The following is a 56822-nucleotide window of genomic DNA, read 5'->3' as shown; positions in this document are numbered from 1 at the left end:
CGGGTCGCCCCGAAGGCGGCGACCTCCTCCGCGGTGTGCGCCCCGGTGGCGGGCAGCCCGATCTCGGTGAGCCGGTCGACGATCTGCTGCCAGGCGCCGAGCACCCGCTGCCGTACGTCGGCGGCGCCGCGCCGCCTGGCCCGCCGCCGCCAGGGCAGCCAGGCCGCGTAGAGCAGATAGCCGAGGACGAGCAGCAGGGCGCCGGCCGGGGCGTAGATCCACCAGGGGGTGCCGGCCGCCGGGGCGGCCGTCGGCTGCGGGGTGCCGGCGGCCTTGGGCGGTGCGGACGGCCGCGGCTGGTCGGTGATCTGCTGGTCGACCGTCTTGCGGTCCTTCGTCTGGCCGGCCGGGGCGACCGAGCTGCCGTCCTTCGACGTGGTGCCCGGGGTCGGGTAGAAGGGGACCCAGCCGATGCCCTTGAACTCCACCTCGGGCCAGGCCAGTACGTCCTTGCCCGTCACCTGCCAGGTGTCGTCGCCGGTCTTCGTGCCGGGCCGGAAGCCGACCACCACCCGGGAGGGCAGCCCCAGGGTGCGGGCGAGCACCGCGAACGACGCGGCGAACTGCTCGGACGTGCCGCGCTTGCCGTCGGTGAGGAAGAACTCCAGACCGCGGTAGGTGTGACCGGGGATGGCCCGCGGGTCGAACTGGTAGGACTCACGCAGCCAGTCGGCGAGCTTCACCGCCTGCTCGTACGGGAACGAGCTGCCCTCGGTTGCCTTCGCGGCGATCTTCGTGAAGGACGCGACGGACGGGATCGGCTGGTCGGCCGCGTCCGTGCGCGGGAGTTCGACGAGCGCCGGGTCGTCGGCGGCCGGCGCGTACTGCAGCCGCTGCACGTCGTAGACCGGCAGCTGGGACACGGCCGTGTAAGTGAAGCCGCTGGGTGCCGTCCGGTCGGTGGCCAGTACACCGGCGGCCGGGTCCACCGACAGGTCGGTGTGGTCCGGCAGCGTCACGGCCGACGGCCGGTCGGCGGCGGGCAGCCAGATACCGGGCAGCGACTGGACGGTGAAGCGCTGGGTGACTTCCTGCCGCTTGCCAGGATCGACGCCGTGTTCCGCGGGGACCCGGCCGCCGGTGCGCGCCAGCTTGGCGGTGCTGGACCACGTGGTGCCGTTGTACGCGTCCAGCACGGCCAGCCGGTAGTTGCTCTCGGCGGTGGAGCGGACGGTGAAGACCTTGGCGTCGCCGCTGCGCATCAGCGCCGCGACCTGGTCCAGCGGACTGATGGACTCCGGACGGACGGTGGGCGGGGTGATCGCGTCCCGCGGGTCGTACGAGGCGCCCATCCCCGGGAGGCCGGTCCCGGCCAGCACGGCGATGAGGGTGAGGCCGAGGACGACCGGCAGCCCGAGCACCAGCCCGCGGACGGACAGGCTCACCCGCGACCGGACCAGCGCCAGCAGCGCGGTGAGCGCGGCCAGCGCGGCGACCACCGGGTGGTTGGACCCCGGGCCGTCCACGCCGAGCACCAGCGGGAAGCCGAAGGCGAGCACCGCGGGCAGCGCCGGGAGCAGCGGGGTGCGGGTGCGCAGCGCCAGTTCGGCGGAGGCGAACGCGGCGAGCCACAGCACCGCGTGCGGCAGCACCAGCAGCCGCGCCTCACCGGGGACCGGAAGGATGGTGGTCAGGACGGCGTGCGGGGCGTCGAGCAGCGCGGGCCAGATGGCGCGCGGCCCGCCGTCCCGGAACATCGTCAGCCAGACCGTGCCGGTCCAGGCGGCGACCGTCAGCACGACGGACGGCCAGAGCGGACCGGTGCGGCCCTTGCGGGACAGGGCGCCCGACAGCAGCGCGGACAGGGCGATCGGCGCGAGAACGGACACCGCGAGCACCGGCAGCAGGTCGTGGGTGCTGAACACCCGGTGCCAGCCCAGGCCGGAGGCGGCGAGCAGCGCGGCGACCGGCAGCAGCGACCACAGGCGGCGGGCGCGCCCGAGGCCGTCGCCGCGGGTCGCGACCGGGGTCTTCGGACGGTCGGTGCTCGGCCCGGTGGGCGCGGGCGCGGCCCAGTCCCAGTTCGGGCCGCCGCCCTGCGGCGGCAGCGGCGCGGTACGTGCGGGACGTGTGGTGGCGCTCAACGGACGGCCTCCCAGCGCCAGCCGGCCAGCAGCGCGTCCAGGGACGCGATGTGCAGTTGCGGTACGTCGACGGTGGCGCTCGACACGCCCTGCGCGTCGGGCGCGGTCCTGTCCTCACCGGCGCGCAGCATCGTCACCCGGTCGAAGCGCCGCCGGACCCGGCCGAGCGCCGTCAGTCCGTCGGTGTCTCCGGTGCCGGTGACGACGACGAGCGAGCCGCCGCCCCGGTGGTGCTCCAGCCCGTCGAAGGCGGACGCCGCCGACGTCCGGTCGGAGCGGCCGATGAGCGCGAGCCGGTCGAGGAGCGCGTCGGCGTCGTTGCCGGAACCGTCGGTGTGCAGGATCGGGCCCGCCTCGCTGAGCACGTGCACCGGGAAGTTGGAGCGGGCGGCGGCGTACGCGATGGACGCGGCCGCGTCGACGGCCAGCTCGAAGTCGTCGTCGGAGACGTACGCGCCGGGCCGGGTGTCCAGCACCAGCGTGGTGTGCGGCAGCGACACGTCGACCATCTGCCGCACCATGAGCGTGCCGGTGCGGGCGGTGGACCGCCAGTGCACCCGGCGCAGATCGTCGCCGAGCACGTATTCGCGCAGCGCGTGGAAGGTCAGCGACCCGTCGTCGGCGGTGTCCGAGGTCGGGCCCTCGACATGGTGCGCCTTGCCGGACGGCAGCACCGGCAGCAGACAGATGCGCGGTCGGACGACGAGGGTGTCGGCGGCGCCGTAGGACCGGATCCGGCGCGCGAGACCGAGCGGGTCGGTGCGCTCCAGCCGCAGCGGGCCGACGGTGATCCTGCCCCGCCGGGCGGTCGGCAGCGCGTAGTGCAGCTCCTGCGAGCCGCCCGCGCGCAGCACCGGCACGTCCATGGTGAGCGGCTGGTCGCCGCACAGGTCGGTGGCGCGCAGCCCGCGCCGGGTGCGGGTGCCGGTGTTGGTGAGGGTGACGATGCCGTCCGCCGGGTCGCCCCGGCCGACCTTGCGCGGCGCGATCCGGCGGTCCGCGGCCAGTTGCGGCTTCGGCACCGTCCAGATCACGGCCGTGACGACCGCGGCCAGGCAGGTCAGCCCGAGCGCCGCGGCCTCTCCGTACCCGTACCCGTAGCCGGCGCCCAGCAGGGCGGCACCGGCCAGCAGCGTGCCCCAGCCGGTGGCGGACAGCGGGCCGGCGCCCGAACGGCGGGTGGCGTCGGCCGCGGGCATCAGATCCGCGCCCCGCCGGCCGCCTGCGGCACCGGCACCGTCGCCAGGACCTCGGCGATGACGTCCGCGCCCGTACGGCCGCTCAACTCGGCCTCCGGGGTCAGGATCAGCCGGTGCGCGAGGACGTGCACGGCGAGCGCCTTGACGTCCTCGGGCAGCGCGTAGCCGCGCGACTGGGAGGCGGCCCGCACCCGGATGGCGCGCAGCAGCGCGACGGATCCGCGCGGGGACGCGCCCAGCCGGACGTCGGGCAGCGTCCGGGTCGCCGCGACGACCCGCACGATGTAGTCGTAGAGCTGCTCGGCGACCTGCACCTGCGTCGCGACCTGGATGAACTCCGCGATGTGGTGCGAGGAGGCGATCGTCGAGAGGGAGTCGGGCGAGGTGTTGGCGGCGGAGCCGGTGAGCACCGCGACCTCCGAGGCGTGGTCCGGGTAGCCGACCGTGACGCGCATCAGGAAGCGGTCCAGCTGCGCCTCGGGCAGCGCGTAGGTGCCGCCCATGTCCACGGAGTTCTGCGTGGCGAGCACCATGAAGGGGCGCGGCACCGGGTGGGTCTTGCCGTCGGCGGTGACCCGGCGCTCCTCCATGACCTCCAGCATCGCCGACTGCGTCTTGGGCGAGGCGCGGTTGATCTCGTCACCGAGCACGATGTTCGCGAAGACCGGGCCGGGCAGGAAGTCGAACGTCCCGGTGTTCTGCCGGTAGATCGTCACGCCGGTGATGTCGGACGGCAGCAGGTCCGGGGTGAACTGCACCCGCGCGAAGTTCGCCTCGATCGATGCGGCCAGGCAGCGCGCCAGCGTCGTCTTGCCCGTCCCCGGCACGTCCTCGATGAGCAGGTGCCCCTCCGCGAACAGGCAGGTCAGCGCCAGCTCGACGGTGTCGCGCTTGCCCTTGACGACCCGCTCGATGTTGTCCCCGAGCGCGTGGAAGCACTGGGCGAAGAGCGCGACGGCGTCGTTCTGCTGGTACTGCGGGGGAACGCTCATGACGTGCTCGCACTTCGGTTGTCGGTGGGGAGGAGGGGGGTCACTGGCATTCCCAGACGGCGGAGTTGAAGCGTGAGTCCAGATAGACGTCGGCGACATAGCCGTTTCCGTAGCTGGACGAGATCTTGCCCCAGACGTCGCTGGTGACGTGGTCGTAAGGCTGGGTCTCCGAGCTGCCGGTCGTCCGGCAGTGCACGGCGACGGAGCCCGTGTAGTTCGCCGGGAACTGATTCACCCGGGTGCCGGTCTTGGTGCTCGGGTCGCTGCGGATCGCCAGCGGGTCCGGGTCGTTGCTGTTGTGCGTGATGTTCATCGCCACGTCCGGCGGCGTCAGGTCGATCGTGCCGCTCGTGGACGCGCCCGAGCCCGCCGCGTTGCTGCTGCTCACCGTGACGTCGTACCGCTTGCTGTTCTCCAGGCCGGTGACCGACTGGCTGGTGCTCTGCGTGGACTCGCTGCCGCCGGGCCAGGTCACCTTGTAGGTGACACCGGATCCGCCCGAGGGCGCCTTCCAGCTGACCTTCGCGCCGTGCCCGCCGCCGTTGTTGCTGATCTTGAGGCTCTGCGGGGCGCCGGGGGCGACACAGGGGCGGACCGGGGCCGAGGACTTCGACTCCTTGCTCGCCGCGCCGCCCGCGTACTCCGCGACGACCGTGTAGCTGAACTCCGTGCCGCAGGCGCCGCCGTCGACCTGGAAGGTGAAGGGCCCGTTCGGGCCGACCTCGGACGGCGTCGCCGTCTGGCCGCTGCCCACTCCCTTGAGCAGATAGCGCTTGGGGGTGAGCCCGGAGGCGGGCTGGAACGTCAGCGTGATGGAACCGTCGCCGGACTGGGCCTGCGGGGTGCCGGGGGTCTGCGGTTCCGGGCAGCCCGCTTCCCAGTTGATGGCGCAGTTCTTCGTCGGGGTGGTCGGCGGCGCCTGGGTCGGCGGCGGCGTGGTGGCCGGCGCGTGCGTCGGCGGCCGGGTGGTGCCGCCCTGGCCCTTGCCCGGGCGGGTCGGCTGCTGCGCCTGGTGGGTCGGCCGGGAGGACGGCACGTTGTCCTCGACGGGCTTGTCGTTCTTCTTCCGGGCCGTCGGCACCTTGTCCGTGTACTTGCCGATGGTGTGGACGTCGCCGCCCGCGTTGATGACGGCGGCGGAGCTGTTGTTCTGGTCGTTGACCCACAGCAGGCCGTTGCGGACGAAGAGTTCCAGGTTGCCCGGCTTCTTCGTCACGTTCACCGAGTCCTGGAACGCCGAGGTCGCGGTGTCGTAGACGAGCAGGCTGCCGGTGGTCCCGTCCGGGATGTACACCTTCTTGCCCAGCACCTGCGGCGCGCCCAGCGCGTGCCCCTGGATCGGGACCTTCGCGTTGATGGACTGGCCGCTCGTGACGTCGACGAGCGCGAGCGCGCCGCTGTCGGAGGCGAGGATCGGCACCATCGGGCTGTCGGTCGTGGCGGGCACCAGGATCTTCACCGGGGCGGAGTCGTTGATCCCGCCCTGCAGGTTGAAGGTCTGCTGGGTGCCGGCGACGGTCAGCACCTTGGTGACGGCGTCCGTCCGGTCGGTCACCACCGGCCGGCCCTGCGCCAGGGTGAGGACCAGGTCGTGGTCCGGGGCGGCGACCTTGACCTCGGCGCTCTTCGCCCCGTTCACGAACGGGACGACGGTGCCCTTGGCGGGCTGCGGAACCCAGAGCGTGCCCTGGGAGTCGACGGCCGCGGTGCCGAGCCCCGGGCCCAGCTGGACCTTGTCCCCGGTCGGGGTCGTCAGCGCCGGGTCGATCCGCTGGACCGTGCCCTTCGCGGCGTCCACGACGTAGGCGTACGTGCCGCCGGAGACGAGCTGCAGTCCGCTGGTGCCGTAGTTCGTCGACTGCTCGGCGGTGAGCTGCGAGGGGTCGATCCGGACGACCTTGCCGGTCTTCCGGTCCAGCACGAGGACGGTCCTGCCGTCCTGCGCGATCGTCACGGAGTGGCCGTTCATGCCCGGCAGCTTGACCTTGCCGTCCACATCACCCGTCAGGCCGTTGGCGTGCGAGGCCTCGCTGGAGCCGCTGCTGCCCAGCCAGGCGCCGATGTCCGCGAGCCGCGGGATCGAGCCCGCGGCGCCGACCCCGACCGCGACGGAGGTGGCGATGAGGGCGCCGACCGCGCCGATCGCCAGATAGCCGGTACTGCGGTTACGGGTGGGGCGCATCGTCGCCCACAGGGTGGTGGCGGCGGAGCCCGCTCGCTGTCTCAGCACCGCCCCGCGACCCGGCGCCGGCGCCGCGGCGAGTGTCTCTTCGCTGAGCCTGCGCGGACGCAGTCCCCTCGTCGATCCGGCCCCCGACATATCCAACCCCGTCCCGCACCACAAGCCGTCGTCACCGAGCATTTGTCTTGAGACTGCAGATTATCCGGCCCGCGAGGGCGATGTCCCGGGCGCAGGGCACCCCGTGACAAGCATGTGACGCTCCGGACACCCGGCGGCCCGGCCAGGGGCTTGTCCGACGCCTGGCGTACGCTGAGCTGGTCCGTCTTGTACCCCTTCGGAAGGGACAGCACCGGTGAGCGATTACGCAGCCGTCCTCGATCGCGCCGCCGCCGGCGGCCGCATCACCCCGGAGGAGGCGCTGGACCTGTATCGCTCCGCCCCGCTGCACGCCCTCGGGTCGGCCGCCGACGCCGCGCGCCGCCTCCGGTACGCGGGTACCGAGCACATCGCGACGTACATCATCGAGCGGAACATCAACTACACGAACTCGTGCGTCACCGCGTGCAAGTTCTGCGCGTTCTACGCCGCGCCGCAGAGTGACAAGGTCTGGACGCGCGACATCGCGGACATCCTGCGCCGCTGCGCGGAGACCGTCGAGCTGGGCGGTACCCAGATCATGTTCCAGGGCGGCCACCACCCGGACTACGGCGTCGAGTACTACGAGGAGCACTTCGCCGCGATCAAGAAGGCGTACCCGCAGCTGGTCATCCACTCGCTGGGCGCGTCCGAGATCGAGCACATGTCCCGCATCTCCGGGGTGACGGCCGAGGAAGCGATCCGGCGGATCCACGCCGCGGGTCTCGACTCCTTCGCGGGCGCGGGCGCCGAGCTGCTCCCGGCCCGGCCGCGTACCGCCATCGCGCCGCTCAAGGAGTCGGGCGAGCGCTGGCTGGAGATCATGGAGATCGCGCACAACCTGGGCGTCGAGTCGACGTCCACGATGCTGATGGGCACCGGCGAGACCAACGCCGAGCGCATCGAGCACCTGCGCATGATCCGTGACGTACAGGACCGTACGGGCGGTTTCCGCGCCTTCATCCCGTACACCTACCAGCCGGAGAACAACAAGCTGAAGGGACAGACGCAGGCCACGATCTTCGAGTACCTGCGGCTGATCGCCGTCGCCCGGCTCTTCCTGGACAACGTCGCCCACATCCAGGGCTCCTGGCTCACGGTGGGCAAGGAGGTCGGCCAGCTCTCGCTGCACTACGGGGCGGACGACCTCGGCTCGATCATGCTGGAGGAGAACGTGGTCTCCTCGGCCGGTGCCAAACACCGCTCGAACCGGATGGAGATCATCCAGCTGATCCGCTCGGCCGGCCGGGTGCCCGCGCAGCGCGCGACCACCTACGAGCACCTCGTCGTGCACGACGACCCGGCGAACGACCCGGTCAACGACCACGCCGTCTCGCACCTGTCGTCGACGGCGATCGAGGGCGGCACGGCGCACCCCGAGCTGAAGCTGCTCGCCGCCAACTGAATGCTCACGATCCACAGCGGAGACAGCGGCACCGGACGGGCGGTCGCCGTCTCCGGCGACCGGATCGTGGCGGTCGGCACGGCCGATGAGCTACGCGTGCAGTTTCCGCAGGCGAGGGTGCGGGAATGGCACGGGGCCCTGGGCCCCGCGCTGGTGCACGCGGCACCGGTACCGGACGCGCCGAGCCCGCGGGAGCGGATTCACGCCCTCTTGCGGCTCGGGGCGACGGCGGTGGTGGACGGGTATCTGACGGATCCCGCCCTGCGGGCCGCCGCCGCCCGCGGCGGTCTGACGCGGGTGCCCGCCGGATCCGTGCCGCCCGCGCTGGTCCCCGGCGGCCGGGCGGACCTGGCGGTGTTCGACGCCGGCGGCGCCTGTGTGGCGACCGTGGTCGGCGGACGGCTCGTGCACCGGCGCGCATGACCGCCGCGGGCGTGGTGCACCAGCGCGATCAGGCTGAGCTGCAGCCGTGAGACACCGCCGAGCTTGAAGCGCAGGCTCGCGACGTGCAGCTTCACCGTACGTTCGGTGATGCCGAGTTCCTCGGCGAGCTCCCGGTTCGAGGCGCCGTCCCGCAGGCTCATCAGCACCTCGTGCTCACGGCCCGTCAGATCGGGGATCAGCCGCAGCCCCGCCAGGACCGCGCTGCCATGAGGGTGGGGATCGTCTCGCAGTCCGGTCCCGCAGACCTCGCACACCGGGCAGAGCAGATGCACGGATTCCCCCCGGAAGCCTGGACTTGAGCAACGGAAGGCTATATCAGCCCGACTCAGCCGGACAGCGAATCGGCCAGGCGCATCCGCGCCTGCTGCTGATCCTTGAAGTTCTTCAGGACTTCCGCGTTCTTCTCGATCAGCACCTTCTGGTACGCGGACTCGACGGCGTACCAGACGCCCACCAGGTTCACCTGCTGCTTGCAGGCGACGTCGGCGGTGGCGGTGGTGACCGCCCGCGCACCCGACAGATCGGTCAGCCCCAGCGCCGCGGGGACGCCCAGCGGCGACGGGACGCGGTAGCCGTGCCCGGCCATGCACGCCGACCAGTCCCGGATCACCCGCACCACCCGGGAGTCCTGCCGTGAGCGCTCGTTGGCCTCGGCGTTGAGGTTCTGCGGGAAGGTGATGTCGACGGCGGCGGCGTCGGGCGCGTAGAGCCTGAGCCCCGATTCGCCCGTGCAGCCCGCGACGGGGATCTTGATGCCGTTGACGACCCCGGTGTTCTTGTCGGAGGTCCTGGCCTTCTCCGCCTCCTCCAGGTTCGCGGGGAGGGACTTGGGGTCCAGATCGGGCGGTCCGTCCAGGACGAGGGACTCATTGGTCCCCCTGGCCGGGCGCGGGGCGCGGACCGGCGCCTGCTGCGGCGGGTCGCCGTAGCCGTACTTGGCGGCCAGGGACGGGCTGGACACGCCGTAGCGGCGGCCGTTCTCACCGTAGACATCCGTGCCGACGGTGGATTCCGGTGCGGTGTAGCGGAAGCCGTAGCGCCGCATGCACTGGTCGATGAGGACGTCCTGGGCCTTCTGCAACTCCTGCCGCTGCTCCGCCGGGACGAGGTAGACGTCCATCGGGAACGTCAGCCCGTTGCTGTCGAGCAGCTGGGGCGGCGCGCCGACCGCCGGCTCCGCCCGGTCCCCGGGCGCACCGGACTTCGCCTCCTCGGAACCCGCGCCGGAAGCGGATCCGCAGCCCGTGAGGCCCGTCAGGAGAACGGCGAGCAGGGCGAGGCGGACGGCGGGGGCGGTGGCACGGCGGCTGGGCATCGGCGGACTCCGGGGGACGCGAGGTGCGGGCGGCGCGGATCGGCGCAGGTCGGCGCACGGGCTCCGCCGCTCCCGCCCGCGGTGCGGACGGAGCGGCGGGACCGCGGATCAGCCGGGGTTGGCGGACGAGATCTTGTTCTTGAAGTTGGTGCTGGCGTTGCTCCACGTGTACGCCGGGATCCACCCGTGCACCCCGGCGCGGTAGGCGTCCGTCCAGACGCTCCACGTCTGCGCGTCCCGGTTCCAGTACGACTCGGTGTTGTCGTTGGGCGAGATGCTGAAGTTGGCGGCGTACCGGTCACCGGCGAAGTTGTTACCCGCGTAGAACAGGTCGAACAGCAGGTTGGTGCGGTTCTGGGCGTAGTAGAGGCCCAGTTCACCCGGCTCCAGGTTGCCGTCCTTGCCCAGCGCGTCGGCCGGTCCCGCGCAGACGAGCGAGGCGGTGCCGAGCGCGGCCAGTGCCAGGGTCGTGGCGAGAGTCCGGCGGAGAGTGGTGCGGTTGACGGGCGTCATGCGGCGTTCCTCCCTGATGCGTGGTGCGTGAAGCCGCGACGGCGGCGCACTATGCGACCAGAGGGAATGTCGTTGTATCTACTGTCCTTTGGGACAGTAGAGCAGCTGTTCGACCGCGGCTACGCTGGTCGATCGTGCACAGCGCAGACCGGACCTCGTCCCGTACTCTCCGTACCTCCTGCCGCCCGATCCCGCTGCTCCTGCCCGTGCTGCTGGCCGCGGCGCTGGGCGCCGGTGGCTGTTCGGTGGACTCCGGGCCCGGGACACCCGGCAACTCCGGCGGGAGCGAGCAGGTCAAGGGCAACACCACGACGGTCGACCCGGTCCCCGCGGCGTTCCTGGAAGCGATGCGGCAGGAGACGAAGTGCATGCGTGAGCACGGGATCACGGACTATCCGGACCCCAGCCCGGCGACCGGTGAGTTCCAGTACCCGGCCGAACTGGGGCAGCGTCTGAAGCAGGATCCGTCGACCGCCGCCATCTGGCACACCTGCCAGGCGAAGTCCGGCGGCGACGGGATCCAGGGTGGCTGACGCACCGGTCCTCGCACGGCGCCGGATCTGGGTGATCGCCGTCGCGGTGGGCGCGTTGGCGCTCTCGGGCACGGCCGCCGGGGCGTCGCTGGTCATCAAGTCGCCCGCCCAGGAGGCCGCGGAGCGCGCGGCGCCGGCCCCCGACCTGCTGACCGCGCCGGTGGAACGCCGGGTCCTCAAGGACTCGGTGATCCTGCGCGGCACGGTGCGGGCCGGCCAGTCGGTGGACGTCTCGCCCTCCGTCACGCCGGGGGAGGGCGCCGCCACACCGGTCGTGACGAAACTGCTGGTGGCTCCCCGCGCGACGGTGACCGACGGCAAGGTGCTGCTGGAGGTGTCCGGGCGGCCGGTGTTCGCGCTGCGCGGCGCGCTGCCGGTGTACCGGGACCTGAAGCCGGGCGCGACCGGCGGCGACGTCGCCCAACTGCAGCGCTCGCTCGGGGAACTGGGCCACCGGTCGGGCGACGACCCGCCCGGGACCTTCGGGCCCGGGACGAAGGCGGCGCTGACGGGGTTCTACGCCTCGATCGGCTACGACCCGCTGCCGGCCTACGCGGACGGCGGCGAGGCACTGAAGGCGGCGCGGGACGCGGTGACCGCGGCCGAACGCGCCCTCCAGGACGCGCAGGACGCACAGGACGAAATGGACGCGGCGAACGAGCCGTTCCTGTCCCCGACCGGAAACCCGTCGACCGGAAACCCGTCGACCGGAAACCCGTCGACCGGAAATCCGCCGGCCGGGAAACCCGCCACCAGCAAGGCCGCCAAGCGCGCCGTGCAGCGGGCCCGGGAGGATCTCGGCAGCGCGCGGACCGACCTCGCCGCGGTCCTCGCCACCGACGGGCCGATGCTGCCGGCGGCCGAAGTGGTCTACCTGGACGGCTTTCCGGCCCGGGTGGACTCCATACCCGCGCACGTGGGATCGAAGGTGTCGGGAGCCGCGGTCATGACCGTGTCGGCCGGCGCGCTGGTGGTGCAGGGCACGCTGCAGGAGTACCAGAAGGGGCTGGTACGGCCCGGGCAGCGGGTCCAGATCCTGTCGGAGGTCAGCGGGGTGACCGCGGCGGCGACGGTGGCCTCGGTCGCCACGGCCGTCGACGGCGGGCAGGCGCCGGGGCAGACGTCCGCGGGGCAGCAGGACCAGGATCAGGGACGGGGGCAGGACCAGGGCGGGACCTCCGGGCCGCGCGGATATCCGATGGTGGTCCGCCCCGACCAGCCGCTGGATACACAACTGGCAGGTCAGGACGTCCGCTTGACCGTGGAGGCGGCTTCCACCGACGGGGTCGCGCTCGTCGTCCCCGTCACCGCGATCTCGGCGGGCGCGGACGGCCGCACCGTCGTCACGGTCGTCGCCAAGGGTGGCGCGCAGCGCCGGGTGGAGGTCAGGCCGGGCACCACCGGGGACGGTTTCGTGGAGGTCGTCCCGCTGGGGGGCGGCGTGCTCGCGGAAGGCGACCGGGTCGTCACCGGAGTCAGGGACACCTCCTCCGGAACTCCGTCCAAGGACGCTGCCGGGGACGTCTCCAAGGACGCGTCCAGTGGTCGCTGAGGTCCCAGCAGTCGAGGCCCCCGCGGTCATCGAACTGCGGCAGGCGGGGCTCACCTATCCCGGCCCGCCGCCCGTCGCCGCGCTCACCGCATGTGAACTGACGGTCGGAGCAGGCGAGTTCGTGACCGTCGTCGGCCCCTCCGGCTCCGGCAAGTCCACCTTCCTGAACATCGTGGGCCTGCTCGACGTGCCCACCTCCGGCAGCTATCTGCTCAACGGCATCGACACCGGCGCGCTCAAGGACGCCGACCGCACCGCACTGCGCGGCCGGCGCATCGGCTTCGTCTTCCAGTCCTTCCATCTCCTGCCGTACCGAAGTGCCGTGGAGAACGTCCGGCTCGCCCTGCTGTACGGCGCCGTGCCACGCGCCGAGTCCCACGAGCGGGCCCGCGAGGCACTGGCCAGGGTGGGTCTCGGCCACCGGCTGGACGCCGTGCCCACCCGGCTGTCCGGCGGCGAGCAGCAGCGGGTGGCCATCGCGCGGGCCCTGGTCTCCCGCCCGTCGCTGCTGCTGTGCGACGAGCCGACCGGCAACCTCGACACCGCCACGGCGGGCGCGATCCTGGGCCTGCTCGACGAACTGCACGCCGACGGCATGACGATCGTCGTCATCACCCACGACCCGCTGGTCGCCGCCCGCGGCGCGCGCACCGTCTCGATCCGCGACGGCGTGCTGACCGAACGGGCCACGGTGTGAGGTTCCGCCGGCGCGCTGCGCGCGGGGGGAGTCCCGTCGAGCCGTCCGTCCTCCCGCTGCGCGAGCTGCTCTCCGAGTCGCTCGCCGGGATGCTGCAGCGCCCCGGCCGCTCCGCGCTCACCGCGCTCGGCACCGTCCTCGGCGTCGGCACGTTCGTGGCGATCCTCGGGCTGACGGCCACCACGTCCTCACAGATCGACTCCCGCTTCGACCTGCTCACCGCGACCGAGGTGACGGTCGAGGACACCAGCGTCCAGCAGAACGCGTTCGCCGGTCCGGTCTTCCCGGCCGACGCCGACGAACGCATCGGCCGGCTCGGCGGCGTGGAGCACGCCGGCGTCTACTGGACGGTGCACCCCGCCGGCAGCGCCACCGTCCGCTCCTCGCCGGTGGGCGCCGACTCCGGCGGCGAGGAGATCGGCATCGTCGCCGCGTCCCCCGGAGCCCTCCTCGCGGCGGACCCGCACCTCGCGCAGGGCAGGCTCTACGACGCCTACCTGTCGCGGGGCGCGCAGCCGGTCGCCGTGATCGGCTCGGGCATCGCCGCCCGCCTCGGCATCACCACCCTGGAGACGTATCCGGCGGTGTTCATCGGCGACCAGCCGTTCACGGTGGTCGGGATCATCGACGACACCCGCCGCAAGGCGGACTTGCTGCTCTCGGTGATCGTGCCGCGCACCACCGCCGAGCGGATCTGGGGCCCGCCGAAGGGCGGCGACGCCAGGATGCTGATCGCCACCAGGGTCGGCGCCGCCGGACAGATCGCCCATGAGGCCCCGACCGCGCTGCGCCCCGACCACCCCGAATACCTGAAGGCCGTCCCGCCGCCCGACCCCCGCACGCTGCGCGGCACCGTCACCGGCGACCTCAACCAGCTGTTCCTCCTGCTCGCGGCGATCTGCCTGGTCATCGGCGCCGTCGGCATCGCCAACACCACCCTGGTCGCCGTCCTGGAACGCACCGGCGAGATCGGGCTGCGCCGCGCCCTGGGCGCCCGGGGCCGGCACATCACCGCCCAGTTCCTGGCGGAGTCCGGCGCCCTCGGAGCGCTGGGCGGGCTGGTGGGCACCAGCCTCGGCGGCCTCACGGTCGTGATCGTCGCCCTCGTACGGGACTGGACGCCCGTCGTCCATCCGGCGACGATCGCCGCCGCCCCGGTGATCGGGCTGCTCACGGGCCTGCTCGCCGGCCTCTACCCGGCGCTGCGGGCCTCGCGCATCCAGCCGGCGGAGGCCCTCCGCCGCTGATCGCCGCCTGATCGTCGCCTGATCCGCGTCGGAAAAGGGGATCCGCCGGTGACCCCGGGCCGGGGTGGCGGGCGCGGGGTGGAGAATGGGCCCGTGACCCGAGCCTCCCTGGAAAAGCAGCCGCACGAAGTCGCCGCGATGTTCGACGACGTAGCCGCCAAGTACGACCTGACGAACGACGTGCTGTCACTCGGCCAGGCCCGGCTGTGGCGCAAGGCCGTCGCGCAGGCCCTCGACGTCCGGCCCGGCGAGCGCGTGCTCGACCTCGGTGCCGGCACCGGCACCTCCTCGCTGCCCTTCGTCGCGGCCGGCGCCCAGGTCGTCCCGTGCGACTTCTCCGTCGGCATGCTGCGCGAGGGCAAGAAGCGCCACCCGTCCCTGCCGCTCACCGCGGGCGACGCGACCAGGCTGCCGTTCGCCGACGGTGTCTTCGACGCGGTCACCATCTCCTTCGCGCTCCGCAACGTGCACGACACGGACGCCGGGCTGCGCGAGATGCTGCGCGTCACCAAGCCGGGCGGCCGCGTCGTGATCTGCGAGTTCAGCAGCCCGACCTTCAAGCCGTTCCGCACCGTCTACACCGAGTACCTGATGCGGGCCCTGCCGCCGGTCGCGACCGCCGTGAGCAGCAACCCGGACGCATACGTCTATCTCGCCGAGTCCATCCGCGCCTGGCCCGACCAGGCGGCGCTCGCCTCCCGGCTCCAGGAGGCCGGCTGGGCCAAGGTCGCCTGGCGCAACCTCACCGGCGGTGTCGTCGCGCTGCACCGGGCAGCGAAGATCGGTCAATAACCGGGCAGTTGTGAGGGCGGTGACAATAAACTCCGGGGTCTGAACGAGGACGGCCGTTCCCGACGGCCGTTCCCCGACACACGATCCCGACACCCGGAGTGCCCCATGCCGTTCTGCCCCGCCTGCGGCAACGCGTCGTCGGACGATGCACGTTTCTGCATGAAATGCGGCCGTGAACTGGGGGCGCCTCCGATACCGGCCCAGCCGCCGGCCGAGGGCCAGGAGCCTCCCGAGCGGCAGGAGCCGCCGGTGAGCGGCCAGGCCCCGCCGGCCCCCGGGCAGCCGCCCGCCCCGCCGACCGCACCGCCCACGTACGGCGGGCCGCCCTACGGGCCCCCGGCGTCCGGGCCGCCCGTCTACGCCCCGCCCGCCTACGCGCCACCTCCGTACGCCCCGACCGCGTACGCCCCCGCGCCGCAGGGGCCCTCGCCCATCGCCCTGTTCCTGCGCCGCACCGTCTCCGGCGACTGGACCGGACCGCTCAAGGCGGGCCTGTGGCCCACCGCGGTGCTGCTGGCGTTCGCCGCGGTGATGGCGACGCAGTCCAACCGGCAGACCGACGCGGCCGACCTCGGTTACGGCGACCGGCTGCGCGGCTACCTCGCCATGGTCCTCACGGGCGTCGGCGGCATCTTCGGCGCCAAGGTCACACCGGGTGACGGCGGTTCGTCCTACGACGACTACGACGGCAGCACCGCCGCCCCTTACCTGAGATCGTCGACCCAGGACACCCTCACCCTGTCGATCGTGCCGCTGGTGGTCACCATCCTGTGGGGCCTCGCCCTCGTCCTGGCCCTGCGCCATCTCCGCCGCACCCAGACCGGCGCCGAGGCGGCGATCCGGGTGGCGGCGGTGTGCACCGCCGGCGCCCTCGTCCTGGCGCTCGTCGGCCAGCCGGGTCTCACGGTGACGGACGGGGAGTCCGGGGACCGGATCGACATCACGTCCGGGCCGTTCACCGTGCTCCTGTGGACCTTCGTGCTCAGCCTGCTGGTGGGTCTGTTCGTGCTGTGCCGCGACCGGCTGGACGGACACCTGGCGACCAGCCCGGGCCTGGCCGCCGCGACCCGCGCCCTGCGGGCCGCGATCCTGGCGCTCGGCATCGGGGTGGGCGTGTGCGCGCTCATCGCCCTGATCGTCCTGGCCGACCACTCCGACGAGATGGACAACGGGAGCTGGATGGGCGTCTCGTTGCTGATCGTGAACGGGGGGCTCTCGGCTCTGGGCCTCGCCTGGGGAGTGCCGGTCGAAGCGACGCGGTCGGGATCGGGCTACGACAGCGAGCGGTTCGGCCTCTCCGACCTGGGGCAGTTCGGTGACGGCTGGCCCATTCCCGGCGCCCTCGCCGCCGGTGCGGTCTGCGCGCTGATCCTCGGTGTGGTGGCCGTCCGCCGCTGCGCCGACCGGCGCGAGCAGTGGCTGGCGGCCGGCTTCTACGCGGGGCTCTTCGTGCTGCTGATCGCGATCGGCGGCACGAAGGGCGAGTACACGGAGGGCAGCAGGTCCGCGACGGTGGAGGCCGCCTCCAGCGTTCCGGAAGCGCTGCTCTTCGGGCTCTTGTGGGCCTTCGGCGGGGTGCTCGCCGTGACGTTCATCCTCCGGGTGCGCGCGGGAGGGCCGGGCGGTCAGGGCGGCCCCGGCGGTCAGGGCGGGATTCCCGGCTACCCGCAGGGTTGCCCGCCCGCCTACCCGCCGGGATACGGGCAGCCCTCGCAGCCCTCCCAGCCCTCCCAGCCCTCCCAGCCCTCCCAGCCTTCGCAGCCTTCGCAGCCGGGCTTCGTGCCGCCGCAGGGCCTGCCGGCACAGGACCTGCCGTCAGAGGGACTGCCGTCCTATGGCGGACAGCCGTACGACGCGCCGTCGGCCGGGGGTTTCACGGAACCCGAGCTGCTGCTGAACCTCAACGCCTCGCCCGAGAAGCCGGCCAGGGCGCCCCGCAACCGGCTGCTCGTGGTCGGGCTGATCATGCTCGGCGCGTTCGCGATCGGGGGTGTGGCCACCGCGGGCGTGATCATGTTCAACCGGAACGACGACAAGCCGGCGAATCCGTCCTCCTGCCCGTCCGCGCCCGCCTCCTCCGGGGACCGCACGGAGCTGTGCGCCGAGTCCCCGTCCCCCGGCGACGACGGCACCCCGTCCGACGAGCCGAGCCCGTCCGACAGCACGTCCGACGCTCCGTCCGACAGCGCGACCAGCGACCCCTTCGGCAGTCCGACGGAGGAGTCGTCCGACACTCCGTCCGACACCCCGGCCGACGATCCGTTCGGCAGCACGTCGAACGCCCCGGCCGGCCTCCCGAGCGGCTCGGTCTGAGGTACACGGGGAGCTCGGGGCGTCCCGCACCGAGAGCCGCCGCCCGCACCCGGGCGGCGGCCTCATAGACTCGGCAGGAGCCAAGACCCCTCGCCGAAACCGGAGAGCCCACCGTGACCGACACAGCCCTGTCCGAGAACAGCGCCGATGTGATCGTCGTCGGCGCCGGGCCCGCCGGTTCGACGACCGCGTACTACCTGGCCAAGGCGGGACTCGACGTCCTCCTCCTGGAGAAGACCGCGTTCCCGCGCGAGAAGGTCTGCGGCGACGGGCTGACCCCGCGCGCCACCAAGCAGCTCGTCGGCATGGGCATCGACATCTCCGAAGAGGCCGGCTGGCTCCGCAACAAGGGGCTGCGCATCATCGGCGGCGGCGTCCGCCTCCAGCTCGACTGGCCGGACCTCGCCTCGTACCCGGACTACGGACTCGTCCGCAAGCGCGAGGACTTCGACGAGCTGCTCGCCCGCCAGGCGCAGAAGGCCGGCGCCCGGCTGCACGAGCGCTGCAACGTCGGCGCCCCCATCCGTGACGAGCGCACCGGCCACATCATCGGCGTCGAGGCCAAGCTCGGCGAGGAGAAGACCCCGGTCACCTTCCACGCCCCGCTGGTCGTGGCCGCCGACGGCAACTCGACGCGGCTGTCCCTGCACATGGGCCTGCACCGCCGCGAGGACCGCCCGATGGGCGTCGCGGTCCGTACGTACTTCACCTCGCCCCGCCACGACGACGACTACCTCGAATCCTGGCTGGAACTCTGGGACAAGCGCGGCACCGAGGACCGGCTGCTGCCCGGCTACGGCTGGATCTTCGGCATGGGCGACGGCACGAGCAACGTCGGCCTCGGCATCCTCAACTCGTCGAAGGCCTTCCGGGAGCTGGACTGGCGCGAGGTCCTCAAGACGTGGTGCGCCTCCATGCCCGCCGACTGGGGCTACACCGAGGAGAACCAGGTCGGCCCCATCCGCGGCGCGGCCCTCCCGATGGCCTTCAACCGCCAGCCGCACTACACCAAGGGCCTGCTGCTCGTCGGCGACGCCGGCGGCCTCGTCAACCCGTTCAACGGCGAGGGCATCGCCTATGCGATGGAATCCGGCCAGATCGCCGCCGACGTCATCGTCCAGGCGAACGCCCGCCAGACCCCCGCCCAGCGCGAACTGGCGCTGCACAACTACCCGCGCATCCTGAAGGAGACGTACGGCGGTTACTACACGCTGGGCCGCGCCTTCGTGAAGCTCATCGGCAACCCGCGGGTCATGAAGGTCATCACCGAGCGAGGTCTCACCCACCCGGTCCTGATGCGCTTCACCCTCAAGATGCTCGCCAACCTCACGGACCCGACCGGCGGCGACGCGATGGACCGCATCATCAACGGCCTGAGCAAGGTAGCCCCGAACTCCTAGCCGTTGGGGAAGCCCTTGCCCTTGGGGTTGCCCTGGGGATCGGCGGCGTAGCGCGCGGGCGTGGTGCCCACGTGCCGCCGGAAGTGCCGGTTCAGGTGGGCCTGGTCGTAGAACCCCACCTCGGTGGCGACGTCGGCCGGGCGCCCGCCCGCGAGCAGCAGCCGCCGCGCCCGGTCGATGCGCAGCCCGGTCAGATAGACGTGCGGCGGCAGACCGTACGTCTGCTTGAAGCAGCGGATCAGATGGGTGGGGTGCGAGCGCAGCAGCGCGCTCGCCTCGTGCAGGGCGATGCCCTCCGACACCCGGGCGTCCAGCAGTTCCCGCAGCGCCACCGCCAGCCGGGCCGCCTCGCGGCCGGGCCGGCGGGTGCGGGCGGCGGCCAGATGGACATTGAGCCGCTCCCGCACGAAGGCCAGCCGGGACTCGCCCTCGAAGACGTCGGGAGCGTCCCCCGCGGCTCCTGCATGCCCTGCGTCTCCGAGAGCGTCGTGCAGCTGTCCGATGCGGTGGCGCAGCAGCCCGTCGATGAGCACCGGGCGGTCGACGGCCGTCCCCGTCAGGTTCTCGGGTAGCACGCTCCGGTCGAGGTACAGCACCCGCTTGCGGAATCCGGCGGGAGTCGCCGTCCGGCCGTCGTGGAAGACCCCGGGCGGCAGCAGCAGCGCCGCGGTGTCGGTTCCGGAGACGCCGTGCCGGTGCCGGTCGAGGCCGAAGTCCACCGACCCGTCGTCGACGATCATCAGCGTCCACGTGTCATGTGTGTGCGCGGGATAGGCGTGGTCCAGGAAGTGCGCGTGGAAGACCTCGGCGATGCCCGGAACCGCCGGCCGCCAAGCGGTGATGCGTGAGTCCGTTCGCTCTCCGCCCATGCGAGGAACGTACAAGACCGGTGGGCGCGCGCCGGGACACGCTCAGGGGGACCAGTCGGCCGGACGGGTCGGCCGGACCGGTCAGCCGCATCAGGAAGGGTTTTCTCATGACCACCCCGATACCCGTTGTTGTGCCCGCCGTGGTGAACATCTCCGACGCGCTCGCCCGGTTCAGCGACCACTGGGCGCAGCGGAAGATCGCCGGCATCAACGACTACGAGGTCAAGATCGCCAAGCTGCACGGGGAGTTCGTCTGGCACACCCACGAGGACACCGACGAGTTCATGCTCGTCATCAGCGGCCGGCTCACGGTCCGGTTCCGCGAGGGTGACCGCATTCTCGACCCGGGCGAGTTCGTCGTGGTCCCGCGCGGGGTGGAGCACTGCACGGCCGCGGAGGAGGAGACGTCCATCCTGCTGCTGGAGCCCGCCGGGGTCGTCAACACCGGCGACGCGGGGGGAGAGCTGACGAACGCCGTGCGCGAGCTGGAGCCGAGCTGAAACGACGCCTGAAGGCCGACGCGCGCCGGGAGGCGGGTCCCGCCGCCCCGGCGCGTACGTCAGTCATGCCAGGTCAGGCGCCGACGACTCCGGAGTCGGAGATGGTGACCTTGGCGGAGGTCTTACCGCTCCGCGAGCCGAAGCCCTCGATCTTCGTGACCAGGTCCTGGCTGGCCTGGTCGGCGACCTCGCCGAAGACGACGTGCTTGCCGTCCAGGTGCGGCGTGGCCACGGTGGTGATGAAGAACTGCGAGCCGTTGGTGTTCGGCCCGGCGTTCGCCATCGACAGCAGACCCGGCTTGGAGTGCTTGCGGGTGAAGTTCTCGTCGGCGAACTTCGCACCGTAGATGCTCTTGCCGCCCGTGCCGTCACCGCGGGTGAAGTCGCCGCCCTGGAGCATGAAGCCCGGGATGACGCGGTGGAACGAGGACCCCTTGTAGCCGAAGCCCTGCTCGCCGGTGGCCAGCGCGCGGAAGTTCTCCGCGGTCTTGGGAGCCACGTCGTCGTACAGGTTGAAGGTGATGCGCCCGGCGGGGGCGTCGTCGATGGTGATGTCGAAGTACACGCTGATCGTCATGCCCCCATCCTGACACCCCGAGCCGCCACCGGCCGATTCCTGGGGGTCCGGCCCGCCCGCCGACCGCTCTGACCTGGCCTTTCACAGTTCGAACCAGACGGCCTTCCCCGGCCCCGCCCCGGCCGGCCGCACCCCCCAGTCGATGGCACAGTCCCCGATGAGCGCCAGCCCCCGCCCCGACTCGTCACCCCCTTCGGCCGCCCGCCCGGCGGGCAGGCCGGGCGCGAAGTCGTGCACGAGGACGCGCAGGGTCGCGCAGGAGTCGGGGGCAGCGGGGCTGGGGCCGGGATTGGTGCCGTGGGTGGTGGCGGTGACGGCTCCGGTTCCGGTGACGGCTCTGGTTCCGGTGTCGGTCGGGGTGCGGCGACCGGTCCACTCGGCCGAAAGCGTCACCGGTATCGAACAGCCGCTGCTGTGGCACGCGTTGACCGCGTTCGTCACGGCCTCGGACGTCAACAGCAGCGCCGTATCGGTGAGATCGTCCCGCCGCGCACTCCGCAGGAGTGCGCGAACGGCTTCACGAGCGGACCGCACCCAGACGGGGTCGGGCGGGAAGACTAGGGTGCGTCAGCCTTGGATTTCGCCGAACTGGAGACGTCATCCGCAGCGATCAAGACCTTCCAGGTGATGTTCGTGCCGGGAATGCTCCAGACCGCTGCGTACACCAGAGCCCTGTTCGCGGCTGGTGAACCGAACGCTGAACCGGCGCTCTTCGATCGATACGTGCAGTTCAGGCAGCGGCGCAAGCAGGTGCTGACCGGGGACTCTCCGCCGCAGTTCCATGCAGTGATCCATGAGACGGCGATCCGCATGTCCTTCGTAGGGGTCGACGTTCTGCGTGAGCAACTGGAGCACCTCATCGAGATGGCGCTCATGCCGCACGTCCACATCCAGATCATGCCCCTCGCGGCGCCGGTCTTCCCTGCGGTGGACAAGCCCTTTGTGATCTACGATCCGGGGTTGTCCGAATTGAGTACTGTGCATGTGGAGCATCCGGTCTCCACCGCCTTCCTCAGCGAGCAGTCCTACTTGGCGCAGTACGCCGATGCCTTCGACCGGCTTACCAGCTCCGCCTTGGCGCCGCTCGATCCCAAATCGGAGCCCGGGGTCTTCGCCAAGCGGGACTCGATCGGTCTCATCCAGCACTTGCTGTACCTCTTGTGAAAGGCACACCAATGTCGGAACTCATCTGGCGGAAGTCGAGCTTCAGCGGGTCAGGCGGCAACGGCAACTGCCTGGAAGCGACGGCAACCCCCACCGGCCTCGTCCACTTCCGTGAAAGTGACCGCCCCGGCGAGGTCCTCAGCACCACCCCCGCCCACTGGGCGGCGTTCCTCCGCGCCATCAAGGGCGGCGAAGCCGGGCAGTTGTAGCAGCGACAGCGGTTCAAGCCCGAGCGCTGGTTGTCAGGGGCCGCCGCCGGCCCGGAGGGTCGTTACGCGGCGTGTGCCTCGAACCACAGCGAACCTAGTTCGTGTCCCGGGGTGAGGCGGACGTCGGAGTCCAACGCAGCGGCCAGCGTACGGAGCAGCAGTATCGTCGGCTCGGTGCCACCCTCTTCGATGCACTCGATGGCGTCCTGTGTCATTCCGGCCCGTTCCGCCAGCTCCGCCGTGCTGAGACCGAGGGCCACGCGTCGGTCGTAGAGGGCTTTGCCGAACGCCAGGGACTCTCGGATCGCGATCCGCTCGGGGTCCTCCGTATCAAGGCTGGAGGGAACCCAGCGGGTGTGCCGGCCTGCCATTACGCCTCCCGCTTGTACGACTCGTTCACAGGTCCATGATGCTCGCTGTCACAGACTTTCTGCGCGCGCACAGCCCGATCAATCTGCGCCTGCTCGTGCTGCTTGGTCTTGCGGAACACGGTGAGTAGCACGATCGTCCTGCTCGGCGTGATCCAGTAGGTGATGCGGGCGGCAATGCTCCGCAGGCGGATGCGAAGCTCTCGAACCGGCCCCTCAAGGTGGTCGGACCAGGGGCCTCCGATTCTTGTACCCAGTTCCGCCAGCAGGCTGACGACCTCGTCCACACGCTTGAAGTCGTGATCGCTGAGGCTGTCGAGCCACGCGCGGACTTCCGGTTCGATTTCGACGCGGTACAACTCGCTCACCGGCCGTTCCTTCCACCCCATGCTCCGCACCCGCCGTCGCTCGATGAACAACGGTGTCGTCGTCGCGGGAGTCACGGCATGACGAGTTCAACGGCTCGGATGAGCTCGAACCACGTCGTCTTGCCGTTGCCAGCGTGGAGTTTGGACCACCTTCTTCGTCGGGATGTGGTGCGGGTGTGACGGGGGATGTCCTGCGGGCCCTGAGGGGCGGTCTTTTGGTGGGTTCGGATCACTAAGGTCGGCCAAAACTCAATATGGCGGGGGTCCGGCCACACAGATTGATCCGTTGGAGGTTGGGCGGGGTTCGAGAGCCGAGGCTCGATCGTCATTCCGCTGCCCGCCCGCCGGAGCCGGCCCTGGCGCCCGCCCCCAGAAGCCGCGCTGCCTCACCGGCCGAACCAATCCCTGACCCCGCTCGGGGAGCGCGGCGAGCCGTTCTCACTGGCAGGCGCACAGCGCCGACGCCCGTTCCTCCGCCCGGGCAAGGCGCGAAGCGACGCAGAAGGACACTTCGCGATCTTTGAGTTCAGCCACTGCCTGGCCCGCGCCGCCCCACCGGCCGCTCCACCGCCCACGAACACTCACACGGAACATACGGAAGGGCCGCCGGCCCGAGCGGGGGACGGCGGCCCTACGTGGGGGGAAGCGGGGGAGCTGGGGGTTGGACGTCAGACCACGCGGGTGGCGAAGTCCGGCATGGACCAGCTCATGTCGTGGACGCCGATGCCCGTGCTCGGGTTGGCGGCGTCGAGGTACTGGTCGCCGCCGATGTAGACGCCGACGTGGTACGCGCTGCCCTGGCCGCCCCAGAAGACCAGGTCGCCGACCTGGAGGGAGCTGATGGAGACCGGGGTGCCGGTGTTCGACTGCTCCTGGGAGGTGCGGGGGAGGTCCACGCCGATCGTCCTGAACGCCGCCTGGACCAGGCCCGAGCAGTCGTACGAGGACGGGCCGGTGCCGCCCATGACGTAGGCCTTGCCGACCTGGGCCTGCAGGAAGCTGATGACGCTCGCGATGCTGCCGCTCGCCTTGGAGGCGGTGGAGGACACCTTCGAGGACGAGGAGCTGGACGAGGACGACACCGAAAGCTTGGTGCGCTCCGAGGAGCGGGACGCGGCCTGGGTGGCGGCCTCGCGCTCGTCAGCGGCCTTGGCGGCGGCAGCCTTGGCGTCGGCGGCCTTCTTCAGCTCGGCCCGCTTCGTCGCGGCTGCGGCCTTCCTGGCCGCGGCGGCAGCGGCGTCCTCGGCGGCCTGCAGCTTCAGCTGGACGACCGTCTGGTCGATGGCTGCGGCGGCCTGCGCGGCGGAGGCGGTGGTGCTCAGTGCGGGCGTCTGCTCGGCGGTCGTCGCGGTTCCGACCGGAGCGGGCGTGTGGTTCGAGTGGTCGGCCATGGCCGGAGCGGCCGCACCACTGAGGGCGAGCGCACTGACGACGCCGCCGACGATTCCGGCCCGGCGGACCCAGTTCGGGTTACCGGGGGCGGCGTGCCGTCGGCGGCGTATATGCGATTCGGATTTGGTGGTCCGGTTCAGGTTTGGGGACATGGAGTCCTGGCTATCAGGATGCGCCGGTTCCGTTCAACAAAGGTGGGATGCGACACAGTTGTCGTGTGCACGGCCGAATGTCCTTATTTGGATCTTGCTCACCCGGACCATATGTCCGACTCGTTCCCGAGCCGCCGCGGAGCGCTCGTGAGTGGGTTCACGTGCGTCAGCGGGACCTTCGTCCCGTTCACCCCTAAGGGGGCGGCCGTCGCTATCACGCCATTCGGTCCAGGGCGAATTTGCGTCTCGCGAGGGGCCCTTGATAATGCGCGCGTCGCTGTGACCAGGGGTAACGTAGATGAATGTGACGTCAAGTGATTGTTTGTGCCGCATGCGGTGCAAGATCACCGCTCATCAGCCTTCATGATCATTCGTCAGGTGGTGGAGATCACAAAGCCGTTGGCCCACCCCGTGTCGCAGATCACAGACCGCCGGGCATAAGATGCAGGCGGCTTGGGCTTGTGAACTGCCTCACATAGACGCGATCTTCACATGAACGCGATCTTCGTGAGGCGGGCACGACCCGAGCGCATGGTCCCTCCCCCGGCGGGGGGACCCCCACGCAGTCATCGGCGACTGGAAGGAGCGGGGGACGATGAACGCCTATGCGCCCATCCTCGTGTTGGGCGGCCTCGGGGCCGGCTTCGCGATCTTCTCCGTGATCACGGCCTCGATCGTCGGACCAAAACGGTACAACCGGGCCAAACTGGAAGCATATGAGTGCGGCATCGAGCCCTCTCCGCAGCCCATCGGCGGCGGGCGCTTCCCCATCAAGTACTACCTGACGGCGATGCTCTTCATCGTCTTCGACATCGAGATCGTCTTCCTCTATCCCTGGGCCGTCACGTTCGACTCCCTGGGGATTTTCGGGCTCGTGGAGATGCTCCTCTTCGTGCTCACCGTCTTCGTCGCCTACGCATACGTGTGGCGGCGCGGCGGCCTGGAATGGGACTAGGGGACAAGGGGCCAACGCATGGGTATCGAAGAAAAACTGCCGAGTGGATTTCTGCTGACCACGGTGGAGTCCGCCGCGGGCTGGGTGCGTAAGGCGTCGGTCTTCCCGGCCACCTTCGGCCTGGCCTGCTGTGCCATCGAGATGATGACGACCGGGGCCGGGCGCTACGACCTGGCCCGTTTCGGTATGGAGGTCTTCCGTGGCTCGCCGCGGCAGGCGGACCTGATGATCGTGGCCGGCCGGGTCAGCCAGAAGATGGCGCCGGTGCTGCGGCAGGTCTATGACCAGATGCCGAATCCCAAGTGGGTCATCTCCATGGGGGTCTGCGCTTCTTCGGGTGGAATGTTCAACAATTACGCCATTGTGCAGGGTGTTGACCACATTGTCCCCGTTGATATCTATTTGCCCGGCTGTCCGCCCCGGCCCGAGATGCTCATGGACGCCATCCTCAAGCTCCACCAGAAGATCCAGGGCGAGAAGCTCGGCGTGAACCGTGAGGAGGCGGCCCGCGAAGCGGAGTCCGCCGCACTCAACGCGCTCCCGCTGATCGAGATGAAGGGGCTGCTGCGGTGACAGACGCCAACGGCACCAACCCCGACCGCGACCTGCAGACCGACAACCTCCCCGGCCAGCGCGACGACGCCGGCGAGGTCATCGGTCACCGCAAGGGCATGTTCGGTGCCAACAACGGTGGCGACACCTCCGGCTACGGCGGCCTCGTCAGGACCGTCCGGCTGCCAGGCCCGGCCCACCGCCCCTACGGCGGCTGGTTCGACGAGGTGGCCGACGAGCTGGAGGGCGCGCTGGAGGAGCAGGGACTGCTCCCCTCCAACGCGATCGACCGGACCGTCATCGACCGTGACGAGCTGACCTTCCACATCGCCCGCGAGCACCTCGTGCAGGTCGCGAAGACCTGCCGCGACGATCCGGCGCTGCGCTTCGAGCTCTGTACGGGCGTGAGCGGGGTGAACTACCCCGAGGACAAGGGCCGTGAGCTGCACGCCGTCTACCACTTGCGTTCGATCACGCACAACCGGCTGATCCGGCTGGAGGTGAGCGCCCCCGACAGCGACCCGCACATCCCGTCGATCGTCCCGGTGTACCCGACGAACGACTGGCACGAGCGTGAGGCGTACGACTTCTTCGGCATCGTCTTCGACGGCCACCCGGCCCTCACGCGGATCATGATGCCGGACGACTGGCCCGGCCACCCGCAGCGCAAGGACTACCCGCTCGGCGGCATCCCCGTCGAGTACAAGGGCGCCCAGATCCCGGCTCCCGACCAGCGGAGGTCGTACTCCTGATGAGCACTCACCACGCACCCGCTCAGGCGGAAGAACGCGACACCACCGAAGGCCGGGTCTTCACCGTCACCGGTGGCGACTGGGACGAGCTGGCCGAGACCGTCGGCAGGTCCGACGACGAGCGCATCATCGTCAACATGGGGCCGCAGCACCCGTCCACCCACGGTGTGCTCCGGCTGATCCTGGAGATCGACGGCGAGACGGTCACCGAGGCCCGGTCGGGCATCGGCTACCTGCACACCGGCATCGAGAAGAACATGGAGTACCGGACGTGGACCCAGGGGTCCACGTTCGTGACGCGCATGGACTACCTCACGCCGTTCTTCAACGAGACGGCGTACTGCCTCGCGGTCGAGAAGCTGCTCGGCGTCACCGAGCAGGTGCCGGACCGGGCCAGCGTCATCCGCGTGCTGCTGATGGAGCTGAACCGGCTCTCCTCGCACCTGGTGTGCATCGCCACCGGCGGTATGGAGCTCGGCGCCACCACGATCATGATCTACGGGTTCCGCGACCGTGAACTGATCCTGGACGTCTTCGAGCTCATCACCGGGCTGCGGATGAACCACGCGTACATCCGGCCGGGCGGCCTCGCCCAGGACCTGCCGCCGGGCGCGGTGGACCAGATCCGCGAGCTCGTGAAGAAGATGCGCAAGAACCTTCCCGAGTACGACAAGCTCGCCACCGGCAACCCGATCTTCAAGGCCCGGATGGAAGAGGTCGGCTACCTGGACCTGGCCGGCTGCATGGCGCTCGGCGCCACCGGCCCGATCCTGCGCGCCGCCGGCCTGCCGCACGACCTGCGCAAGGCGCAGCCGTACTGCGGTTACGAGAACTACGACTTCGAGATCCCGACGGCGGACACCGCCGACTCCTACGGCCGCTTCCTGGTCCGCCTGGAGGAGATGCGGCAGTCGCTGCGCATCGTCGAGCAGGCCCTGGACAAGCTGGCCCCAGGACCGGTGATGGTCGAGGACAAGAAGATCGCCTGGCCCGCGCAGCTCGCGCTCGGCCCGGACGGCCTGGGCAACTCCCTGGACCACATCAAGAAGATCATGGGCACCTCGATGGAGTCCCTGATCCACCACTTCAAGCTGGTGACCGAGGGCTTCCGGGTTCCGCCGGGCCAGGCGTACACCGCGGTGGAGTCGCCCAAGGGCGAGCTGGGCGTGCATGTCGTCAGCGACGGCGGCACCCGCCCCTTCCGGGTCCACTTCCGCGACCCGTCCTTCACCAACCTGCAGTCCATGGCGGCGATGTGCGAGGGCGGCCAGGTCGCCGACGTCATCGTGGCCGTGGCGTCCATCGACCCCGTGATGGGAGGCGTCGACCGATGACCGACGTGTCTTTGGGCATCCCGCAGATGCCCGCGCCCGACTATCCGGCCGATGTACGCGCCAGGCTGGAGGCGGACGCGAAGGAGATCATCGCCCGCTATCCCGGCAGCCGCAGCGCGCTCCTGCCGCTGCTGCACCTGACGCAGTCGGAGGACGGCTACGTCACCCGCACCGGCGTCCGGTTCTGCGCGGAGCAGCTCGACCTCACCACCGCCGAGGTCACCGCGGTCGCGACCTTCTACTCCATGTACCGGCGCAAGCCCAGTGGCGACTACCAGGTCGGGGTCTGCACCAACACGCTCTGCGCGGTGATGGGCGGCGACGCCATCTTCGACGAGCTGAAGGAGCACCTCGGGGTCGGCAACAACGAGACCACCGAGGACGGCAAGGTCACGCTGGAGCACATCGAGTGCAACGCGGCCTGCGACTTCGCCCCGGTGGTGATGGTGAACTGGGAGTTCTTCGACAACCAGACACCGGGCTCCGCCAAGCAGCTGGTCGACGACCTCATCGCCGGCCGCGAGGTGCGGCCGACCCGTGGCGCACCGCTGTGCACGTACAAGGAGACCGCCCGCATCCTCGCAGGCTTCCCCGACGAGCGCCCCGGCGCCGTCGAGGCCACCGGCGGAGCCGGCCCCGCGTCGCTCGCGGGACTGCGGCTGTCGCGCGGCGAGGCACTGCCCGGCCCGGACGCCGGACAGCCGGCCCGCCGGTCGTCCGTACCGCCGCAGGGCGAGACGCCGGCCGCGCCGTCGGGCACCCCCGGGCAGCCCAGCCCCGCCGAGCACGCCAGCTCGCACGACGCACCGCAGGAGACCGCCGTGTCGGACCCCGCCAACCCGGCAGGACCTGAGAGCGAGGAGGGCAAATGATGACCGTGTCGCCCGAGAAGCTGCTCACCCCTGTCCTGTCGGCCTTCTGGGACGACCCGCAGTCGTGGACGCTCGACACCTACCGCCGTCATGAGGGCTACGAGGGCCTGCGCAAGGCCCTCGCGATGCCGCCGGACGACGTCATCGCGTATGTGAAGGACGCCGGACTGCGCGGCCGTGGCGGCGCCGGCTTCCCGACCGGTATGAAGTGGCAGTTCATCCCGCAGGGTGACGGCAAGCCGCACTACCTGGTCGTCAACGCCGACGAGTCGGAACCGGGTACCTGCAAGGACATCCCGCTGCTGTTCGCGAACCCGCACTCGCTCATCGAGGGCATGGTGATCGCCTGCCACGCGATCCGCTCCAACCACGCCTTCATCTATCTGCGCGGCGAGGTCGTCCCGGTGCTGCGCCGGCTGCACGAGGCGGTGCGCGAGGCGTACGAGGCCGGCTACCTCGGCAAGAACATCCAGGGCAGCGGCTTCGATCTGGAGCTGACCGTTCACGCCGGGGCCGGCGCGTACATCTGCGGCGAGGAGACGGCGCTGCTGGACTCGCTCGAAGGACGCCGCGGCCAGCCCCGGCTGCGCCCGCCGTTCCCGGCGGTCGAGGGCCTGTACGCCTGCCCGACCGTCGTCAACAACGTCGAGTCCATCGCCTCGGTGCCCGCGATCATGCAGCGCGGCAAGGACTGGTTCAAGTCGATGGGCAGCGAGAAGTCCCCGGGCTTCACGCTGTACTCGCTGTCTGGGCACGTCGTCAGCCCCGGCCAGTACGAGGCCCCGCTCGGCATCACGCTGCGCCAGCTGCTCGACATGAGCGGCGGTATCCGGCCGGGCCACCGGCTGAAGTTCTGGACCCCCGGCGGCTCGTCGACCCCGATGTTCACCGACGAGCACCTGGACGTACCGCTCGACTACGAGGGCGTGGGCGCCGCCGGCTCCATGCTCGGCACCAAGGCGCTGCAGTGCTTCGACGAGACGACGTGCGTGGTGCGGGCGGTGACGCGCTGGACGGAGTTCTACGCCCACGAGTCCTGCGGCAAGTGCACGCCGTGCCGTGAGGGCACGTACTGGCTGGTCCAGTTGCTGCGGGACATCGAGGCCGGCAAGGGCAAGCTGTCCGACCTCGACAAGCTCAACGACATCGCCGACAACATCAACGGCAAGTCCTTCTGTGCGCTCGGCGACGGCGCCGCCAGCCCGATCTTCTCCTCCCTCAAGTACTTCCGCGAGGAGTACGAGGAGCACATCGAGCGCAAGGGCTGCCCCTTCGACCCGGCCGCCTCGACCGTATGGGCCGACGCCGGAACGTCTCACCTGGAGGTGAACGCATGACAGTCACCACGTCTGCCCCCTCCGGAGGGGGAGAGGCGGCGGTTCCGCCGGAGGATCTCGTCGCCGTCACGATCGACGGCGTCGCGCTCTCGGTCCCCAAGGGGACCCTGGTGATCCGTGCGGCGGAGCTGCTGGGCATCGAGATCCCGCGGTTCTGCGACCACCCGCTCCTCGACCCGGCCGGCGCCTGCCGGCAGTGCATCGTCGAGGTCGAGGGCCAGCGCAAGCCGATGGCGTCCTGCACGATCACGTGCACCGACGGCATGGTCGTCAAGACCCATCTCACCTCGCCGGTCGCCGAGAAGGCGCAGCGCGGGGTGATGGAGCTGCTGCTCATCAACCACCCGCTGGACTGCCCGGTCTGCGACAAGGGCGGCGAGTGCCCGCTGCAGAACCAGGCGATGAGCACCGGCCAGGCGGACACCCGCTTCGAGGGCAAGAAGCGCACGTACGAGAAGCCGGTGCCGATCTCCACGCAGGTGCTGCTGGACCGGGAGCGCTGTGTGCTGTGCGCGCGCTGCACCCGGTTCTCGGAGCAGATCGCGGGCGACCCGTTCATCGAGCTCATCGAGCGCGGCGCCCTCCAGCAGGTCGGAATCGGCGACGGCGACCCGTTCGCCTCGTACTTCTCCGGCAACACCATCCAGATCTGTCCGGTGGGCGCGCTGACCTCGGCGGCGTACCGCTTCCGGTCCCGGCCGTTCGACCTGGTGTCGTCGCCGTCGGTCTGCGAGCACTGCGCGGGCGGCTGCGCGACGCGCACCGACCACCGACGCGGCAAGGTCATGCGGCGGCTGGCCGCCGACGACCCCCAGGTCAACGAGGAATGGGTGTGCGACAAGGGGCGCTTCGGCTTCCGCTACGCACAGCGCCCCGACCGCCTCAAGCACCCGCTGCTCCGTAACAAGGAGACCGGTGAGCTGGAGCCGGCGAGCTGGCCCGAGGCACTGGCGGCCGCGGCCGCCGGGATCGCGGCGGCCGGCGGCCGCACCGCGGTACTGGCCGGCGGCCGGCTGACCGTCGAGGACGCCTACGCCTACGCCAAGTTCGCGCGGGTCGCCCTCGACACCAACGACGTCGACTTCCGGGCCCGCGTGCACAGCGCCGAGGAGGCCGACTTCCTGGCCTCGCAGGTGGCGGGACGCGGCCGGGACCTGGACGGCGACGGCATCACGTACACGACGCTGGAGAAGGCGCCGGCCGTCCTGCTCGTCGGTCTCGAGGCCGAGGAGGAGGCTCCGGGGATCTTCCTCCGGCTTCGCAAAGCGAACCAGAAGCGGCGCCAGCGGACCTTCGCACTGGCGCCGTTCGCGACCCGTGGCCTGACGAAGGCGGGCGGCACGCTGCTGCCCGCCGCACCCGGCACCGAGCCCGAGTGGCTGGACGCGCTCGCCGGCGGTGTCGGTCTCGACGAGGCGGGCGAGAAGGCCGCCGAGGCGCTGCGTGCCGAAGGGTCGGTGATCCTGGTCGGCGAACGGCTGGCCGCCGTACCCGGCGCGCTGACCGCGGCGATCCGCTTCGCCACGGCGAGCGGCGCGAAGCTCGCGTGGATCCCGCGCCGCGCGGGTGAGCGCGGAGCGGTCGAGGCGGGCGCGCTGCCGGGGCTGCTGCCCGGTGGCCGGCCGGTCACCGACCCGCGGGCCCGCGACGAGGTCGCCCGGGTCTGGGGACTGGCCGAACTCCCGCACCGCTTCGGGCGCGACACCGGCCAGATCGTCGAGGCGGCCGCGAGCGGCGAGCTGGCGGCGCTGGTCGTCGGCGGCGTCGAGGTCGCGGACCTGCCGGACCCGGCCCGCGCCCGGCTCGCGCTGGACGCGGTCGGCTTCGTCGTCAGCCTGGAACTGCGGCCCTCCGAGGTCACCGACCGGGCGGATGTCGTCCTGCCGGTGGCCGCGGTCGCCGAGAAGGCCGGCACCTTCCTCAACTGGGAGGGCAGGGCTCGGCTGTTCGACGCGGCCATCAAGCCGGACCAGGTCGTCAACCGGCACCAGCTGCCGGACGCCCGGGTCCTGACGATGCTCGCCGACGCGCTCGGCGTCAGCCTCGGACTGGGCGACGTCCGCGCCGCCCGCACCGAACTGAACCGGCTCTCCCCCTGGGACGGGCCGCACGCCTCCCAGCCGCTGGAGACGTCCCGGACGCTGCCCGTGCCCGCCGCGGGCGAGGCGGTGCTCGCCGGGCACCGGCTGCTGCTCGACCAGGGCAAGCTCCAGGAGGGCGACGACGCGCTGGCCGGCACCCGGCACGAGGCGGTGGTGCGGCTGTCGGCCGCGACCGCCGCGGAGGCCGGGCTCGCCAACGGCGACCTCACCGAGGTCTCCGGGCCCGCCGGTTCGGTACGGCTGCCGCTGCGCATCACTCCGATGCCCGACCGGGTGGTGTGGCTGCCGCTGAACTCCACGGGCGGGGGCGTCGCCAGCGATACCGGCGCGCTGCCCGGCCAGGTCGTCAAGGTCGGCGCCGCTGCCACGGAGGTGGCCCAGTGAACAACCTCTCCGCCGAAGATCTGTCGATGTTCGGCACCGATCCGTGGTGGCTGATCCTCCTCAAGGCGGTCTTCTGCTTCGCCTTCGCCATGCTGACCGTGCTGTTCTCGATCGTCTGGGAGCGCAAGGTCGTGGCGTGGATGCAGCTGCGCATCGGCCCCAACCGGCACGGCCCGTGGGGCATGCTCCAGTCGCTCGCCGACGGCATCAAGCTGATGCTGAAGGAAGACATCATCGTCAAGCGCGCGGACAAGGTGGTGTACATCCTCGCGCCGATCGTCGCGGCGATCCCCGCCTTCATGTCCTTCGCGGTGATCCCCTTCGGCCCGGCCGACAACGAGGTGTCGATCTTCGGCACCCGCACCGCGCTGCAGCTCACCGATCTCCCGATCGGCGTCCTGTACATCCTGGCCACCGCGTCCGTCGGCATCTACGGCATCGTGCTCGCGGGCTGGTCCTCCGGCTCGACGTACCCGCTGCTCGGCGGATTGCGCGCCTCGGCCCAGATGATCTCCTACGAGATCGCGATGGGGCTGTCCTTCGCGGCGGTCTTCCTCTACTCCGGGTCGATGTCCACCTCGGCGATCGTCGAGGCGCAGCACGACCGCTGGTTCGCGGTGCTGCTGCCGGTCTCGCTGCTGATCTACATCGTGGCGATGGTCGGTGAGACCAACCGCGCACCGTTCGACATGCCGGAGTCGGAGGGCGACCTGGTCGGCGGCTTCAACACCGAGTACTCGTCGATCAAGTTCGCGCTCTTCATGCTCGCCGAGTACGTGAACATGGTGACGGTCTCGGCGGTGGCGACCACCCTCTTCCTGGGCGGCTGGCGGGCCCCGTGGCCGATCAGCACCTTCTGGGAGGGCGCGAACCACGGCTGGTGGCCGATGCTCTGGTTCACGGTCAAGGTCCAGCTGCTGCTGTTCTTCTTCATCTGGCTGCGCGGCACGCTGCCGCGGGTGCGTTACGACCAGTTCATGAAGCTGGGCTGGAAGGTCCTCATCCCGGTCTCGATGGTCTGGCTGATGCTGGTCGCGACCGTCCGGGCGATGCGGAACGAGAACTACGGCCTGCGCGACATCGTGCTGTACGTCGGCGGGGCCGTCGTCGGCCTGCTGCTGATCTCCCTCGTGGTCGATGTGTTCCGCGACCGCGGGCGGAAGAAGGACGAGGCGGAAGCCGCCGCGGCACCGCCGGAACCGTTCGATCCGATGGCGGGCGGCTTCCCCGTACCGCCGTTGCCGGGGCAGACGCTGCCACCGGTGCCGCGCCGTCGCAGCCGCAGCCTTGGCGAGCCGCAGCTCGTCGGTGCCCCGGACACCCCGGACAATGACAAGGAGGCCGACGATGCCTGAGTTCCTGGGCCCGGTCGCGGGCTTCGGCGTGACCTTCAAGGCCATGTTCAAGAAGCGGCTGACCGAGCAGTACCCCGAGGAGAAGAAGCCGACCGCGCCGCGCTTCCACGGCCGGCACCAGCTCAACCGGCACCCGGACGGGCTGGAGAAGTGCGTCGGCTGCGAACTGTGCGCCTGGGCCTGCCCGGCCGACGCGATCTACGTGGAGGGCGCGGACAACACCGAGGAGGAGCGCTACTCCCCGGGTGAGCGCTACGGCCGCGTCTACCAGATCAACTACGCCCGCTGCATCCTGTGCGGGCTGTGCATCGAGGCGTGCCCCACCCGGGCGCTGACGATGACCAACGAGTACGAACTCGCCGACAGCAGCCGTGAGTCGCTGATCTTCACCAAGGAGCAGCTGCTCGCCGGCCTGGAGGAGGGCATGGTCGAGGCACCGCACTCGATCTTCCCCGGCACCGACGAGCAGGACTACTACCGGGGACTGGTCAGTGAGGCCGCGCCCGGCACCGTCACCCAGGAGCGCACTCCTGCGGAGAAGGAGGTGGAGGCGTGAGCACGTTCGCCGCCGCCGCTTCCACCACCTCGACGGGTGAGGCGTTCCAGTTCTGGGTGCTCGCCGTCGTCGCCGTGCTGGGTGCGCTGGGCACCGTACTGAGCAAGAAGACGGTGCACAGCGCGCTCTGTCTGGCCGGGACCATGATCATCCTGGCTGTCTTCTACCTGGCGCAGGGCGCGTACTTCCTCGGGGTCGTCCAGATCGTCGTCTACACCGGCGCGATCATGATGCTCTTCCTCTTCGTCGTCATGCTGGTCGGCATCACCGCCGCCGACTCGCTGAAGGAGACGCTGAAGGGCCAGCGCTGGCTGGCCGCGGGATGCGGTCTCGGCTTCGGGATCCTGCTGATCGCGGGCATCGGCAACGCCTCGCTCGACACCTTCGCGGGCCTCGGCCAGGCGAACGCGGGCGGCAACGTCGAGGGCCTGGCGCGGCTCATCTTCACCAAGTACGTCTGGGCCTTCGAGATCACCGGCGCGCTGCTGATCACGGCGGTCGTCGGCGCGATGGTGCTGACGCACCGCGAGCGGACCGAGGAGCGCAGCACGCAGCGCGAGCTGTCGATCGCGCGGGTCCGCGCGGGCACCCAGGTGCCGCCGCTGCCCGCACCCGGCGTGTACGCCCGGCACAACGCGGTGGACGTCCCCGGCCTGCTGCCGGACGGCACCACCTCGGACCTGTCGGTCAGCGCCACGCTGCGGGACCGCGGCCAGATCCGTGATGTGTCGAACGAGGCCCTGGCCGATCTCGCCGAGCTGGAACAGCGCTCGGAGAGCTGGCTGGAACGGTCCGCGCCCGAGGTCACGGCACCAGAGGAGGCGAGCAAGTGAATCCGGTCAACTACCTGTACCTGGCCGCGCTGCTGTTCACCATCGGCGCCGCCGGGGTGCTGATCCGGCGCAACGCGATCATCGTCTTCATGTGCGTCGAGCTGATGCTGAACGCCTGCAACCTGGCGTTCGTCACCTTCTCCCGGATGCACGGCAACCTCGACGGCCAGATCATCGCCTTCTTCACGATGGTGGTCGCCGCCGCCGAGGTCGTGGTCGGGCTCGCGATCATCGTGACGATGTTCCGCTCCCGGCACTCGGCCTCGGTCGACGACGCCAATCTGATGAAGCTGTAAGGGGTAGCGACAGTGGAGAACCTCATCGGATTGCTCGTCGCGGTACCGCTGCTCGGCGCGGCGATCCTGCTGACCGGCGGCCGCCGGCTGGACCGTATCGGCCACTGGCTCGGCACGATCCTCGCGGCGGTGTCCTTCGGTATCGGCGCCGTGCTCTTCTTCGACATGCTCGGCAAGAGCGGCGAAGACCGCGCGATGTACTCGCACCTGTTCAGCTGGGTGCCGGTCGGCGGCTTCCAGGCCGACATCGGCTTCCAGCTCGACCAGTTGTCGATGACCTTCGTGCTGTTGATCAGCGGTGTGGGCACGTTGATCCACATCTACTCGATCGGGTACATGGAGCACGACGAGCGGCGCCGCCGCTTCTTCGGCTATCTCAACCTGTTCGTGGCGGCGATGCTGCTGCTGGTCATCGCGGACAACTACTTCCTGCTGTACGTCGGCTGGGAGGGCGTCGGCCTCGCCTCGTACCTGCTGATCGGCTTCTGGCAGCACAAGCCGAGCGCGGCCACGGCGGCGAAGAAGGCGTTCCTCGTCAACCGTGTCGGTGACGTCGGTCTGTCCATCGCGATCATGCTGATGTTCACGACCTTCGGGACGTTCAGCTTCCAGCCGGTGCTGGCGCACGCGGGCGACGCGAGCGAGGGCAAGCTGACAGCCATCGGCCTGATGCTGCTGCTCGCCGCGTGCGGCAAGTCCGCCCAGGTGCCGCTGCAGTCCTGGCTCGGCGACGCGATGGAGGGCCCGACCCCGGTCTCGGCCCTGATCCACGCGGCGACGATGGTGACGGCGGGCGTGTATCTCATCACCCGGTCCGGCGCGATCTTCAACGGTGCCCCGGACGCGCAGGTAGCGGTGGTCACGGTCGGCGCGGTCACGCTGCTGTTCGGTGCGATCGTCGGTTGCGCGAAGGACGACATCAAGAAGGCCCTGGCGGGCTCGACGATGTCGCAGATCGGCTACATGATCATGGCGGCCGGGCTCGGCCCGATCGGCTATGTCTTCGCGATCATGCACTTGGTCACCCACGGCTTCTTCAAGGCCGGGCTCTTCCTCGGCGCCGGATCGGTCATGCACGGCATGAACGACGAGGTCGACATGCGGAAGTACGGGGGCCTGCGCACGTACATGCCGGTCACGTTCATCACGTTCGGCCTCGGCTATCTGGCGATCATCGGCTTCCCGGGTCTGTCCGGCTTCTTCTCTAAGGACAAGATCATCGAGGCGGCCTTCGCCAAGGGCGGCACCGAGGGCTGGATCCTCGGCGGCGCGGCCCTGCTGGGTGCCGCGATCACCGCGTTCTACATGACGCGCGTGATGCTGATGACGTTCTTCGGCGAGAAGCGCTGGGAGGCCGACGCGGAAGGCCACGAGCCGCACCCGCACGAGTCGCCCAAGTCGATGACCATCCCGATGATCGTGCTGGCCTTCGGCTCGGTCTTCGCGGGCGGGCTGTTCAGTCTGAACAGCTCCTTCCTGAAGTGGCTGGAGCCGGTCACCGGACACGAGGAGGGGCACTCGCCCCTCAGCGCCACGACGGTGACGGCCGGCACGATGGTCGTGCTGGTCATCGGGGTCGCGCTGGCCTGGCTGATGTACGGGCGCAGGGCCGTACCGGCCGTCGCTCCGCGCGGCTCGCTGCTGACCCGCGCCGCCCGGCGCGATCTGCTCCAGGACGACTTCAACCACGTCGTGCTGGTCCGGGGCGGCGAACACCTCACCCGCAGCCTGGTCTACCTGGACCACTCCCTGGTGGACGGTGCGGTCAACGGCACCGCCGCCGGGGTCGGCGGCCTCTCCGGCCGCATGCGCAAGCTGCAGAACGGCTACGTCCGCTCGTACGCGGTGTCGATGCTGGGTGGCACGGCGGTCCTGATCGCCGCGACTCTCCTGATGAGGGCGGTCTGATAACTCATGTCCTTTCCCCTCCTTACCGTCACGGCCGCCCTTCCGGCGGTCGGCGCGATCGCCACCGCCGCCGTACCGGCCGCGAAGCGCACCGTCGCCAAGTGGTCGGCGCTGGGCTTCTCGGTCGCGACGTTCGTACTGGCCGTGATCGTCCTCGTCCGGTTCGAACCGGGCGGTGAGCGCTACCAGCTCACCGAGTCCCACGCGTGGATCAAGGACTTCGGGGTCCGCTACGAACTCGGCGTGGACGGCATCGGCGTCTCGCTGGTCGCGCTGACCGCGCTCCTGATCCCGTTCATCATCGCGGCGGGCTGGCACGACGCCGACCCCCTCGAAGACAAGAACCCCAACCGCCGCTGGCGGCCCACCCAGGGCTTCTTCGCCCTGATCCTGGCCGTCGAGGCGATGGTGGTGGTCTCGTTCGAGGCCACCGACGTCTTCCTCTTCTACATCTTCTTCGAAGCCATGCTCATCCCGATGTACTTCCTCATCGGCGGCTTCGGGGACCAGGCGCACGAGCACGGCGACGACGAGGCGGCCAAGCAGCGCTCGTACGCCGCCGTGAAGTTCCTGCTCTACAACCTGGTCGGCGGCCTCGTCATGCTGGCCGCCGTCATCGGGCTGTACGCGGCCAGTGCCGACCAGCTCGGGCACGGCACGTTCTCGCTCCAGGAGATCCTCCAGGCGCGCGCGGCCGGCAAGTTCGACCTGGCCTCCTCCACCGAGCGGTGGCTCTTCCTCGGCTTCTTCTTCGCCTTCGCGGTGAAGGCGCCGCTGTGGCCGCTGCACACCTGGCTGCCGAACGCGATGGGGGAGTCGACCGCGCCGGTCGCGGTGCTCATCACCGCGGTCGTCGACAAGGTCGGCACCTTCGCGATGCTGCGCTACTGCCTCCAGCTCTTCCCGGAGGCCAGCAAGTGGGCGACGCCGGTGATCCTGGTGCTCGCGGTGATCAGCATCATCTACGGTGCCCTGCTGGCCGTCGGCCAGCGCGACATCAAGCGGCTGATCGCCTACGCGTCCATCTCGCACTTCGGCTTCATCATCATGGGCATCTTCGCGATGACCACCCAGGGACAGAGCGGCGCCGCGCTCTACATGGTCAACCACGGGATCTCGACCGCCGCGCTGCTGCTGGTGGCCGGCTTCCTGATCAGCCGGCGCGGCTCGCGGCTCATCGCCGACTTCGGCGGTGTGCAGAAGGTGGCGCCGGTGCTCGCGGGCACCTTCCTGATCGGCGGACTGGCGACGCTGTCGCTGCCGGGGCTCGCCCCGTTCGTCTCCGAGTTCCTGGTGCTCGTCGGCACGTTCAGCCGCTACCCGGCGCTCGGCATCATCGCGACCGTCGGCATCGTGCTCGCCGCGCTCTACGTCCTCGTCCTGTACCAGCGGACGATGACCGGGCCGGTGAAGGCGGGCGTCGAGGGGATGAAGGACCTCAAGGTCCGTGAGATCGCCGTGGTGGCTCCGCTGATCGCGCTGCTGCTCTTCCTCGGCGTGTACCCGAAGCCGCTCACGGACATCGTCAATCCGGCGGTCGGCCAGACGCTCTCCGACGTGCACAAGACCGACCCCAAGCCCGCGCTGGAGGCGACCAAGTGAGCGGAACAGCCGTCCACAGCCTGTGGACAATGGCGGCCCCCGCCGCAGACAAGATCCCCGCCCCGAAGATCGAGTACACCCAGCTGTCGCCGGTCCTGATCGTCTTCGGGGCAGCCGTCGTCGGGATCCTCGTCGAGGCGTTCCTGCCCCGTAAGTCCCGCTACCTGGGACAGATCGCGGTCAGCGTCATCGGCCTCGCCGCCGCCTTCGCCGCCGTGGTGGCGCTGGCGGCCAGGGGCTACGGCACCACCAAGGCGCATGTCGCGGCCATGGGAGCCGTCGCCGTCGACGGCCCCGCGCTCTTCCTGCAGGGCACGATCCTGCTGGTCGGGCTGGTCGCGGTGTTCACCTTCGCGGAACGCCGGCTCGACCCGAAGGCGCACGGTCGCAAGGTCGACTCCTTCGCCGCCCAGGGCTCCGCCGTTCCCGGCGGCGACGCCGAGAAGGCCGCGGTCAAGGCCGGGTTCACCACCACCGAGGTCTTCCCGCTGCTGCTCTTCGCGGTCGGCGGCATGCTGATCTTCCCGGCCGCGTCCGACCTGCTGACGCTCTTCGTCGCGCTCGAGGTCTTCTCGCTGCCGCTGTACCTGCTCTGCGCGCTGGCCCGCCGCCGGCGCTTCATGTCGCAGGAAGCCGCGATGAAGTACTTCCTGCTGGGAGCCTTCTCGTCGGCCTTCCTGCTGTTCGGCATCGCGCTGCTCTACGGCTACGCGGGCACCGTCTCGTACTCCGGCATCGCCGCCGTCGTCGACGGCACCGCCAAGATGACCCCGGCGCTCGCCGCCACCACCGGCAACGACGCGCTGCTGCTCATCGGCACCGCGATGGTCGCGATGGGGCTGCTGTTCAAGGTCGGCGCCGTGCCGTTCCACATGTGGACCCCGGACGTCTATCAGGGCGCCCCGACCCCGGTGACCGGCTTCATGGCCGCCGCCACCAAGGTCGCCGCCTTCGGCGCGCTGCTGCGGCTGCTGTACGTGGTCCTGCCGGGCATGCGCTGGGACTGGCGGCCGGTGATGTGGGGCGTCGCGATCCTGACGATGCTGGTCGGCGCGATCGTCGCCGTCACCCAGACCGATGTGAAGCGACTGCTGGCGTACTCGTCGATCGCGCACGCCGGGTTCATCCTCGCGGGTGTCATCGCCACCACGCCGGACGGCGTCTCGTCGGTGCTCTTCTACCTCGCGGCGTACTCCTTCGTGACGCTCGGCGCCTTCGCCGTCGTCACCCTGGTCCGCGACGCGGGCGGCGAAGCCACCCACCTGTCCCACTGGGCCGGCCTCGGCCGCCGCTCGCCGCTGGTCGCGGCGGTCTTCGCGGTGTTCCTGCTGGCCTTCGCGGGCATCCCGCTGACCTCCGGCTTCGCCGGAAAGTTCGCGGTCTTCAAGGCGGCGGCCCAGGGCGGCGCGATGCCGCTGGTCATCGTGGGTGTGCTCTCCTCGGCCATCGCCGCGTTCTTCTACATCCGCGTGATCGTGCTGATGTTCTTCAGCGAACCGAAGCCCGACGGCCCCACCGTCGCCGTCCCGAGCGCCTGGACCTCCACGGCCATCGGCATCGGCGTGGCGGTGACGCTCGCGCTGGGCGTCATGCCGCAGTACTTCCTGGACCTCGCCGACAAGGCGGGCGTCTTCGTCCGCTGAACAACGACACCACGGGAACGGCCGTCGAACGCTTCAGGCGTTCGGCGGCCGTTCCTCGTTTCAGCCCGCCGTGCGCGGGATGCGGCGGTTCCAGGTGCGGTGGAAGACGGTCTCGTCGCCGGAGTGGCAGGTGACCTCGTTGAAGGTGACGAAGTGCGTCGCGTCCGCCTGGATCTCGGATCTGGTGTCGACGCTGACGTCCCAGCCGAGGTCCGGGCGGCGCAGCCGGACGTGCCACAGGGAGCGGGTGGCGGCGGAGAGCGGGTCACCGGACTCGATGCGGTAGGTCTCCAGGGCGTCCTCGGTGAATTCGAGGCCGTCGGGGTAGATCCGGGTACCGCCGTGGCGCGGGTCGACGTCCAGCTGCCAGGCACCGGTCGCGACATCGCGGGTGACGAGCCGTTCGGGGCGCGGCTCGGGTGCGCCGGGGAAGATCACGGGGAGCGGTGGAGCCTGTTCCGGTTCCTCGAAGTACAGCGGGATCGCGGACGGCGACGGGGCGCGGACCGGCAGGTCGAGGGCGCTGTCGGCAGCCTCGATGGTGAAGCCGGAGGCGTGCTCGGGCTGCGGGTGCGGCCAGATCCACGGCCAGTAGGCGGAGGACAGGGCGAGCCGGATGCGGTGGCCGTGCGGGAACGCGTGGCCGATGCCGTTGAGCTCGAACGCGATGTCCTCGGTGTGGCCCGGGGTCCACTCCACCGCCCGGTCCCGGCCGTGCCGCGCCAGCAGGTTGAGGGCGCCACGGGTGACGAGCGTGGAGGAGCCGTCCGGGGCCACGTCGCAGACCCGGGCGATGACCTGGCCGCGCGGCGCGTCGCAGCGCAGCCGCAGCCGGACCCGGGGGCGGCCGAGGACCTCGACACGGTCGGTGAGCGGCGCGGAGTCGAAGCAGACCGAGCGGCCGTCCTCCTCGCGCTGCTCCGGCGGCAGGTCGGCGTCGTTGCCGAACGGGAAGAAGCGGCCGGCGTCGATCCCGGTGTGCTGCGGGGAGTCGACCCGCACCGGGCCGCCGGGCAGCGCGTACGGGGTGTAGGTGACGGCGGGCGACGGCCAGCTGTCCTCGCCGACCCAGCGGCCCGGCAGTTCGTCGTAGACCGTGGCCGGCGGGTGCGACTCGCTGATCCAGGCGCGCAGCAGGGGATCGTCCATCACCCCCGTGGCCTTGTCCTTCAGCCAGTGGTCCCACCAGCGCAGTGTCTCCTGGAGGAAGCCGATGGCGGGCCCGGGCGGCCGCCCCCGGTCGGGGTACTGGTGGGACCAGGGGCCGATCAACCCGCGGACGGGTGCGTCCAGATGTTCGACAAGGCGCAGCACGGTGTCCCGGTACGGGTCGTGCCAGCCGCCGACGGTGAGGACGGCCGCCTTGACGGCGGAGTAGTCCTCGCACACGCTGCCGTGCTGCCAGTACGCGTCACGGCTCTGGTGGCCGAGCCACGTATGGATGAACGGATCGACGGCTTCGAGCCGTTCGAGCCACATCTGCCGCCAGCTGTCGCCGACCGCCGTGAGATCGGGCGGCCGGCAGACGAAGGCGAGCATCGTCGCGGCCCAGGCGTGCATGTCGACGGCGAGGACCGAGCCGCCCATGTAGTGCACATCGTTGTCGTAGCGGTCGTCGGTGGAGCAGACGGTGACGACGGCCTGGAGGGCCGGTGGCGCGAGCGCGGCGATCTGCAGGCTGTTGAAGCCGCCCCAGGAGATGCCGAACATTCCGACCCGGCCGGTGCACCAGGACTGCGCGGCCAGCCATTCGACGACCGCGACGCCGTCCGCGAGCTCCGCGGCGTCGTACTCGTCGCCCGGCAGCCCCTCGGAGTTGCCGTGGCCCCGTACATCCACCCGCACGGAGGCGTAGCCGTGACCCGCGTACCAGGGGTGCCGCTGCGAATCGCGCGGCGCCGTCCAGTCGTACAGCCGGTACGGGAGGTACTCCAGCAGCGCGGGCACCGGTTCGTCGGCGTACGGCCGCCAGATGCGCGCGTACAGCCGGGTGCCGTCGGGCAGCGGGATCCGGACGTCCTCGACGAAGGTCGTGTAGGGGAAATCGGTACGGATGCGCATCGGCGGGGCTCCCTTCGACGTCGGCGGCGGATCGGTGGACGGGGTCGGTGTGCGGGTCAGCGGGCGGTTTCCGTGGGACGGGGTGCCTCGTGCGGCGCAGCCAGGGCGAGATAGGCCTCCCGATCGGTCGGAATAAATGGCATCAATACGGATCATATGAGGCAAGATCCCGAACGGCCTGATGTGTATGACCTGTCCCGGCCATATAGGGGCGATGCCCCGGCAAAGATCGAGAGGGGACCGGCTACGCTGCCCGTGTAAGCAGTGCCACCCCTCAGACGCCATCTCAGCGAATGGAGTACCCCTCGTGAACGTCGTCGGGCCGTTCGGGTTGAGCGTGCGGGACGAGGCTCTCGAAGCCGACGTCCGGGCCGGGCTGTTTGCCGTGGAGGAGGGCCTCCTGGAGGCCACCAAGAGCGACGTCCCCTTCATCACCGGCGCCGCGCGCCATCTGGCCCGTGCGGGGGGCAAGCGGTTCCGGCCGCTGCTGGTCATGCTGGGCGCCCAGTTCGGCGACCCGAACGCGCCGGGCATCGTGCCAGCCGCGGTGGTCGTGGAGCTCACCCACCTCGCGACGCTCTACCACGACGACGTCATGGACGAGGCGGACGTACGCCGCGGCGTCCCCAGTGCCAACGCCCGCTGGGACAACTCGGTGGCCGTTCTCACCGGGGACTTCCTGTTCGCCCGCGCCTCGCACATACTGGCCGACCTCGGCCCCGAGGCCGTCCGCGTCCAGGCCGAGGCCTTCGAGCGGCTGGTGACCGGCCAGATCCTGGAGACCGCGGGACCGGCCGACGACCGCGACCCGATCGACCACTACCTCGACGTGATCGGCGGGAAGACCGGCTCGCTCATCGCCGTCTCCTGCCGCTTCGGGGCCATGATGTCCGGCGCGGACGAGTCGGTCGTCGACATCCTCACCCAGTACGGCGAGCGCATCGGCACCGCCTTCCAGCTCGCCGACGACGTCCTCGACATCGCCAGCGACAGCCACGAGTCGGGCAAGACCCCCGGCACCGACCTGCGCGAAGGCATCCCCACCCTCCCGGTGCTGCATCTGCGCACCCGGGTCGCCGCGGCCAACGGCTCGGCCTCCCCGGCCGACCGCCACCTCGTCGACCTCCTCGCGGGCGACCTCACCGACGACCACCGGCACGCCGAGGCACTGCGCCTGCTGCGCGCCCACCCGGCGCTGGAGCAGGCCCGCCGCGACACCGTCCGGTACGCCGACGAAGCCCGCGCCACCCTCGCCCCGCTCCCGGACTGTGCCGCGAAGCAGGCCCTGGAGGGCCTGTGCGACGCGGTGGTGTACCGCGCGGGCTGACCCCCGCCCTCGCTTCAGCCGCGGACACCCGAACGGCCGTCGAACGCCTGAGGCGCTCGACGGCCGTTCTCGCACCGGCCCCGCGAGGGGATCTCACGCCTTGACGTCCACCAGCGTTCTGCCGTCCAGGGTCCGCACCTCGTAGTGGTCGACCTCGTTCGGCTGCATGGCCGCGCCGCCGTGCATGTAGAGCGGGGTGCGCGCGGTTTCGTGCGGGCTGTCGGGGATGCCGTATCCCCAGGGGCCGACCGCCCAGGTGGTGACGGTCTGCTGGTCGCCGTTCTTGCCGACGGCGACGAGGCTGCAGCGCAGCGGGCCCTTCACGTTGCCGAGTTGGAGGACGACGTGGCTGCCCCAGGCCTTCTTCTCGACGCCGATCGTGGCGCTGACCTTGGTGGCGGGGTCGGTGCCGGAGACCTTGGCGGAGGCCGGTATCAGGTTGAAGGCGTCCTCGGCGGGCCCGCCGTGGGCATGTTCGGCGACCGCCGAGGTCCTGTCGCCGGAGGTGGCCTGGACGGCGATCAGCGGGCCGCCGATGATCAGGACGGCGGCGGCCGCGACCAGGAACATCCGGCGGCGCCGCGTCCTGGCGCGGACCTCGGCGACCTCGTCGAGCAGCCGGCCCAGCAGGGCGTCGTCGGTACTGCCGGGAACGGGAAGGAACGCGCCGGGGCCGGGGGTCGCCGCCGCGTACTCGGCGAGCAGGGGTTCGAGGCCCGCGAGCGAGTCGAGTTCCGCCATGCAGAGCTCGCAGCCGGCCAGATGTGTCTCGAACCGGGTGGCGTCCGCGTCGTCGAGGAGCCCGAGGGCGTACGCCCCCACGTCCGCGTGCTGCTCCTGCGGCGACGTCATGATGTCGTCACTCCTCGTTCCTCGAGCGCCAGTTTGAGCGAGCGCAGCGCGTAGAAGATCCGCGACCGCACTGTTCCGGCGGGTATGCCGAGCACCGCGGCGGCGTCCTCGACGGTGCGCCCCCGCAGATAGGTCTCGGCGAGCACCTGCCGGTGGGCGGCCGTCAGATCGGCCATCGCGTCGGAGATGGTCATGAGCCGGAGCACCTTGTCCATCTCGTCCTGGGCAGGCAGCAGCTCCAGGGGGCCGGGATCGACCTCCTGGGGGCGGGCCTGCCGGCTGCGATGGCCGTCGATGACCAGCCGGCGCGCCACCGTCACCAGCCAGGGACGGACGGATCCGGTGGCGCGCTCCAACTGGTCGCTGTTGCGCCAGGCGCGCAACAGCGTTTCCTGCACGACGTCCTCGGCCCGGTGCCGGTCCCCCGCGACCAGCCGCAGTACATAGGCGAGCAGGGGTCCTGCGTGCTCCTTGTAGAGCGTCCGCATCAGCTCTTCGCTCGGTTCCGTGGCCACGGGCGAATCCTTCCGCACCCGATCCTCCAGGTCGAGACCGTCTGGGGATTGATCAACAGCGGATGAGTATCCGGATCAGTATCCGGAGGTGTCGCCGCCGGTGCTCATGCCGGCGCTGCTCGCCGCATTCTTGCCCTGCGGGCTGCTCACGAACCACGTCCCGCCGACCCCCTGACCGAGGGTGTCGCCGGCCTTGGTGTCCTTGGCGAAGCGGTAGAGCGGCCAGCCGCCGAGGGTGAGCTGCTTGCTGCCGTCGGCGCGGGTGACGGTGGAGACCAGGCTCTTGTCGATGCCGGTCACGGTCACGCTGTCCTTGGCGAGGGCCGGCGGCCACTTCACGGCGCAGTCGCCCGAGCAGTTCGACGCCGACGGGTGCGCGGTGTCCTTGTCGAAGCGGTAGAGCGTGCGGCCCTGGTCGTCGGTGACCATCGCGGCGAAGGACGGGGTCTTCGCGGCGATCAGGGCGCCGGTGGGCGCGGGCTGCTGCGCTGCGGGCTTGCCCGCGGGCTGCTGCGAGCCCGGCTGCGAGGTGGCCGGCGGCGTCGAGGGCTGGTCCTGCGCACCCGACGCGTCGGAGTCCGTCGGGCCGCAGGCGGTGACGGCGAGCGCGAGAACCGCGATTCCGGAAGCGGCGAAGAGACGGATACGGCTGGTGCGAATGGACTTGGACATGGCGGTTCCCCCTGGTGGCAGTGCGTGGATGGTGCGACGTTCGCCTCCATCCATACGCAGCGGCCGCGCCCGCCCACTCAACGATCCGCGAAAAAAGTTTTGGGAGATTCGCTCAACAACCCATCCTGGCCCGGCGATTGTGCGGTATACGCAAACGGCTCCCGTCCGACTCAACGCCGGAGCCGTGATTCTCACCGCACTTCCGCGTTGAGCGACGGCCGCCGGAGGGCGCGTATGAACCCCTGAGACGCCGGGGCGTGGGGCACCGGCCACAGGGGAGGACTTTTCATGAACGGCATCAGGAACCGCATCGGGAACCGTCGCACCGCGATCGCGCTCGCCGTCACCGCCGCCGCGGTCGCGGGCGGCGTCTCGCTGGCCGTGCTGCCCGCATCCGCGGACGGCAACGCGGCCGGGAACGGGAACGCGGGCCACGACATGAGCTCCATGGCGTCGATGGCGATGCCCGGGTCGGCCGGATGGGGCGACGACAGCATCAGCACGCAGAGCGGCAGCGGCGGGAGCAGCGGCGGTGCCGACCGCGGCAAGGCCGTCTACTTCGTGGCGAGTCTGACCGGTGCCAACGAGGTGCCGGTGGCGAACGGCCCCGCGGTCGGCGACAAGGACGGCAAGGCCGTGGAGTTCCTGAAGATCCAGGGCAACCAGGTCTCGTTCGCCATGAAGTGGAAGGGCATCGCCCCGCCCACCGCCGCGCACATCCATCAGGGCGCCGCCGGTAGCAACGGCGGTGTGAAGATCCCGTTCTTCGCCGAGAAGCTGCCCGGCAGCGTCTACTCGGTGACCGGCTCGGTCACCGTCGACGACGCGAAGCTCCTCTCCGACCTGCGGACGAACCCGGGCGGCTTCTACGCCAATCTGCACACCGCCGAGTTCCCGGGTGGTGCGGTCCGCGGCCAGCTGCACACGCTCAGCTCGTCGATCGACTTCTCCAAGGCGCTCTCCGACCTCCAGGCTTCCGTGGTCAGGGGCCAGCAGATCTACGCGTGCACCAAGCAGCCGGGTGGCGGGTACGCGTTCACCCAGGACAACGTGAAGGCGCACCTCGGCGCCGGTATCGAACACTCCTTCGTGCGGCCCGCGGCCGGTCCGCCGCAGTGGATCGCCCCCGACGGCAGCGCGGTCACCGGCGCGGTCCTGACCAGGACGCCGAACGGCCAGGGCAACATCCCCGAGCTGGACCTGCGGGCCACCCAGTCCGGCAAGCGGGACGGGGTGCTCGCCGGCACCCAGGAGATCCTGCGGCTCAACACGGCCGGCGGCGTGGCCCCGGCCGGCAGCTGCGACCCGTACAAGACCCCCAGGGTCGGGGTGGACTACCGCGCCGACTACCTCTTCATCGGCAAGTGAGGGTTGCCCCTGAGCTCCTGGGCGCCGGAGGGCCGGCCGAACCCGGCTGAACGGGTGCGAATGCCTCCGAACGGGGCCCCCGCCGGGCTCTCCGGTACCTCCGGGCGTTCCACCGACCCGTGTACGCCCTCGGGGTTCGTCATCCCGGGGGCGTACACAGGGTTGCTCCCGGCGGCTGATGTGCTGGGGCTTCCGGTTTGGTGGGATTGGTATCACCACCTCAGGGGCGGATCGGGTGACAATGGACCCGAGAGGTGGACGAGTGCACGGCATCGTGGCCGCCGCTGACGACGGAGGTAGGAACGCAATGGCACGGATCCAACCGACGCAGGTCCCGGAAGCGGGAGACACCGGAGGCACCGGGGGAGAGGGCAGAGGTCCAGGTCGTCGCAAGGCGATGCGGTACGCGGTCCCTGTCGCGGTGGCGGGGGTGGCGGCGGCGACCATCAGCCTCGTCCCGGCTCTCGCCGACTCCGGTAACCCCGATCTGCCGAAGATCACGGCAGAGCAGTTGCTGACGAAGATAGCCGCGTCCGACACCCAGACGGTCTCGGGCTCGGTCAAGATCACCACAGACCTCGGACTGCCGTCCTTCCTCGGCGGCGCCACCGGCGGCGGCAGCCCCTTCGGCGGTGCGGGCGGGGACGACAGCGGCAAGGGCCGCAAGGGCAGCGGTTCCGCCGCCGACCCCAAGGCGCAGCTCACCCAGCTGCTGGCCGGCAGCCACACGCTGCACATCGCGGCCGACGGACCGGACAAGCAGCGCGTCTCGATCATCGAGAAGGCCGCCGAGTACAGCGTCATCCACAACGGTGACCAGGTCTGGGCGTACGACAGTTCGTCCAACCAGGCGTACCACTCGACGCTGCCGAAGTCCGCGGGCAAGGCCGGCACCGATCACGCCAAGCAGCTGCCCGACGACTTCCCGAGCACCCCGCAGGCCGCGGCCCAGCAGGCGCTCAAGGCGGCGGGCCCCCACACGTCCGTCTCCGTCGACGGCACGGCGAAGGTCGCCGGGCGCAACGCCTACCAGCTTCTCGTCCAGCCCAAGGGCGGCGACTCCACGGTCGGCACGATCCGTGTCGCGGTGGACGCGTCGACCGGGGTGCCGCTGAAGTTCACGCTGACGCCGAAGACCGGTGGCAAGGCCGCGATCGACATCGGCTTCACCAAGGTGGACTTCGGCAAGCCCGAGGCCGGCACCTTCCAGTTCACCCCGCCCAAGGGCGCCAAGGTGACGGAGGACAAGGCCGACGGGGCCGCGCTGAACGACAAGCGGGCGGGCAAGGACGGCGCGTCCGCCCTCGAAGGCCTGAACGTCCTGGGCGCGGACTGGAATGCGGTCGCCGAGATCAAGGCGCCCAAGGGCGCCCTGCCCGGGTCCGACTCCGGATCGCAGTCCGGGCGCGGCCGGAACGACAAGAACGTGCAGGGGCTGATCGACAGCTTCGGCAAGCACGTCACCGGAAGGTTCGGTTCCGGCACGGTCTTCTCCACCCGGCTCGTCAACGCCCTGATCACCGACAACGGCACCGTGTACGTCGGTGCTGTCAACCAGGACGCTCTGCTCAAGGCCGCCAACGCGGCTGCCAAGTAAGCCCCTTCGTCCGCCCGGCCGTGTCACCGGCCGGGCGGGCTCTTGTCCTCCTGCAGAGGAAGTGCGATGGAAGAGCCGTCCGCCGGGACCGGTACCGGGAGGCCCGGGACCGCGGCCGATGCCGAGGCCGTGATCGAGACCCGTGGTCTGACGAAGCAGTACCGGGGGACGCTCGCCGTGGACGGCCTGGACCTCACGGTGCCGCGCGGCAGCGTCTTCGGCTTTCTCGGGCCCAACGGCTCGGGCAAGACGACCACCATCCGGATGCTGATGGGCCTGATCGAGCCGACGGCCGGGACGGCCGCGGTGCTGGGCCGCCCGATGCCGCGCGCCGGGCGCACGGTGCTCCCGAAGGTCGGCGCGCTGATCGAGGGACCGGCGCTCTACGGCTTTCTGTCCGGCCGCGACAACCTGGTGCGGTACGACTCCGCCGATCCCACGGCGGACCCCCGCACGCGCACCGCGCGGGTCGGGGACGCGCTCGACCGGGTCGGCCTGGCGGCCGCCGCGGGCAAGAAGGCGCGGGCGTACTCGCTCGGCATGAAGCAGCGGCTCGGCCTCGCGTCCGCGCTGCTGCAACCGCGCGAGCTGCTGGTGCTGGACGAGCCGACGAACGGCCTCGACCCGCAGGGAATGCGCGAGATCCGGTCCCTGATCAGGGAGTTGGCGGCAGACGGCACGACCGTGTTCCTCTCCTCGCATCTGCTCGACGAGATCGAGCAGGTGTGCTCGCACGTCGCCGTCATGGCACGCGGCCGGCTCATCACCCAGGGGACCGTCGCGGAACTGGCGGCCGGCACGCGCGGCCGGCTCGCCGTGACGACCCCCGATCCGGCGGACGCGGTACGGATTCTCAAGGAGCACGGCGTGACAGATCTGATCGTCCTGGACGACAAGGTCACCGGCGAGCTGCCGCCCGACCCGCCGGACGCCCCCGATCCGTCCGATCCGTCCGATCCGTCAGCGCCGTCCGAAGCGGCGGCACCGGCCGGACCGCTGGACCTCGCGGACCTCAACGCGGCCCTGGTGGCCGCCGGGGTGCGGGTCCGCGGCTTCGGGGTCGAACGGGCCTCGCTGGAGGACGCGTTCGTGGCACTGACCGGGGAGGGCTTCGATGTCGCGGGCTGAGGCCGGAACGGTCCCCGTCGTCCGCCCGCTGAGCAGCGCCCTCTGGTCGCTGGGGCTGTTCCGCAGCGAGCTGACGATCGTCTTCCGCCGCTGGCGGACCGTGGCGCTGCTGGCGGTGCTCGCCGGCGTGCCGCTGCTGGTCGGTATCGCGGTGAAGATCGAGACCCGCAACGGCGGTTCGGCCGGCAGAGGCGGCGGCGGGGGAGACGGCGCCGGTCCTGCGTTCATCTCGCAGGTCAGCAACAACGGCCTGTTCCTGAGCTTCGCCTCGCTCGCCGCGACCCTCCCGGTCTTCCTCCCGATGGCGGTCGGCGTGATCGCCGGTGACTCCGTCGCCGGCGAGGCGAACTCCGGCACGCTGCGCTATCTGCTGGTGGCCCCCGCCGGCCGGACCCGGCTGCTGCTCGCCAAGTTCACCGCCGTGGCCGCCTTCTGCGCGGTGGCGACGCTGGTCGTGGCGGGCGCGGCACTGGCGGTCGGCGCGGCGCTCTTCCCGCTGGGGGACGTGACGCTGCTGTCGGGCACGACCATCTCGTTCTCCGACGGCCTGGTGCGCGCCCTGATGATCGCGGCGCTGGTCGCGGCCTCGCTGGTGGGCGTCGCCGCGATCGGGCTGTTCATCTCGACCCTCACCAACAGCGGTATCGGCGCGATGGCGGCGACGGTGGGCCTGGTGATCACCGTGCAGATCGTGGACACGATCCCGCAGCTGCACGTCGTCCAGCCGTATCTCTTCCCGCACTACTGGCTGAGCTTCGCGGATGTCCTGCGGGCCCCGGTCTACTGGGACGACATCGTCAAGAATCTCGGTCTGCAGGCGCTGTACGCGGCGGTGTTCGGCTCCGCCGCGTGGGCGCGGTTCACCTCGCGGGACATCAGCGCGTGAACCTCGGCGCGTGAAGCGGGCCGCCCCGTGCGGCATCCGCTTCCCGCCGAAGCACCGTCATTCCGCGAAGAACTCCTTCGCCCGGCCGAGCGCCGCGGTGTCCTTCAGTACGTCGCCGGGCTCGCTGCCGTTGCCCGTCAGCACGCCGCCCCACTCCATCCTCAGGTAGTTCGCCGTCTTCTCCAGCGTGCCCGCGAGGGCGTCGGCGTCGGCGGGGTCCTGCCCCGCCAGGGCCGTGATGCCCCAGAGCTTCCGTCCGGCCATCCGGGGCTTGAAGTCCACGCCCGGTACGCGCATCCAGCCCGACCAGTGGTCGAGGTAGCGCTTGGTGGCGGTCGAGACGCTGTACCAGTAGAGCGGCGAGGCGATCACGAGGTCGGTCGCGCCGAGGGTGGCGTCCAGCAGGACCTTGCCGTGGCCGGTGGGCGCGGGGTAGCGGCCGTCGCCCTCGTGGCGCAGATCCTCGAAGTCCGACAGCGGCAGATCCGTCAGCCGCAGCCACTGCTGCTCGGCGCCGGGGGGCAGTTGCTCTGCGGCGTGCCGCGCCAGGAGCTCGGTGTTGCCGTCCGCGCGAGGGCTGCCGAGAAGGAAGAGGAACGTCCGCTGAGTGTGCATACGCATTTATTGCACGCGCATGTAATTCTCGTCAAGGCCGTTCGGTCGTAGCGCGTCGAGGCCGGTCGGGATGGGTCGGCGCGGAGGCGGAACGAGGCGGGAAGGGGTGAGGCGTTGGGCTGCGGCCCGCAGATGCTGTCATCTGCGGGCCGCTGAACGTGACCCTGCCGCTGAGTTGCGGTGGTCTTCGTGGCGACCCGGAGTCGGCGGACTGGACAGGTAGTGATCAATCGCCCGGGAGGCGCATCCATTCCTTCACATGCTAGTGGGATGTACCAGACATTTGTAACCAATCGCCATGTCGCTGACGACGGTATCCGGTTGATGGCCACTCGACTGGCTCAGCACGCCGAAGGTGCCGGAATCCGGTGGGAAGCGTCAGCGGGTTCGCCGGGCCGCCAGCGAGCGCAGCGCGTCGTACGCGCGCTGGATGAACGTGCTGTTCATGGCGGGAGCGGTGTATCGCCATCGCGTCACGGCCGGGCCGGAGCGCCGTCGGCCTCGGGAGAACCGCCGCCGGAACCGCCGTCGAGGGTGCGGGAGGGTGCCAGGGTGCCGGCGATCGCGGCGACGACCGCCGTGTGCTGCTGGTCCGCGAACCCGTCGTCGGGGTCGTCGGAGACGGCGGACGTGTCGCGTGGCGCCAGGCCGTCCTCGTGCTGGATGCCGGCCATCAGCTCCCAGGTCCCCGGATCGAGGTACGGCTCCTTCGGACAGCTGCCGACGATCATCAGCTCGCCCATCAGGTCCCACTCGCCGACCTCGGCCCAGATGTCGATCCAGGCCGGGAGCCACGCGGCGAGATAGTCGCCGATGTCGTCCGGGAGGTCCTCCGGCCGGCGGCCCCGGTCGGTCGCATGGAAGACCGTGTGCGTCATGCTGTAGCCGGTCATCCAGTCGATGAGCCAGGGTTCCGGAGTGTTCCCGAGCCAGGTGGCGCGGATCAACTCCTCCCGGTCGCCCGCCCGTCCGGTGCCTTCGAGGCCGGCGACGCGCACCGCGTTGGCGACGGCGAGGGCGCGGTTGGGATGGTGCTCCACGTTGCGCACCGACCGCAATCCGGTGACGTGCCGGAGCAGTTGCTGCATCGGCTCATGGCGGTAGCCGCCGCGGGCGAGGTGCGCGTACGTCTCCAGCGAGTCCGTCATGAGCGGGTAGCGCAGCAACCGCGCGTAGAGCGGGTCTCCCTCGCCGAACTGCCCCCAGGCGTGGAGGCGTCGGCGTCAGGAGCTTTTGCGTGCTTCGATGAGGAAACGAGTGGTATGAGCGACGAATGAACCGTCCGTCCGGATCTGCTCGTCCAGGGCCTTCAGCTCGGTCCGGTACTGCTCGACGGTGAAGCCCGGGACCATCCAGATGACCTTCCGGAGGAAGTAGATCACCGCGCCGATGTCGTGGAACTCGGTGCGCAGCGTCTCCATCCGCAGATCGAGGACCTCCAGCCCGGCGGCCTCGGCCGCGGTCCGGGCGTCGTCCGGATGCCGCCCGCGCTTTACCTCGGCGGGCAGCGGGCCCAGGAAGTACTCGACGAGCTCGAACACGCTCGCGGGGCCGACCTGCTGCGAGAAGTACGTTCCGCCGGGCCGCAGTACCCGCGCGATCTCGGTCCACCACGTGGTCACCGGATGGCGGCTCACCACCAGGTCGAACGCCGCGTCGCCGAACGGCAGCGGCGGCTCGTCCTCGTCGGCGACGACGACCGCCCCGAGCGGATGCAGCAGCGCGGTGGCCTTGGCGACGTTCGGCGGCCAGGACTCCGTGGCGACGGTCAGCGCCGGAAGCCGCGGCACCCCGGCGAGCACTTCTCCGCCCCCGGTCTGGATGTCCAGCGCCGCGGTGGACCGTGCCATCCGCTCGCCCATGGCCCGCGCGTAGCCCCAGGAGGGCCGTTCCTCGCTCGCCCGCCCGTCGAGCCAGGAGAAGTCCCAGCCGTCGACGGACACGGTCTCGGCCTCGGCCACCAGTTCCTCGAAGCTGCGCATCATGCCCCCAACCCTGGCATCGCGTCCCGGCCCGGGCCAGCGGATTTCCGGGGGCGCAGGGCGGCTTACGCCGGGGCTGTTGCCTTCGCGGCCATCGCCGTCGCGGCGTCGCGGGCCGCGGTGCGGGTGCGGTGGGCGTTGTGTAGGGCGTCCCAGGTGAGGAGGGCGAGGGCACCCCAGACGAGGGCGAACCCGGCCCAGCGCTCGGGGGGCATGGCCTCGTGGAAGTAGACCAGCCCGAGGAGGAACTGGAAGACCGGAGCGAGGTACTGCAGCAGCCCGATGGTGCTGAGCGGGAGGCGGATGGCGGCGGCGCCGAAGGCGATGAGGGGGCCGGCGGTGACGAGGCCGCAGGCCATGAGAAGAGCGGCGTGGCCGGGGCCCTCGCCGGTGAAAGTGGCGTTGCCCTGGGCGCCGAGGAAGATCAGATAGCCGAGCGCGGGCAGGAACTGCACGGAGGTCTCGGCGGCCAGCGACTCCAGCCCGCCCATGCCGACCTTCTTCTTGATGAAGCCGTAGGTGGCGAACGAGAAGGCGAGGGTGAGGGCGATCCACGGCAGCCGCCCGTACCCGATGGCCAGGACGAGGACGGCGGCGACGCCGATGCCGACCGCGGTCCACTGCAGCGGCCGCAGCCGTTCGCGCAGCACCAGGACGCCGATGGCGATGGTGACCAGCGGATTGATGAAGTAGCCGAGCGAGGTCTCGACGACATGGCCGGAGTTGACGCCCCAGATGTACAGGCCCCAGTTGACGGAGACCACGGTGGCGGCGACCGCGAGCAGGCCGAGCCGTTTGGGCTGCCGCAGCAGCTCGGGTATCCAGGCCCAGCGGCGCATGACCAGCAGGATCACCGCGACGACGGCGAGCGACCAGACCATCCGGTGGGCGAGGATCTCCAGCGCTCCGGCGGGCTTGAGGAGCGGCCAGAAGAGCGGGAAGGTGCCCCAGAGCCCGTAGGCGCCGAATCCGTACGCAAGGCCCGCGCGGTGCTCGTTCACTGGTGGCGACAACGGATGCTCCTCGGGCAGATGCCAATGCTCGAAGGTAGCGCCGTCGAGCCCCACCTGTCATGGCCGTCTTGCTTAACGGTCATGACAGGTGGGGCTTAACGGATGCCGGACCAGGATCCGCAGGTCGGAGCGGTAGGGCCGGCGGGCGGGTCAGACCTTCAGTGCCTCGGCGAGCGTCACCGTGAACGGGGTGGTCGGGCGGCCGATCAGCCGGGCCAGGTCGCCGGTGGCGATGGCGAGCCGGCCGCGCGCGATCGCGTCGTCCACGTCGGCGAAGATCTCGGCGAAGTCCGCGGGCATGCCCGTGCCGGTCAGCAGCGCGCGGAAGTCCTCGGTGGGCAGGTCGGTGTAGACGACCTCCTTGCCGGAGTGCTTCGCCACTTCGGCGGCGTACTCGCCCAGCGTCCAGGCGGTGTCGCCGCTCAGCTCGTAGGCGGTGTTCTCGTGGCCGTCCCCGGCCAGCACGACAGCGGCCGCGGCGGCGTAGTCCTGGCGGGCCGCGCTGGCGACCCGGCCCTCGCGGGCGCTGCCGACGACGGCGCCGTGCTCCAGCACCGTGGCGAGCCGGCTCGTGTAGTTCTCGGTGTACCAACCGTTGCGCAGGAACGTGTACGGCAGCCCGGACGCGAGGATCAGCTGCTCCGTCTCACGGTGGGCGGAGGCGAGCAGGAAGTCCGCCTCGGGCCCGCCGAGTATGCCGGTGTAGGCGAGCCGGGCCACCCCGGCCTCCTTGGCGGCATCGATCACCGCGGTGTGCTGCGCCACCCGGCCGTGCAGATCGTTGCTGGAGATCAGCAGCACCGTGTCACCGGGGTGGAGGGCGGCCTTGAGCGTCTCCGGGCTGCTGTAGTCGGCGATCCGCAGCTCCACGCCGCGGGCGGCGAGGTCGGCGGCCTTGTCCGCGTCGCGCACCACGGCGGCGATGCGGTCGGCGGGCACGCGCTCCAGCAGCTCGTCGATGACGAGGCGGCCGAGCTGTCCGGTGGCTCCGGTGACAACGATGCTCATGGTGAGTGCTCCCTGTAGTAACGACGTGGCCGGTGACTGCGCCGGACCGGCTGATGCACTCACCCTAGGACCTGCACTAACCAATCGAAAGTACCCACTTTGAGGTAAGGTACTGGTATGAGCGTAAGTATCGAGCCCAGTGCACTGGAGCAGCTGGTCGCCAGTGGGCCCCCACGGGACGTTCCCGACGTCTTCTCGGCGGACTGCCCCTCGCGGGTGGTCCTGGAGCACGTCACCAGCCGCTGGGGCGTGCTCGTCCTCGCCGCGCTGATCGACGGGACGCACCGGTTCAGCGCCCTGCGCCGGCAGGTCGGCGGGGTGAGCGAGAAGATGCTCGCCCAGACGCTCCAGGCGCTGGAGCGTGACGGCTTCGTGCACCGCGAGGCGTACCCCGTGATCCCGCCGCGCGTCGAGTACTCCCTCACCCCGCTCGGTGAGGGCGCCGCGCGGCGCGTCTGGGAGCTCGCCTGCTGGATCGGCGGCTCACTGCCGGACGTGTTCGAGGCGCGCGCGACGTACGACGCCGCGCGCTGAACGGACCGGACCGCGAAAGGACGCCGACGAACCGGACCGCGAACGACCCCTGAACGCACCGGATCGCTGAACGCACCGGACCGCTGAACGGCGATGCCCGCCGGGGGAGTTGTCGAACTCCCCGGGCGGGCATCCGCGTGGACCGCTCCGTCGATGTGCCGGTGTGGCGATGTGCCGCTGTGCGGTGGTGTGCCGGTCGTCAGCCGACGACCGTCCAGGTGTCCTGGCCGGCGAGCAGTGCGGCGAGGTCGCCCTTGCCCTTCTCCTCGACGGCGCGTTCCAGCTGGTCGGACATGTCGGCGTCGTAGACCGGCCGTTCGACGCTGCGTAGCACCCCGATGGGGGTGTGGTGCAGCGTGTCCGGGTCGGCGAGGCGGGACA

Annotated in this window: 51 protein-coding genes and 5 pseudogenes (1 of these 56 running past the window's edge); 33 read left to right on the top strand and 23 right to left on the bottom strand. The window is 70.8% G+C overall.

Annotated features, from left to right (window positions below; translation table 11 throughout):
• The 4 genes in view from O3W51_RS12190 to O3W51_RS12175 are tightly spaced (at most 40 nt apart) and all read right to left on the bottom strand, a layout consistent with a single transcriptional unit that may run on beyond the window.
• Nucleotides 1–2084, bottom strand: the 5' portion of a protein-coding gene (locus O3W51_RS12190; RefSeq protein ID WP_269285686.1) for a transglutaminaseTgpA domain-containing protein. 196 nt of this gene lie to the left of the window's left edge; 2084 of the gene's 2280 nt are visible here — the first part of the coding sequence; the start codon lies at nucleotides 2082–2084; the stop codon falls past the left edge of the window.
• On the bottom strand, nucleotides 2081–3283 hold the full coding sequence (locus O3W51_RS12185; RefSeq protein WP_138355180.1) for a DUF58 domain-containing protein: 1203 nt from the start codon (nucleotides 3281–3283) through the stop codon (nucleotides 2081–2083). The genes O3W51_RS12190 and O3W51_RS12185 overlap by 4 nt, the downstream gene beginning before the upstream one ends.
• Entirely contained in the window at nucleotides 3283–4275 is a 993-nt protein-coding gene (locus O3W51_RS12180) for an AAA family ATPase (RefSeq protein WP_138355181.1), read from the bottom strand. The genes O3W51_RS12185 and O3W51_RS12180 overlap by 1 nt, the downstream gene beginning before the upstream one ends.
• Before the next feature lie 40 nt (nucleotides 4276–4315).
• Nucleotides 4316–6505 (bottom strand): fibronectin type III domain-containing protein, encoded by a 2190-nt coding sequence (locus tag O3W51_RS12175; RefSeq protein WP_138355182.1) that lies wholly within the window; start codon nucleotides 6503–6505, stop codon nucleotides 4316–4318.
• 304 nt (nucleotides 6506–6809) lie between these two features.
• Here O3W51_RS12175 and mqnC point away from each other — a divergent pair, with 304 nt between their 5' ends.
• Entirely contained in the window at nucleotides 6810–7997 is a 1188-nt protein-coding gene (gene mqnC / locus O3W51_RS12170) for a cyclic dehypoxanthinyl futalosine synthase (RefSeq protein WP_138355183.1), read from the top strand.
• Nucleotides 7998–8102: pseudogene (locus O3W51_RS48805) on the top strand (imidazolonepropionase-like domain-containing protein); the annotation flags it as partial.
• A 95-nt stretch (nucleotides 8103–8197) separates the two neighbouring features.
• Here O3W51_RS48805 and O3W51_RS48440 read toward each other — a convergent pair.
• The 3 genes from O3W51_RS48440 to O3W51_RS12150 form a co-directional block, all read right to left on the bottom strand.
• Entirely contained in the window at nucleotides 8198–8713 is a 516-nt protein-coding gene (locus tag O3W51_RS48440) for a response regulator transcription factor (protein ID WP_138355185.1), read from the bottom strand.
• Nucleotides 8714–8766: 53 nt separating this feature from the next.
• A complete protein-coding gene (locus O3W51_RS12155) occupies nucleotides 8767–9756 on the bottom strand; it encodes a hypothetical protein (protein ID WP_138355186.1) in 990 nt (329 codons plus the stop codon).
• A gap of 108 nt (nucleotides 9757–9864) precedes the next feature.
• The gene (locus O3W51_RS12150; protein WP_138355187.1) at nucleotides 9865–10269 is read right to left on the bottom strand and encodes a peptidase inhibitor family I36 protein; all 405 of its coding nucleotides are present in this window, start codon (nucleotides 10267–10269) and stop codon (nucleotides 9865–9867) included.
• Nucleotides 10270–10403: 134 nt separating this feature from the next.
• Here O3W51_RS12150 and O3W51_RS12145 point away from each other — a divergent pair, with 134 nt between their 5' ends.
• From O3W51_RS12145 to O3W51_RS12115, 8 genes and pseudogenes are all read left to right on the top strand, one after another.
• Nucleotides 10404–10802 (top strand): hypothetical protein, encoded by a 399-nt coding sequence (locus O3W51_RS12145; protein ID WP_138355188.1) that lies wholly within the window; start codon nucleotides 10404–10406, stop codon nucleotides 10800–10802.
• On the top strand, nucleotides 10795–12354 hold the full coding sequence (locus O3W51_RS12140) for a peptidoglycan-binding protein (protein ID WP_269285678.1): 1560 nt from the start codon (nucleotides 10795–10797) through the stop codon (nucleotides 12352–12354). Before O3W51_RS12145 ends, O3W51_RS12140 begins: the two co-directional genes overlap by 8 nt.
• On the top strand, nucleotides 12344–13051 hold the full coding sequence (locus O3W51_RS12135; protein ID WP_138355189.1) for an ABC transporter ATP-binding protein: 708 nt from the start codon (nucleotides 12344–12346) through the stop codon (nucleotides 13049–13051). Before O3W51_RS12140 ends, O3W51_RS12135 begins: the two co-directional genes overlap by 11 nt.
• 89 nt (nucleotides 13052–13140) lie before the next feature.
• Nucleotides 13141–14298, top strand: a complete 1158-nt coding sequence (locus O3W51_RS12130; RefSeq protein ID WP_138355205.1) for an ABC transporter permease — start codon at nucleotides 13141–13143, stop codon at nucleotides 14296–14298.
• 93 nt (nucleotides 14299–14391) lie between these two features.
• Nucleotides 14392–15090 carry a demethylmenaquinone methyltransferase gene (locus tag O3W51_RS12125; RefSeq protein ID WP_138355190.1) on the top strand — a complete coding sequence of 233 codons (699 nt, stop codon included), beginning with the start codon at nucleotides 14392–14394 and terminating at the stop codon, nucleotides 15088–15090.
• A gap of 105 nt (nucleotides 15091–15195) precedes the next feature.
• Nucleotides 15196–15264: pseudogene (locus O3W51_RS48800) on the top strand (zinc-ribbon domain-containing protein); the annotation flags it as partial.
• 75 nt (nucleotides 15265–15339) lie between these two features.
• The gene (locus O3W51_RS12120) at nucleotides 15340–17403 is read left to right on the top strand and encodes a hypothetical protein (RefSeq protein WP_269285674.1); all 2064 of its coding nucleotides are present in this window, start codon (nucleotides 15340–15342) and stop codon (nucleotides 17401–17403) included.
• A 113-nt stretch (nucleotides 17404–17516) separates the two neighbouring features.
• Complete coding sequence (locus O3W51_RS12115) at nucleotides 17517–18803, top strand: geranylgeranyl reductase family protein (protein ID WP_138357572.1); 1287 nt, start codon at nucleotides 17517–17519, stop codon at nucleotides 18801–18803.
• Here O3W51_RS12115 and O3W51_RS12110 read toward each other — a convergent pair.
• Entirely contained in the window at nucleotides 18800–19672 is an 873-nt protein-coding gene (locus tag O3W51_RS12110; protein WP_138357571.1) for a helix-turn-helix domain-containing protein, read from the bottom strand. The two genes, O3W51_RS12115 and O3W51_RS12110, sit on opposite strands and share 4 nt — an antisense overlap.
• Nucleotides 19673–19779: 107 nt before the next feature.
• Here O3W51_RS12110 and O3W51_RS12105 point away from each other — a divergent pair, with 107 nt between their 5' ends.
• On the top strand, nucleotides 19780–20172 hold the full coding sequence (locus O3W51_RS12105) for a cupin domain-containing protein (RefSeq protein WP_138357570.1): 393 nt from the start codon (nucleotides 19780–19782) through the stop codon (nucleotides 20170–20172).
• Between the two features lie 73 nt (nucleotides 20173–20245).
• Here the strand turns inward: O3W51_RS12105 and O3W51_RS12100 are convergent, their stop codons facing one another.
• Nucleotides 20246–20749: a peptidylprolyl isomerase gene (locus tag O3W51_RS12100; RefSeq protein ID WP_138357569.1), complete on the bottom strand. Its 504-nt coding sequence runs from the start codon at nucleotides 20747–20749 to the stop codon at nucleotides 20246–20248.
• A gap of 81 nt (nucleotides 20750–20830) precedes the next feature.
• Nucleotides 20831–21292: pseudogene (locus O3W51_RS12095) on the bottom strand (ATP-binding protein); the annotation flags it as partial.
• A gap of 30 nt (nucleotides 21293–21322) precedes the next feature.
• Between O3W51_RS12095 and O3W51_RS12090 the strand changes: the two are divergent.
• Both O3W51_RS12090 and O3W51_RS12085 read left to right on the top strand, forming a co-directional pair.
• On the top strand, nucleotides 21323–21913 hold the full coding sequence (locus O3W51_RS12090) for a DUF5753 domain-containing protein (RefSeq protein WP_138357567.1): 591 nt from the start codon (nucleotides 21323–21325) through the stop codon (nucleotides 21911–21913).
• A gap of 11 nt (nucleotides 21914–21924) precedes the next feature.
• Nucleotides 21925–22122 carry a DUF397 domain-containing protein gene (locus O3W51_RS12085; protein WP_138357566.1) on the top strand — a complete coding sequence of 66 codons (198 nt, stop codon included), beginning with the start codon at nucleotides 21925–21927 and terminating at the stop codon, nucleotides 22120–22122.
• A 62-nt stretch (nucleotides 22123–22184) separates the two neighbouring features.
• Here the strand turns inward: O3W51_RS12085 and O3W51_RS12080 are convergent, their stop codons facing one another.
• From O3W51_RS12080 to O3W51_RS12070, 3 genes are all read right to left on the bottom strand, one after another.
• Complete coding sequence (locus O3W51_RS12080) at nucleotides 22185–22493, bottom strand: helix-turn-helix domain-containing protein (RefSeq protein ID WP_138357565.1); 309 nt, start codon at nucleotides 22491–22493, stop codon at nucleotides 22185–22187.
• Nucleotides 22493–22858: a type II toxin-antitoxin system RelE/ParE family toxin gene (locus O3W51_RS12075; protein ID WP_198357089.1), complete on the bottom strand. Its 366-nt coding sequence runs from the start codon at nucleotides 22856–22858 to the stop codon at nucleotides 22493–22495. Before O3W51_RS12075 ends, O3W51_RS12080 begins: the two co-directional genes overlap by 1 nt.
• A gap of 668 nt (nucleotides 22859–23526) precedes the next feature.
• The gene (locus O3W51_RS12070; protein WP_138357564.1) at nucleotides 23527–24402 is read right to left on the bottom strand and encodes a C40 family peptidase; all 876 of its coding nucleotides are present in this window, start codon (nucleotides 24400–24402) and stop codon (nucleotides 23527–23529) included.
• A gap of 595 nt (nucleotides 24403–24997) precedes the next feature.
• Between O3W51_RS12070 and O3W51_RS12065 the strand changes: the two genes are divergently transcribed.
• From O3W51_RS12065 to nuoN, 14 genes are read left to right on the top strand one after another with little or no spacing between them, the layout of a single operon-like run.
• On the top strand, nucleotides 24998–25357 hold the full coding sequence (locus O3W51_RS12065) for an NADH-quinone oxidoreductase subunit A (RefSeq protein ID WP_138357563.1): 360 nt from the start codon (nucleotides 24998–25000) through the stop codon (nucleotides 25355–25357).
• Between the two features lie 18 nt (nucleotides 25358–25375).
• A complete protein-coding gene (locus O3W51_RS12060; protein ID WP_138357562.1) occupies nucleotides 25376–25930 on the top strand; it encodes a NuoB/complex I 20 kDa subunit family protein in 555 nt (184 codons plus the stop codon).
• On the top strand, nucleotides 25927–26661 hold the full coding sequence (locus O3W51_RS12055) for an NADH-quinone oxidoreductase subunit C (protein WP_138357561.1): 735 nt from the start codon (nucleotides 25927–25929) through the stop codon (nucleotides 26659–26661). The genes O3W51_RS12060 and O3W51_RS12055 overlap by 4 nt, the downstream gene beginning before the upstream one ends.
• Nucleotides 26661–27995: an NADH-quinone oxidoreductase subunit D gene (locus tag O3W51_RS12050; protein WP_138357560.1), complete on the top strand. Its 1335-nt coding sequence runs from the start codon at nucleotides 26661–26663 to the stop codon at nucleotides 27993–27995. The genes O3W51_RS12055 and O3W51_RS12050 overlap by 1 nt, the downstream gene beginning before the upstream one ends.
• A complete protein-coding gene (gene nuoE, locus O3W51_RS12045; protein ID WP_138357559.1) occupies nucleotides 27992–28867 on the top strand; it encodes an NADH-quinone oxidoreductase subunit NuoE in 876 nt (291 codons plus the stop codon). Before O3W51_RS12050 ends, nuoE begins: the two co-directional genes overlap by 4 nt.
• Nucleotides 28864–30204: an NADH-quinone oxidoreductase subunit NuoF gene (gene nuoF / locus O3W51_RS12040; RefSeq protein WP_138357558.1), complete on the top strand. Its 1341-nt coding sequence runs from the start codon at nucleotides 28864–28866 to the stop codon at nucleotides 30202–30204. Before nuoE ends, nuoF begins: the two co-directional genes overlap by 4 nt.
• The gene (locus O3W51_RS12035) at nucleotides 30201–32690 is read left to right on the top strand and encodes an NADH-quinone oxidoreductase subunit G (RefSeq protein ID WP_138357557.1); all 2490 of its coding nucleotides are present in this window, start codon (nucleotides 30201–30203) and stop codon (nucleotides 32688–32690) included. The genes nuoF and O3W51_RS12035 overlap by 4 nt, the downstream gene beginning before the upstream one ends.
• A 26-nt stretch (nucleotides 32691–32716) precedes the next feature.
• Nucleotides 32717–34045, top strand: a complete 1329-nt coding sequence (gene nuoH, locus O3W51_RS12030) for an NADH-quinone oxidoreductase subunit NuoH (RefSeq protein ID WP_138357576.1) — start codon at nucleotides 32717–32719, stop codon at nucleotides 34043–34045.
• Complete coding sequence (gene nuoI / locus O3W51_RS12025) at nucleotides 34038–34601, top strand: NADH-quinone oxidoreductase subunit NuoI (protein ID WP_164296565.1); 564 nt, start codon at nucleotides 34038–34040, stop codon at nucleotides 34599–34601. Before nuoH ends, nuoI begins: the two co-directional genes overlap by 8 nt.
• Nucleotides 34598–35434, top strand: coding sequence for an NADH-quinone oxidoreductase subunit J (locus O3W51_RS12020; protein WP_138357555.1), 837 nt, complete (start codon nucleotides 34598–34600; stop codon nucleotides 35432–35434). Before nuoI ends, O3W51_RS12020 begins: the two co-directional genes overlap by 4 nt.
• Entirely contained in the window at nucleotides 35431–35730 is a 300-nt protein-coding gene (nuoK, locus tag O3W51_RS12015; RefSeq protein WP_138357554.1) for an NADH-quinone oxidoreductase subunit NuoK, read from the top strand. The genes O3W51_RS12020 and nuoK overlap by 4 nt, the downstream gene beginning before the upstream one ends.
• 12 nt (nucleotides 35731–35742) lie before the next feature.
• Nucleotides 35743–37638 carry an NADH-quinone oxidoreductase subunit L gene (nuoL, locus tag O3W51_RS12010; protein ID WP_269285656.1) on the top strand — a complete coding sequence of 632 codons (1896 nt, stop codon included), beginning with the start codon at nucleotides 35743–35745 and terminating at the stop codon, nucleotides 37636–37638.
• 6 nt (nucleotides 37639–37644) lie between these two features.
• Nucleotides 37645–39240, top strand: coding sequence for an NADH-quinone oxidoreductase subunit M (locus tag O3W51_RS12005; protein WP_138357552.1), 1596 nt, complete (start codon nucleotides 37645–37647; stop codon nucleotides 39238–39240).
• Nucleotides 39237–40883, top strand: coding sequence for an NADH-quinone oxidoreductase subunit NuoN (gene nuoN, locus O3W51_RS12000; protein ID WP_138357551.1), 1647 nt, complete (start codon nucleotides 39237–39239; stop codon nucleotides 40881–40883). The genes O3W51_RS12005 and nuoN overlap by 4 nt, the downstream gene beginning before the upstream one ends.
• 60 nt (nucleotides 40884–40943) lie before the next feature.
• Here nuoN and O3W51_RS11995 read toward each other — a convergent pair whose 3' ends face one another.
• A complete protein-coding gene (locus O3W51_RS11995) occupies nucleotides 40944–42944 on the bottom strand; it encodes a CocE/NonD family hydrolase (RefSeq protein ID WP_269285654.1) in 2001 nt (666 codons plus the stop codon).
• 307 nt (nucleotides 42945–43251) lie between these two features.
• Between O3W51_RS11995 and O3W51_RS11990 the strand changes: the two genes are divergently transcribed.
• Nucleotides 43252–44271, top strand: coding sequence for a polyprenyl synthetase family protein (locus O3W51_RS11990; RefSeq protein WP_138357549.1), 1020 nt, complete (start codon nucleotides 43252–43254; stop codon nucleotides 44269–44271).
• 93 nt (nucleotides 44272–44364) lie between these two features.
• Here O3W51_RS11990 and O3W51_RS11985 read toward each other — a convergent pair whose 3' ends face one another.
• The 3 genes from O3W51_RS11985 to O3W51_RS11975 all read right to left on the bottom strand — a co-directional run bounded on the left by O3W51_RS11985 (nucleotide 44365) and on the right by O3W51_RS11975 (nucleotide 46310).
• Nucleotides 44365–45123, bottom strand: coding sequence for a zf-HC2 domain-containing protein (locus tag O3W51_RS11985; RefSeq protein ID WP_138357548.1), 759 nt, complete (start codon nucleotides 45121–45123; stop codon nucleotides 44365–44367).
• Nucleotides 45120–45611, bottom strand: a complete 492-nt coding sequence (locus O3W51_RS11980) for a sigma-70 family RNA polymerase sigma factor (RefSeq protein WP_164296607.1) — start codon at nucleotides 45609–45611, stop codon at nucleotides 45120–45122. The genes O3W51_RS11985 and O3W51_RS11980 overlap by 4 nt, the downstream gene beginning before the upstream one ends.
• 102 nt (nucleotides 45612–45713) lie before the next feature.
• On the bottom strand, nucleotides 45714–46310 hold the full coding sequence (locus O3W51_RS11975) for a hypothetical protein (protein WP_269285649.1): 597 nt from the start codon (nucleotides 46308–46310) through the stop codon (nucleotides 45714–45716).
• A 288-nt stretch (nucleotides 46311–46598) separates the two neighbouring features.
• Between O3W51_RS11975 and O3W51_RS11970 the strand changes: the two genes are divergently transcribed.
• The 4 genes from O3W51_RS11970 (at nucleotide 46599) to O3W51_RS11955 (ending at nucleotide 51289) form a co-directional block, all read left to right on the top strand.
• A complete protein-coding gene (locus tag O3W51_RS11970; RefSeq protein ID WP_269285646.1) occupies nucleotides 46599–47678 on the top strand; it encodes a CHRD domain-containing protein in 1080 nt (359 codons plus the stop codon).
• 307 nt (nucleotides 47679–47985) lie between these two features.
• The gene (locus O3W51_RS11965; protein WP_138357545.1) at nucleotides 47986–49275 is read left to right on the top strand and encodes a LolA family protein; all 1290 of its coding nucleotides are present in this window, start codon (nucleotides 47986–47988) and stop codon (nucleotides 49273–49275) included.
• Nucleotides 49276–49341: 66 nt separating this feature from the next.
• Nucleotides 49342–50403, top strand: coding sequence for an ABC transporter ATP-binding protein (locus tag O3W51_RS11960; RefSeq protein WP_138357544.1), 1062 nt, complete (start codon nucleotides 49342–49344; stop codon nucleotides 50401–50403).
• Nucleotides 50390–51289 (top strand): ABC transporter permease, encoded by a 900-nt coding sequence (locus O3W51_RS11955; RefSeq protein ID WP_187144978.1) that lies wholly within the window; start codon nucleotides 50390–50392, stop codon nucleotides 51287–51289. Before O3W51_RS11960 ends, O3W51_RS11955 begins: the two co-directional genes overlap by 14 nt.
• Nucleotides 51290–51346: 57 nt before the next feature.
• On the opposite strand, the gene O3W51_RS11950 is transcribed toward O3W51_RS11955, so the two are convergent.
• The 5 genes and pseudogenes from O3W51_RS11950 to O3W51_RS11930 all read right to left on the bottom strand — a co-directional run bounded on the left by O3W51_RS11950 (nucleotide 51347) and on the right by O3W51_RS11930 (nucleotide 55907).
• Nucleotides 51347–51904 carry a flavodoxin family protein gene (locus O3W51_RS11950; protein WP_138357543.1) on the bottom strand — a complete coding sequence of 186 codons (558 nt, stop codon included), beginning with the start codon at nucleotides 51902–51904 and terminating at the stop codon, nucleotides 51347–51349.
• A 473-nt stretch (nucleotides 51905–52377) separates the two neighbouring features.
• Nucleotides 52378–53103 (bottom strand): annotated as a pseudogene (locus O3W51_RS11945) (DUF6895 family protein); the annotation flags it as partial.
• Between the two features lie 24 nt (nucleotides 53104–53127).
• Complete coding sequence (locus O3W51_RS11940; protein WP_138357541.1) at nucleotides 53128–53889, bottom strand: class I SAM-dependent methyltransferase; 762 nt, start codon at nucleotides 53887–53889, stop codon at nucleotides 53128–53130.
• 62 nt (nucleotides 53890–53951) lie between these two features.
• A complete protein-coding gene (gene rarD, locus O3W51_RS11935; RefSeq protein ID WP_232484681.1) occupies nucleotides 53952–54899 on the bottom strand; it encodes an EamA family transporter RarD in 948 nt (315 codons plus the stop codon).
• A 150-nt stretch (nucleotides 54900–55049) separates the two neighbouring features.
• On the bottom strand, nucleotides 55050–55907 hold the full coding sequence (locus O3W51_RS11930; protein ID WP_138357540.1) for an SDR family oxidoreductase: 858 nt from the start codon (nucleotides 55905–55907) through the stop codon (nucleotides 55050–55052).
• A gap of 117 nt (nucleotides 55908–56024) precedes the next feature.
• On the opposite strand from O3W51_RS11930, the gene O3W51_RS11925 reads away from it, so the two are divergent.
• Nucleotides 56025–56441 carry a winged helix-turn-helix transcriptional regulator gene (locus O3W51_RS11925; RefSeq protein ID WP_138357539.1) on the top strand — a complete coding sequence of 139 codons (417 nt, stop codon included), beginning with the start codon at nucleotides 56025–56027 and terminating at the stop codon, nucleotides 56439–56441.
• 199 nt (nucleotides 56442–56640) lie between these two features.
• Here the strand turns inward: O3W51_RS11925 and O3W51_RS11920 are convergent.
• A pseudogene (locus tag O3W51_RS11920) lies at nucleotides 56641–56822 on the bottom strand (2-oxoacid:ferredoxin oxidoreductase subunit beta); the annotation flags it as partial.

Origin of the sequence: Streptomyces sp. H39-C1 (genome assembly GCF_027158125.1) — a bacterium.
Lineage (GTDB): Bacteria > Actinomycetota > Actinomycetes > Streptomycetales > Streptomycetaceae > Actinacidiphila > Actinacidiphila fildesensis.
This window is presented reverse-complemented; position numbering and strand designations above follow the sequence as displayed.

Coding starts and splice junctions, on each gene's coding strand:
- O3W51_RS12185 (WP_138355180.1), bottom strand. CDS start 3,283: ATGCCCGCGGCCGACGCCACCCGCCGTTCGGGCGCCGGCCCGCTGTCC.
- O3W51_RS12180 (WP_138355181.1), bottom strand. CDS start 4,275: ATGAGCGTTCCCCCGCAGTACCAGCAGAACGACGCCGTCGCGCTCTTC.
- O3W51_RS12155 (WP_138355186.1), bottom strand. CDS start 9,756: ATGCCCAGCCGCCGTGCCACCGCCCCCGCCGTCCGCCTCGCCCTGCTC.
- O3W51_RS12150 (WP_138355187.1), bottom strand. CDS start 10,269: ATGACGCCCGTCAACCGCACCACTCTCCGCCGGACTCTCGCCACGACC.
- O3W51_RS12130 (WP_138355205.1), top strand. CDS start 13,141: ATGCTGCAGCGCCCCGGCCGCTCCGCGCTCACCGCGCTCGGCACCGTC.
- O3W51_RS12110 (WP_138357571.1), bottom strand. CDS start 19,672: ATGGGCGGAGAGCGAACGGACTCACGCATCACCGCTTGGCGGCCGGCG.
- O3W51_RS12105 (WP_138357570.1), top strand. CDS start 19,780: ATGACCACCCCGATACCCGTTGTTGTGCCCGCCGTGGTGAACATCTCC.
- O3W51_RS12100 (WP_138357569.1), bottom strand. CDS start 20,749: ATGACGATCAGCGTGTACTTCGACATCACCATCGACGACGCCCCCGCC.
- O3W51_RS12085 (WP_138357566.1), top strand. CDS start 21,925: ATGTCGGAACTCATCTGGCGGAAGTCGAGCTTCAGCGGGTCAGGCGGC.
- O3W51_RS12080 (WP_138357565.1), bottom strand. CDS start 22,493: ATGGCAGGCCGGCACACCCGCTGGGTTCCCTCCAGCCTTGATACGGAG.
- O3W51_RS12070 (WP_138357564.1), bottom strand. CDS start 24,402: ATGTCCCCAAACCTGAACCGGACCACCAAATCCGAATCGCATATACGC.
- O3W51_RS12065 (WP_138357563.1), top strand. CDS start 24,998: ATGAACGCCTATGCGCCCATCCTCGTGTTGGGCGGCCTCGGGGCCGGC.
- O3W51_RS12060 (WP_138357562.1), top strand. CDS start 25,376: ATGGGTATCGAAGAAAAACTGCCGAGTGGATTTCTGCTGACCACGGTG.
- O3W51_RS12050 (WP_138357560.1), top strand. CDS start 26,661: ATGAGCACTCACCACGCACCCGCTCAGGCGGAAGAACGCGACACCACC.
- nuoE (WP_138357559.1), top strand. CDS start 27,992: ATGACCGACGTGTCTTTGGGCATCCCGCAGATGCCCGCGCCCGACTAT.
- nuoF (WP_138357558.1), top strand. CDS start 28,864: ATGATGACCGTGTCGCCCGAGAAGCTGCTCACCCCTGTCCTGTCGGCC.
- O3W51_RS12035 (WP_138357557.1), top strand. CDS start 30,201: ATGACAGTCACCACGTCTGCCCCCTCCGGAGGGGGAGAGGCGGCGGTT.
- nuoH (WP_138357576.1), top strand. CDS start 32,717: ATGTTCGGCACCGATCCGTGGTGGCTGATCCTCCTCAAGGCGGTCTTC.
- nuoI (WP_164296565.1), top strand. CDS start 34,038: ATGCCTGAGTTCCTGGGCCCGGTCGCGGGCTTCGGCGTGACCTTCAAG.
- O3W51_RS12005 (WP_138357552.1), top strand. CDS start 37,645: ATGTCCTTTCCCCTCCTTACCGTCACGGCCGCCCTTCCGGCGGTCGGC.
- O3W51_RS11995 (WP_269285654.1), bottom strand. CDS start 42,944: ATGCGCATCCGTACCGATTTCCCCTACACGACCTTCGTCGAGGACGTC.
- O3W51_RS11985 (WP_138357548.1), bottom strand. CDS start 45,123: ATGACGTCGCCGCAGGAGCAGCACGCGGACGTGGGGGCGTACGCCCTC.
- O3W51_RS11980 (WP_164296607.1), bottom strand. CDS start 45,611: ATGCGGACGCTCTACAAGGAGCACGCAGGACCCCTGCTCGCCTATGTA.
- O3W51_RS11975 (WP_269285649.1), bottom strand. CDS start 46,310: ATGTCCAAGTCCATTCGCACCAGCCGTATCCGTCTCTTCGCCGCTTCC.
- O3W51_RS11970 (WP_269285646.1), top strand. CDS start 46,599: ATGAACGGCATCAGGAACCGCATCGGGAACCGTCGCACCGCGATCGCG.
- O3W51_RS11965 (WP_138357545.1), top strand. CDS start 47,986: ATGGCACGGATCCAACCGACGCAGGTCCCGGAAGCGGGAGACACCGGA.
- O3W51_RS11960 (WP_138357544.1), top strand. CDS start 49,342: ATGGAAGAGCCGTCCGCCGGGACCGGTACCGGGAGGCCCGGGACCGCG.
- O3W51_RS11955 (WP_187144978.1), top strand. CDS start 50,390: ATGTCGCGGGCTGAGGCCGGAACGGTCCCCGTCGTCCGCCCGCTGAGC.
- O3W51_RS11950 (WP_138357543.1), bottom strand. CDS start 51,904: ATGCACACTCAGCGGACGTTCCTCTTCCTTCTCGGCAGCCCTCGCGCG.
- O3W51_RS11940 (WP_138357541.1), bottom strand. CDS start 53,889: ATGATGCGCAGCTTCGAGGAACTGGTGGCCGAGGCCGAGACCGTGTCC.
- O3W51_RS11930 (WP_138357540.1), bottom strand. CDS start 55,907: ATGAGCATCGTTGTCACCGGAGCCACCGGACAGCTCGGCCGCCTCGTC.
- O3W51_RS11925 (WP_138357539.1), top strand. CDS start 56,025: ATGAGCGTAAGTATCGAGCCCAGTGCACTGGAGCAGCTGGTCGCCAGT.